This is a genomic window from Rhizobium sp. P1_E6 (genome assembly GCF_056405875.1).
This window is the reverse complement of sequence record NZ_JBFUBG010000044.1, coordinates 1-48,580: the sequence shown is the minus strand read 5'-3', so window position 1 is coordinate 48,580 and position 48,580 is coordinate 1. Positions and strand designations below refer to the sequence as shown.

Annotated in this window: 44 protein-coding genes and 1 tRNA gene; 30 read left to right on the top strand and 15 right to left on the bottom strand. The window is 59.1% G+C overall.

Features of this window, described 5'->3' with window-relative positions; translation table 11 throughout:
- A partial coding sequence (locus tag AC1D35_RS20490; RefSeq protein WP_477939791.1) for a glutamine synthetase family protein occupies nucleotides 1-1,422 on the bottom strand: 1,422 nt, incomplete at its 3' end.
- Between the two features lie 129 nt (nucleotides 1,423-1,551).
- On the opposite strand from AC1D35_RS20490, the gene AC1D35_RS20485 reads away from it, so the two are divergent.
- From AC1D35_RS20485 to AC1D35_RS20465, 5 genes are all read left to right on the top strand, one after another.
- The gene (locus AC1D35_RS20485; protein ID WP_113311551.1) at nucleotides 1,552-2,733 is read left to right on the top strand and encodes a BaiN/RdsA family NAD(P)/FAD-dependent oxidoreductase; all 1,182 of its coding nucleotides are present in this window, start codon (nucleotides 1,552-1,554) and stop codon (nucleotides 2,731-2,733) included.
- Nucleotides 2,734-2,899: 166 nt separating this feature from the next.
- Nucleotides 2,900-3,043, top strand: coding sequence for a hypothetical protein (locus AC1D35_RS20480; protein WP_477836724.1), 144 nt, complete (start codon nucleotides 2,900-2,902; stop codon nucleotides 3,041-3,043).
- Between the two features lie 308 nt (nucleotides 3,044-3,351).
- Nucleotides 3,352-5,880: a methyl-accepting chemotaxis protein gene (locus tag AC1D35_RS20475; RefSeq protein WP_113311550.1), complete on the top strand. Its 2,529-nt coding sequence runs from the start codon at nucleotides 3,352-3,354 to the stop codon at nucleotides 5,878-5,880.
- Nucleotides 5,881-6,132: 252 nt separating this feature from the next.
- Nucleotides 6,133-7,977 (top strand): methyl-accepting chemotaxis protein, encoded by a 1,845-nt coding sequence (locus tag AC1D35_RS20470; RefSeq protein ID WP_113311549.1) that lies wholly within the window; start codon nucleotides 6,133-6,135, stop codon nucleotides 7,975-7,977.
- A 304-nt stretch (nucleotides 7,978-8,281) separates the two neighbouring features.
- Nucleotides 8,282-9,151: a LysR family transcriptional regulator gene (locus tag AC1D35_RS20465; protein WP_113311548.1), complete on the top strand. Its 870-nt coding sequence runs from the start codon at nucleotides 8,282-8,284 to the stop codon at nucleotides 9,149-9,151.
- Between the two features lie 11 nt (nucleotides 9,152-9,162).
- Here the strand turns inward: AC1D35_RS20465 and AC1D35_RS20460 are convergent, their stop codons facing one another.
- From AC1D35_RS20460 to aceA, 3 genes are all read right to left on the bottom strand, one after another.
- A complete protein-coding gene (locus AC1D35_RS20460; RefSeq protein WP_113311547.1) occupies nucleotides 9,163-10,263 on the bottom strand; it encodes a helix-turn-helix domain-containing protein in 1,101 nt (366 codons plus the stop codon).
- 103 nt (nucleotides 10,264-10,366) lie between these two features.
- Nucleotides 10,367-10,603, bottom strand: a complete 237-nt coding sequence (locus tag AC1D35_RS20455; RefSeq protein ID WP_113300706.1) for an SMc00767 family acetate metabolism repressor — start codon at nucleotides 10,601-10,603, stop codon at nucleotides 10,367-10,369.
- 13 nt (nucleotides 10,604-10,616) lie between these two features.
- Nucleotides 10,617-11,906, bottom strand: coding sequence for an isocitrate lyase (gene aceA, locus AC1D35_RS20450; RefSeq protein WP_113311546.1), 1,290 nt, complete (start codon nucleotides 11,904-11,906; stop codon nucleotides 10,617-10,619).
- Between the two features lie 178 nt (nucleotides 11,907-12,084).
- Here aceA and AC1D35_RS20445 point away from each other — a divergent pair, with 178 nt between their 5' ends.
- The 5 genes from AC1D35_RS20445 (at nucleotide 12,085) to AC1D35_RS20425 (ending at nucleotide 17,674) form a co-directional block, all read left to right on the top strand.
- Complete coding sequence (locus AC1D35_RS20445) at nucleotides 12,085-13,479, top strand: helix-turn-helix domain-containing protein (protein ID WP_477939786.1); 1,395 nt, start codon at nucleotides 12,085-12,087, stop codon at nucleotides 13,477-13,479.
- Nucleotides 13,480-13,605: 126 nt separating this feature from the next.
- Nucleotides 13,606-14,703 (top strand): polyamine ABC transporter substrate-binding protein, encoded by a 1,098-nt coding sequence (locus AC1D35_RS20440; protein WP_113300703.1) that lies wholly within the window; start codon nucleotides 13,606-13,608, stop codon nucleotides 14,701-14,703.
- A 90-nt stretch (nucleotides 14,704-14,793) separates the two neighbouring features.
- Nucleotides 14,794-15,936, top strand: a complete 1,143-nt coding sequence (locus AC1D35_RS20435) for an ABC transporter ATP-binding protein (protein ID WP_113311544.1) — start codon at nucleotides 14,794-14,796, stop codon at nucleotides 15,934-15,936.
- Nucleotides 15,937-15,940: 4 nt separating this feature from the next.
- Complete coding sequence (locus AC1D35_RS20430; RefSeq protein ID WP_113311543.1) at nucleotides 15,941-16,852, top strand: ABC transporter permease subunit; 912 nt, start codon at nucleotides 15,941-15,943, stop codon at nucleotides 16,850-16,852.
- Nucleotides 16,853-16,855: 3 nt separating this feature from the next.
- Nucleotides 16,856-17,674, top strand: coding sequence for an ABC transporter permease subunit (locus AC1D35_RS20425; RefSeq protein WP_113300700.1), 819 nt, complete (start codon nucleotides 16,856-16,858; stop codon nucleotides 17,672-17,674).
- Here AC1D35_RS20425 and AC1D35_RS20420 read toward each other — a convergent pair.
- Nucleotides 17,671-19,569 (bottom strand): AsmA family protein, encoded by a 1,899-nt coding sequence (locus AC1D35_RS20420; protein ID WP_477939783.1) that lies wholly within the window; start codon nucleotides 19,567-19,569, stop codon nucleotides 17,671-17,673. The genes AC1D35_RS20425 and AC1D35_RS20420 overlap by 4 nt on opposite strands.
- A gap of 162 nt (nucleotides 19,570-19,731) precedes the next feature.
- On the opposite strand from AC1D35_RS20420, the gene AC1D35_RS20415 reads away from it, so the two are divergent.
- Complete coding sequence (locus tag AC1D35_RS20415) at nucleotides 19,732-21,684, top strand: acetoacetate--CoA ligase (protein ID WP_113311541.1); 1,953 nt, start codon at nucleotides 19,732-19,734, stop codon at nucleotides 21,682-21,684.
- Between the two features lie 276 nt (nucleotides 21,685-21,960).
- Here AC1D35_RS20415 and AC1D35_RS20410 read toward each other — a convergent pair whose 3' ends face one another.
- A complete protein-coding gene (locus tag AC1D35_RS20410) occupies nucleotides 21,961-25,707 on the bottom strand; it encodes an ATP-binding protein (protein WP_113311540.1) in 3,747 nt (1,248 codons plus the stop codon).
- A 214-nt stretch (nucleotides 25,708-25,921) separates the two neighbouring features.
- On the opposite strand from AC1D35_RS20410, the gene AC1D35_RS20405 reads away from it, so the two are divergent.
- The 5 genes from AC1D35_RS20405 to AC1D35_RS20385 all read left to right on the top strand — a co-directional run bounded on the left by AC1D35_RS20405 (nucleotide 25,922) and on the right by AC1D35_RS20385 (nucleotide 27,820).
- A complete protein-coding gene (locus tag AC1D35_RS20405; protein ID WP_477939781.1) occupies nucleotides 25,922-26,371 on the top strand; it encodes a phasin in 450 nt (149 codons plus the stop codon).
- Between the two features lie 131 nt (nucleotides 26,372-26,502).
- Nucleotides 26,503-26,579: transfer RNA gene (locus AC1D35_RS20400), tRNA-His, on the top strand.
- Nucleotides 26,580-26,803: 224 nt separating this feature from the next.
- Nucleotides 26,804-27,043 carry a helix-turn-helix domain-containing protein gene (locus AC1D35_RS20395; protein WP_113300695.1) on the top strand — a complete coding sequence of 80 codons (240 nt, stop codon included), beginning with the start codon at nucleotides 26,804-26,806 and terminating at the stop codon, nucleotides 27,041-27,043.
- Nucleotides 27,044-27,151: 108 nt separating this feature from the next.
- Nucleotides 27,152-27,589: a DUF4174 domain-containing protein gene (locus AC1D35_RS20390; protein WP_113311539.1), complete on the top strand. Its 438-nt coding sequence runs from the start codon at nucleotides 27,152-27,154 to the stop codon at nucleotides 27,587-27,589.
- A gap of 30 nt (nucleotides 27,590-27,619) precedes the next feature.
- A complete protein-coding gene (locus AC1D35_RS20385; RefSeq protein WP_113311538.1) occupies nucleotides 27,620-27,820 on the top strand; it encodes an MSCRAMM family adhesin in 201 nt (66 codons plus the stop codon).
- Nucleotides 27,821-27,859: 39 nt separating this feature from the next.
- On the opposite strand, the gene AC1D35_RS20380 is transcribed toward AC1D35_RS20385, so the two are convergent.
- Both AC1D35_RS20380 and AC1D35_RS20375 read right to left on the bottom strand, forming a co-directional pair.
- Nucleotides 27,860-28,741: a LysR family transcriptional regulator gene (locus AC1D35_RS20380; RefSeq protein WP_113311537.1), complete on the bottom strand. Its 882-nt coding sequence runs from the start codon at nucleotides 28,739-28,741 to the stop codon at nucleotides 27,860-27,862.
- Nucleotides 28,738-29,052 carry a putative quinol monooxygenase gene (locus AC1D35_RS20375; RefSeq protein ID WP_113311536.1) on the bottom strand — a complete coding sequence of 105 codons (315 nt, stop codon included), beginning with the start codon at nucleotides 29,050-29,052 and terminating at the stop codon, nucleotides 28,738-28,740. The genes AC1D35_RS20380 and AC1D35_RS20375 overlap by 4 nt, the downstream gene beginning before the upstream one ends.
- A 173-nt stretch (nucleotides 29,053-29,225) precedes the next feature.
- Between AC1D35_RS20375 and AC1D35_RS20370 the strand changes: the two genes are divergently transcribed.
- The 9 genes from AC1D35_RS20370 (at nucleotide 29,226) to AC1D35_RS20330 (ending at nucleotide 37,683) form a co-directional block, all read left to right on the top strand.
- Entirely contained in the window at nucleotides 29,226-30,722 is a 1,497-nt protein-coding gene (locus AC1D35_RS20370; protein WP_113311535.1) for a CoA-acylating methylmalonate-semialdehyde dehydrogenase, read from the top strand.
- A 168-nt stretch (nucleotides 30,723-30,890) separates the two neighbouring features.
- Nucleotides 30,891-31,370 carry an iron-responsive transcriptional regulator RirA gene (gene rirA / locus AC1D35_RS20365; protein ID WP_113300689.1) on the top strand — a complete coding sequence of 160 codons (480 nt, stop codon included), beginning with the start codon at nucleotides 30,891-30,893 and terminating at the stop codon, nucleotides 31,368-31,370.
- A 43-nt stretch (nucleotides 31,371-31,413) separates the two neighbouring features.
- Complete coding sequence (locus tag AC1D35_RS20360) at nucleotides 31,414-31,722, top strand: hypothetical protein (RefSeq protein ID WP_162748628.1); 309 nt, start codon at nucleotides 31,414-31,416, stop codon at nucleotides 31,720-31,722.
- On the top strand, nucleotides 31,719-33,314 hold the full coding sequence (locus tag AC1D35_RS20355; protein ID WP_113300688.1) for an ABC transporter substrate-binding protein: 1,596 nt from the start codon (nucleotides 31,719-31,721) through the stop codon (nucleotides 33,312-33,314). Before AC1D35_RS20360 ends, AC1D35_RS20355 begins: the two co-directional genes overlap by 4 nt.
- An 88-nt stretch (nucleotides 33,315-33,402) precedes the next feature.
- Nucleotides 33,403-34,407, top strand: a complete 1,005-nt coding sequence (locus AC1D35_RS20350) for an ABC transporter permease subunit (protein ID WP_477939776.1) — start codon at nucleotides 33,403-33,405, stop codon at nucleotides 34,405-34,407.
- A gap of 9 nt (nucleotides 34,408-34,416) precedes the next feature.
- Nucleotides 34,417-35,307, top strand: a complete 891-nt coding sequence (locus AC1D35_RS20345; protein WP_477939774.1) for an ABC transporter permease subunit — start codon at nucleotides 34,417-34,419, stop codon at nucleotides 35,305-35,307.
- A gap of 1 nt (nucleotide 35,308) precedes the next feature.
- Entirely contained in the window at nucleotides 35,309-36,160 is an 852-nt protein-coding gene (locus AC1D35_RS20340; protein WP_113300685.1) for an ABC transporter ATP-binding protein, read from the top strand.
- Nucleotides 36,160-37,002, top strand: a complete 843-nt coding sequence (locus tag AC1D35_RS20335) for a dipeptide ABC transporter ATP-binding protein (protein WP_477939772.1) — start codon at nucleotides 36,160-36,162, stop codon at nucleotides 37,000-37,002. Before AC1D35_RS20340 ends, AC1D35_RS20335 begins: the two co-directional genes overlap by 1 nt.
- Nucleotides 37,003-37,146: 144 nt before the next feature.
- Complete coding sequence (locus AC1D35_RS20330; protein WP_113311534.1) at nucleotides 37,147-37,683, top strand: gluconokinase; 537 nt, start codon at nucleotides 37,147-37,149, stop codon at nucleotides 37,681-37,683.
- Here the strand turns inward: AC1D35_RS20330 and AC1D35_RS20325 are convergent.
- The 3 genes from AC1D35_RS20325 to AC1D35_RS20315 all read right to left on the bottom strand — a co-directional run bounded on the left by AC1D35_RS20325 (nucleotide 37,673) and on the right by AC1D35_RS20315 (nucleotide 40,549).
- Nucleotides 37,673-38,920: an NAD(P)/FAD-dependent oxidoreductase gene (locus AC1D35_RS20325; protein ID WP_113311533.1), complete on the bottom strand. Its 1,248-nt coding sequence runs from the start codon at nucleotides 38,918-38,920 to the stop codon at nucleotides 37,673-37,675. The genes AC1D35_RS20330 and AC1D35_RS20325 overlap by 11 nt on opposite strands.
- A gap of 76 nt (nucleotides 38,921-38,996) precedes the next feature.
- Nucleotides 38,997-39,500 carry an isoprenylcysteine carboxylmethyltransferase family protein gene (locus AC1D35_RS20320; protein ID WP_113311532.1) on the bottom strand — a complete coding sequence of 168 codons (504 nt, stop codon included), beginning with the start codon at nucleotides 39,498-39,500 and terminating at the stop codon, nucleotides 38,997-38,999.
- Complete coding sequence (locus AC1D35_RS20315; RefSeq protein WP_477939769.1) at nucleotides 39,497-40,549, bottom strand: type III polyketide synthase; 1,053 nt, start codon at nucleotides 40,547-40,549, stop codon at nucleotides 39,497-39,499. The genes AC1D35_RS20320 and AC1D35_RS20315 overlap by 4 nt, the downstream gene beginning before the upstream one ends.
- Before the next feature lie 172 nt (nucleotides 40,550-40,721).
- Between AC1D35_RS20315 and AC1D35_RS20310 the strand changes: the two genes are divergently transcribed.
- From AC1D35_RS20310 to AC1D35_RS20300, 3 genes are all read left to right on the top strand, one after another.
- Nucleotides 40,722-41,258, top strand: coding sequence for a tetratricopeptide repeat protein (locus AC1D35_RS20310; protein ID WP_113300680.1), 537 nt, complete (start codon nucleotides 40,722-40,724; stop codon nucleotides 41,256-41,258).
- 111 nt (nucleotides 41,259-41,369) lie between these two features.
- A complete protein-coding gene (locus AC1D35_RS20305; protein WP_113311531.1) occupies nucleotides 41,370-41,975 on the top strand; it encodes an RNA polymerase sigma factor in 606 nt (201 codons plus the stop codon).
- Nucleotides 41,972-42,766, top strand: a complete 795-nt coding sequence (locus AC1D35_RS20300; RefSeq protein ID WP_477939767.1) for an anti-sigma factor family protein — start codon at nucleotides 41,972-41,974, stop codon at nucleotides 42,764-42,766. Before AC1D35_RS20305 ends, AC1D35_RS20300 begins: the two co-directional genes overlap by 4 nt.
- A gap of 31 nt (nucleotides 42,767-42,797) precedes the next feature.
- Here AC1D35_RS20300 and AC1D35_RS20295 read toward each other — a convergent pair whose 3' ends face one another.
- Nucleotides 42,798-43,448 carry a hypothetical protein gene (locus tag AC1D35_RS20295; protein WP_477939765.1) on the bottom strand — a complete coding sequence of 217 codons (651 nt, stop codon included), beginning with the start codon at nucleotides 43,446-43,448 and terminating at the stop codon, nucleotides 42,798-42,800.
- A 240-nt stretch (nucleotides 43,449-43,688) separates the two neighbouring features.
- The gene (locus AC1D35_RS20290; RefSeq protein ID WP_477939764.1) at nucleotides 43,689-44,231 is read right to left on the bottom strand and encodes a hypothetical protein; all 543 of its coding nucleotides are present in this window, start codon (nucleotides 44,229-44,231) and stop codon (nucleotides 43,689-43,691) included.
- A gap of 396 nt (nucleotides 44,232-44,627) precedes the next feature.
- Here AC1D35_RS20290 and AC1D35_RS20285 point away from each other — a divergent pair, with 396 nt between their 5' ends.
- Nucleotides 44,628-46,433: a DUF6538 domain-containing protein gene (locus AC1D35_RS20285; RefSeq protein ID WP_477939763.1), complete on the top strand. Its 1,806-nt coding sequence runs from the start codon at nucleotides 44,628-44,630 to the stop codon at nucleotides 46,431-46,433.
- A gap of 12 nt (nucleotides 46,434-46,445) precedes the next feature.
- Here the strand turns inward: AC1D35_RS20285 and AC1D35_RS20280 are convergent, their stop codons facing one another.
- Both AC1D35_RS20280 and AC1D35_RS20275 read right to left on the bottom strand, forming a co-directional pair.
- Entirely contained in the window at nucleotides 46,446-46,829 is a 384-nt protein-coding gene (locus AC1D35_RS20280; RefSeq protein WP_477939761.1) for a hypothetical protein, read from the bottom strand.
- A 40-nt stretch (nucleotides 46,830-46,869) separates the two neighbouring features.
- Nucleotides 46,870-47,211, bottom strand: coding sequence for a hypothetical protein (locus tag AC1D35_RS20275; RefSeq protein ID WP_477939759.1), 342 nt, complete (start codon nucleotides 47,209-47,211; stop codon nucleotides 46,870-46,872).
- Between the two features lie 224 nt (nucleotides 47,212-47,435).
- On the opposite strand from AC1D35_RS20275, the gene AC1D35_RS20270 reads away from it, so the two are divergent.
- Entirely contained in the window at nucleotides 47,436-47,834 is a 399-nt protein-coding gene (locus AC1D35_RS20270) for a hypothetical protein (RefSeq protein WP_477939757.1), read from the top strand.
- The last annotated feature ends 746 nt before the right edge of the window (nucleotides 47,835-48,580 follow it).

Here is a 48,580-nt window from a genome sequence, read left to right as displayed (position 1 = left end):
GAGGAATTCCCGCTCCCAGGGGCTGATCACCTGCATGAAGGTTTCGAATTCGCCACGCTTCACGCCGGCATAAAGCCCGATGAACTCGGCGCCGAAGACTTCCTCGAAGGCCGGTTCGTCTTCAAGCAGAGCCACGGCTTCCAGCAGGCCGCGCGGCAGGTCGATCGAGCCTTCATTGGCGGCATCCTCGGTCGGCGCCGTCGGCTCGATTTCCTTCATGATGCCAAGCAGGCCGGAGGCGAGCGAAGCGGCGAGCGCAAGATAAGGATTGGCATCCGAACTCGGCAGGCGGTTTTCCACGCGCCGCGCCTGCGGATCGGAAACCGGCACGCGGAAGGCCGTCGTGCGGTTGTCGTAGCCCCAGGCATTGTTGACAGGACAGGACATGTCAGGCTGCAGGCGGCGGTAGGAATTCACATAGGGCGCCAGCATGGCGAGCGCGCTCGGGACGTATTTCTGCATGCCGCCGATGAAGTGGAAGAACTCCTTCGAGGCCGAGCCGTCGGCATTCGAGAAGACGTTCTTGCCCGTCTCGATATTCACCACCGACTGGTGGATATGCATCGCGGAGCCCGCCTGGCCCTGCATCGGCTTGGCCATGAAAGTCGCATAAATATTGTGCTTTAGCGCCGCCTCGCGGATCGTGCGCTTGAACAGGAAGACCTGGTCGGCAAGCTCGATCGGATTGCCGTGGCGGAGGTTGATTTCGAGCTGCGCAGGTCCTTCTTCGTGGATCAGCGTATCGATCTCGAGGCCTTGCTTTTCCGAGAAGTGATAGATGTCGTCGATCAGTTCGTCGAACTCGTTGATGCCGGCGATCGAATAGCCCTGTCCGCCCAGGATCGAACGGCCCGAACGTCCCTTGGGTGGGTGCAGCGGATAGTCCGGGTCGTCATTCTTGGCGACGAGATAGAATTCGATTTCCGGCGCCACGATCGGCTTCCAGCCACGCTCGGCATAGAGGCCGATAATACGCTTCAATACGTTGCGAGGCGTATAGGGAACTTCCTCTCCATCGGAATTGACGATGTCGCAAATGACCTGCGCAGTCGGGTCCGTTTCCCAGGGTACCACGGACAGGGTGGAAAGATCCGGCACGAGCTTCAGGTCGCTGTCACGCGGCTCGTAGCGGAAGCTCTCGGTTTCCTCCGGATATTCGCCTGAGATCGTGTGGCGGTAAATAGCAGAGGGCAGCGCAAGCGATGTGTTGGAGGTGAACTTCGACGTCGGCATCATCTTGCCGCGCGGCACGCCGGCAAGGTCRGGGGTGATACATTCGATATCTTCGATCCCGCGGTCCCGCAGCCAGCGCGCCGCTTCCTTCCAGTTCGCAACACCGCGCAGAGATCCGGGATCAGGAGGGGATTTCTTGGAGGCGGGTACGTTTCTGGCAGGCTTCAGCGTCGTCTTTTTTGGGGACATGACACACCGGGTTGCGTTGATCGTGACGCCATCATAACCAGAGTTTGGCAATTGGCGAGGGGGGCAAAGGCGTTGACATCAGCCCCTTGATGGAAAAAGAAGACGCGATTTTGATAAGGAAAACGGATTTTGCAGCGCAAGAGCGATGTGATCGTCATCGGTGCCGGTGCCGCGGGTATGATGTGCGCCATTCGCGCCGGACAGCGCGGTCGCACCGTGACGCTACTTGATCATGCCCGCGCGCCGGGCGAGAAGATCCGCATTTCCGGTGGCGGTCGCTGCAACTTCACCAATATCAATGCCGGCCCGAAGCATTTTCTCTCCACCAATCCGCATTTCTGCAAGTCGGCGCTTGCCCGTTTCACCCCGACGGATTTCATCGCCATGGTCGATCGTCATGGGATCGCCTGGCATGAAAAGACGCTTGGCCAGCTGTTCTGCGACAACAGCGCCAAGGACATCATCTTCATGCTGCTCGACGAGATGCGTGCGGCAGGTGCCGCATGGCATCTCGGTGTCGAAATAACAGGCGTTGAAAAGACCGAAAGCGGCTTTCGTGTCTCGACATCGGAAGGTCTCTTCGAGGCGGCTTCGCTCGTTATCGCAACGGGCGGAAAATCCATTCCGAAGATGGGAGCGACCGGCTTTGCCTATCGTGTTGCCGAGCAGTTCGGACTTGATGTCACCGAAACGCGCCCCGGTCTTGTCCCTCTGACGCTCGATCCCGTTTTGCTCGAAAGCATCGCGCCGCTGTCCGGCATCTCTGCACCTGCCGAGATCCGCCACGGCAAGACCGCCTTTCGCGAAGCGCTGCTCTTCACCCACCGGGGCCTCAGCGGTCCTGCCATCCTGCAGATATCATCCTGCTGGCGGGAAGGCGACACCATCACCATCGATATCGAACCGGATGTCGATATCGCCGCGCATCTGAAGAAGGCAAAACAGATGAACGGGCGCCAGTCGGCGCAGACCGCACTCGGTGAAATCCTGCCGAAGCGTCTGGCGCAATACATCGTCGAACGCGAGGCGGTCGCCGGCAACATGGCCGACCTCTCGGACAAGCTGCTGACCCGACTTGCCGACGCCGCCCAGAACTGGTCCGTCAGGCCCTCCGGCTCCGAAGGTTACCGCACGGCGGAAGTCACACTCGGCGGCATCGATACATCAGCGCTCGATTCCCGCAGCATGCAGGCTAAGACTGTTCCCGGCCTCTATTTCATTGGCGAATGCGTTGACGTCACTGGCTGGCTCGGCGGCTATAATTTCCAGTGGGCGTGGGCCTCCGGTTTTGCGGCCGGTGAGGCATTGTAAACGCTAATATTTGTAGACGTGAAACCTTTCCGGCGATTCAAGACTTCTTAAGATTGCCTGCGCCATCCTGTCTCAATGGCAAGTCGGCAAAGCCGTTCCTAAATTAAGCTTTACCGGCAAGCTGTTTTGTTGGATTGTTGTCTTTGAATAGATGTGAGGTTTCGCAATGAACAGAAACACTCGACGCGCCCGCGCCATCGCAATTGCCCAGGCAAAGCCTGATGCAAAGCTCACTGCCCTGCACTATCTGATGCTCGCCGCCGGCGCGACTGCCGCCAGCATTGCGGTTCTTCTGTCCCACTTCATCTGATCCCATCGCAGCTTGAAATGGAAGTTTCCGATATCGCGACTGCCATGTCGCGGTTTTGCGGCGCGCAATTTGCAACTATTGTGCGATCTTCGATAATGCGCTCTTACCGCTTATCCGAAAATTAATATCTAATCTGACACATTGTAGACGAATATTTGGGTGTTTCCGGTCTCGCCGGAAATGAACTGGCAATGATTGCCGCCCGCATCAGGGTCTCCCAGTTGTTTAGTAGATCAGCTCGATATGCACCCGGCTGGCGCCAGAAGGCTGCCTGCGGGAGGAGTGGTGTATGAAAGGCACGACGCGCCATGTTCATTGATAAGATTCTTTCTCGCTTCAAGATTCAGACCAAGGTTCTGATCTTCGTTCTGCCATTCGTCATCACCATTTCAGCCGTCGGTCTGACCGGTCTTTATGCCTCCGGGCTGCTGCAAGGCCGCATGGAGATTTCCAACAGCGTTCTCCAGTCGCTGAGCGGGTTCAAGGATCTCTACGCCTCGATGGACGACTTCCTGCAGACAACCAACGAGCAGGCGCGCGATAAGCTGTATGCTGATATCAAGACCCAGGGGCAGACGCTGAACGCCACTATGGCGCAGATCGGCGACAATTCCGGTCATGCCAACCTGCAGGCCGCCATCGAGGGCACGAACGGCATTTCGGATACCGTCGGCAAGCTCTGGACCCTGCACGAGCAGGAAATGGCCGTTCGCAAGTCGATCGACGATGCCCAGAAAGTGATGATCACCAACCGCTTCAACGTCAGCTACGACGCCAAGCAGTTGGAAGAGAACGTCCGCACCGATGAAGGCAATGCGACCGCGACGCTGCGCGCAGCCGACCGTCTGCTGAAGGGCGGCGATACGCTGGCAACCGCCATGAATGATTTCAGTAAGGCGCAGACTTCGGCCGACAAGCTGAAAGTCGTGACCGATACGCTTCCTGCGATCGTCAAGGCGCAGCGCATGATCGAAATCTCCGTGCCGCAGAACCAGAAGAGCATGACCCAGTCGATGGCGCAGACCGTCAGCGATCTGAAGGCTCAGGCTGCAGCGCCGGAAGCGGGCACGGATGAGGGCGTTGCCAATCTCGGCCGTCTCGTTTCCCGTTTCCGCCAGATGTCGACTTACACCCAGCTCACCGCCACGCAGATGATGCGCGAGGCGACGACGACGTTCGTGGAGCTCGACAGCCGCATCGCGCAGACCAACTCGGTGCTGGAAGATACGCGGCGCCTTGAAAGCTCCATCTATTCGCTGCAGCTCGTGCTTGCCGATTTCAACGCCAAGCCGAACAAGGAAAATCGCGTCCGTCTCAACCAGGAAATCGCGACGCTCAACACCATGCTGAACACCCTCCAGGCAAGTGCCAAGGGTATGAATTTCGCCGGTGACATCGTTGACGCGATTTCGCCTGCTCTCGTCTCGATGGAAAAGGGCGCGCAATCCCTCGTCGATGTGATCAATCAGCGCACGACCGATTATGTCGCCGCGCGGCAGCAGCTCGACGGCGTCTGGGGACAGTTGACCAGCTTCGCGGAAGAGCAGAAGCAGACCGCCGGCACCGAGCGGGATCAGGCCAACAGCATCTCCGTCGGCACCACTGCGCTCGGCATCCTGGTGTCCATCGTCGGTGGCATTGCCCTCGTGCTGACGCTCCAGCGGCCGATCGCCCAGATCACCGCAGCCATGCGCCGCATCGCCGAAGGTGCGCTCGACACAAACATCTCCGGCGAGAAGCGTTCCGATGAAATCGGCGACATTGCCCGCGCACTCGGCATCTTCAAGGAAAATGCCATCTCCAAGATCCGTATCGAGGAGCAGAGCGACGAAGAGCGTCAGGCCGCCGAGCACGAGCGTCAGCGCAACGATGCCGAAAAGCAGGAGATGGATCGCCAGATCGAATATGCCGTCAACCAGCTTGCTGCCGGTCTCGAGCGCATGTCGCAGGGCGATATCTCGACGACGATCGAGACGCCCTTCATCGGCCGTCTCGAACAGCTCCGTCAGGATTTCAACGGCTCGATGATGCGCCTGCAGGCCACGATGAGCCAGATCCGCGACAACGTCGAGATGATCCAGGGCAACGGCAATCAGATGGCTCAGTCCGCCGAGGATCTTGCCAAACGCACCGAACAACAGGCCGCATCGCTGGAAGAAACTGCCGCCGCCGTCGATGAGATCACCGTCACTGTCCGCTCGTCCGCCGAGCGCGCCAAGGATGCCGACCAGATCGTTCGCCAGGCCAAGCGCAGCGCCGATGACTCCGCCGTCGTCGTCAACAATGCGATCGACGCCATGGGCCGCATCGAGGATGCGTCGCGCCAGATCGAGCAGATCATCGGCGTCATCGACGAGATCGCTTTCCAGACCAACCTCCTGGCGCTCAACGCCGGCATCGAAGCCGCCCGCGCTGGTGAAGCCGGCAAGGGTTTTGCCGTCGTTGCCATGGAAGTCCGCGAGCTTGCCCAGCGCTCTGCCGCTGCCGCGCAGGAAATCAAGGGCCTCATCAACAAGTCGACGAACGAGGTGAATTCCGGTTCGCAGTTCGTACAGGAAACCGGCACGGTTCTCGCCAAGATCAGCGCCCAGATCGTCACGATCAGCCAGCATGTCGAAATGATCGCCCGCGCCAGCCACGACCAGTCGAGTGCGCTGCAGGGAGTCAATTCCACCGTCAACCAGATGGACCAGATGACCCAGCAGAACGCCGCGATGGTGGAAGAGACCACCGCCGCAAGCCGCGAACTGGCAAACGAGGCGGACGCGCTGTTGCATCTTGTGCAGCAGTTCAAGATCGACGGCGACAGCGACATGCAAGTCTACCGCGCCGCTTGAGCAGGATTTTCGCGGATCTTAAATGGCCCCGTTTCGGGGCCATTTGTCTTTCCGAGAAAATCACGCGATGATTTTGTAAGAATTCGGCAGATTGAAAGTTTTTCGCGTCGATACCAGAAAACCGTCTTCCAATGGCGGCGCGTTAACAGCAGCAGAAGAAATGGAATGCTACGGCCGAAGAAGGTTAAGAGAAAATTTTCCTTAACGTTTATCAATTAACTTGGCGCTGGTTGTACCCGCCAGGAGTTGTTGATGCCGCGTTTCTTTTCCACGTCCATTGTGCGCCAGATCGTTGCGATCACGCTGCTTCTGCTTGCGGTCAGCACCGCGGCGATTGTCGGCGTGACCTATTACAATCTCGGCAGCTATGTCATGGAGAGTGCGGTATCCGACGCAAAGGATGCAAGCCGCTCGATGGCGGTCCTCTACGGAGCAAGCGATAGCAATGTCCGCATCGACGTGAAGGATAATATGCTTTCCGGCGTCGCCGAAGACAAGATCCCGGCCTTTGCGGATTACTCACTCGTCGACCGTACGGCGCAGTCGATTGCCGGCGTCGCCACCATCTTCGAAAAGCAGGAAAACGATTACGTCCGCGTCTCCACCAACGTAAAGAAGGAAAACGGCGACCGTGCCGTCGGCACCAAGCTCGCCGTGGATCACCCCGCCCAGCCTGTGCTCGCACAAGGTAACGCCTATTATGGTCCGGCGGACCTCTTCGGCCGCAAGTTCATGACGGGGTACTTCCCGATCAAGAATCCGTCCGGTGCGACGATCGGAATCCTCTTCATCGGCATACCCATGGAAGTCTACTACGAGCGGATGAACCATCTGCAGATGCTGGTTCTCAGCGTCGGCCTTGTGGTGATGCTGCTCGTCGGTGTGTTCGCATCCTATGCAATCCGCCGCTCCATAAAGCCGATGCTGGCACTGACATCGAGCGTCCACGCCATTTCGTCGGGCGATCTCGTCAGTGCCATCCCCTGCGTCGAAAAGAAGAACGAATTCGGTGAGATCGGCCGTGCCCTTGCTCTCTTCCGCGACAGCGCGATGGCGCGCCAGGAACTGGAAACGCAGGCCGCCGAACAGCGCGCCCTGAACGATTCCGAGCGCAGCCGCAACGACGCGGAGAAGCGCACGCTCGACGGCCAGATCGATTTTGCCGTCGATCAGCTTGCCGCCGGTCTCGGCCGCCTGTCACAGGGCGACGTCTCACAGACCATCGAAACGCCCTTTGTCGGCCGGCTCGAACAGCTCCGCATGGACTTCAACAGCTCGCTTTTGCGCCTTCAGGATACGCTCACGCGCATTCGAGCGAGCGCCGCTTCCATCCAGCGCAACAGTGGCTCGGTTTCGGCTTCGGCTGACGAACTCTCCAGGCGCACGGAATCCCAGGCCGCAAGCCTGGAGGAAACGGCCGCCGCCGTCGAGGAGATCACCGTCACGGTTCGCTCTTCCGCCGAGCGCGCGCATGAGGCAAACAACGTTGTTGCGGCGACCAAGCGGACGGCCGACAGTTCCGGAGCCGTCGTCAGTGACGCGGTCGCTGCCATGAGCCGCATCGAGAACGCCTCGCAGCGTATCGAGCAGATCATCGTCGTCATCGACGATATCGCCTTCCAGACAAACCTGCTCGCATTGAACGCCGGCGTCGAAGCGGCGCGCGCCGGTGAGGCCGGAAAGGGCTTTGCCGTCGTTGCCCAGGAAGTACGTGAACTTGCACAGCGCTCCGCAACTGCCGCCAAGGAGATCAAGACGCTGATCGACCAGTCGACGCGCGAGGTCAATGCCGGTTCCGAGCTCGTGCAGAAGACCGGCAGCGTGCTCGCTTCGATCAGCCATGAGATCATCGCGATCAGCGGTCACGTCGAGACCATCGCCACGGCGAGCCGCGACCAGTCGGCCGCCCTCCAGGATGTCAACAGCTCTGTCAACGCCATGGACCAGATGACCCAGAAGAATGCGTCCATGGTCGCGGAAGCCACCCAGGCAAGCCGTATGCTAGCCGAAGAGGCTGATATGCTGATGGCGCTCATCGAGCAGTTCCGCCTTGCCGAAAGCGCAGCAGGTCATGGCCGCGCGAGACAGGCGGCCTGACATCCGCATTCGTCTTCCACCGACCGCACCTTTGGGCGACCGGTGGCCTTGTCTGCCGGCAGTGTCAGCCAGGCTGCAATTTGCACCAGGAAGCTGCTCCCAGCTTTGTTGTAAAAGGCGTCCTCTTCCCTTATCCGATCGCGTCTTGTTTGCTGCAGCAATGTTGCTCGCTGCATTCGGCCGGCAATGTCTGCGATTATGAGATTATCGATCATCGTGATGCCCTCTCGTTTATGGACATCAATTGATCTACACATCAAAATTCGCTTCTTGAACAAGTAGATTCCCATTATGTTTTTCATTCATGAAAAACAGCAATTGGGACTCCTATCAGCTTTTCCTGCAGGTCGCCCGCACCGGTGGCCTGACGGGCGCAAGCGCTGCCACCGCTCTCAGCCCAGCGACGATCGGCCGGCGCATGCTCGATCTCGAACAGGAACTCGGCCGCGCCCTGTTCCACCGCAGCCAGACCGGCTACCGCCTGACATCAGATGGGCAGACTCTCGTCGATCATCTGCTAGAGATGGAAGCGGCCGCCCGCAAGGTGGAGGTTTGGCGGCAATCGGCTGACGGCGGCGCCACCGTCAGGATTGCTGCCGGCACCTGGATATCCTGGCTGCTCACGGAGAATTTTGCGGCAATCCGCACGCCGGGCGATGCGTTCTCAATCTCTTTGACGATCGGCGAAGCGCGGGCGAACCTGAACTACCGTGAAAGTGATATCGGTATCCGGGCTTTCGAGCCGGAGGAAAGCAATCTCGCCGCCCGTCTGCTGGGCGAGGTCGCCTATGCCATCTATATCAGGCGCAATGCCAACCAGGACGATCTCAGATGGATCGCCGTCGGCGAGGAGGATGCGATCTCCGCCTATCTGCGCTGGCCATACCGGAATGCTCGATCCGCGATCGTCGCAACGCTCAACCGTCCGCGCTCCCTGCCGGATCTGGTGCGTGCCGGCGTCGGCAAGGCAGTGCTTCCCTGTTTCGTCGGCGATCTCGATCCAGAGCTCGAACGTTGCGGCGGCGAGTTGCCGGAACTGCGCCATCGCCAATGGATCGTCATGAATGCCGAGGATCGCCACCGTCCGGAAATCCGCACGGTCGCCGACCGGATGACGAAGCTTTTGAAAAGTTACACGGATCTCTTCGCCGGCAAGCGCGCCAGCCGCGGGTAGCTGGACATGTTCTACGGCATCAGCCAGCGCACGAGCCCCACCTGGCTGTTTACGCCGAGCTTCGAATAGATGTTCTTCAGATGCGAGCGTGCAGTCTCGTAGCTGACATCGTTCGTCCGCGCGACTTCGCGCAGCGACAGGCCAGCAGCGATACCGGCAGCGATCCGCATTTCCGCCGCGGTCAGCTGGTCGATGCGGGGCAGMGTATCTTTGAAATCAGGGCGCAGTGGCAGGTTCATCCGCTCGATGATCAGCGCCGCTGTCGGTCCCTCGAGAAATTCGGTGATGAAATCCGACTGCATTTTCACCAGCGTGCATTTGAAGCTGGTATTTTTCATCCTGATCACCGTGCTCGCGGGCGGCAATGCGTGGAGATGGTGGCGCAACAGGGCCGACAGGCGGGAAGCAAGTGCATTGTCGTTGACGATGATCCTCCCGGTTGTGCTCACGCCGATCGCTTCGCCCTCGGCGATCATCTGTTCGGCCGCGCTGTTGATGGAACGGATGGTCTGATCCTCGCCGATATAGACGATGCCGACGCCGATCGCGTCGAAGAGCGACAGCCCGTTTTCGTTATGGTGGGGGTCGCTATGCTCGCGGCGGATGAAGTCGAAGGCGCGCCGCAGATGCGGCGCGAGATCGCTGAGGAGCTCGGCATTGCTGCGATTGAAGTCCGGATCGGAAGAGGAGGTCAGTGTCGATAGATTGAAGGAGCGGCCACGCTCCCGCATGATCGTCACGCCGACACTGCTCTCACAGCCGATCCAGCGGATGTAGTCATTGTAGAATTCCGTCTTCAGAAGCTGCTCCCGCGGCAGCATCTGATCGGCGATCACGCCAAGGCCGATTGGCCGGGTGGCAGCGCGCGGCATCCACGGGTTAATGGCGGCGTAATAGCGGTTATAGGCCTCGGTTTCTGCGTTTTCGAGGCCCGAGGACAGGGAAAGCCCACCGGTTCGCGCGATGGCATCGTGAAAAAACAGCGTGGACTTGGCGTCCGGCATTGTCGCGGTGAGGGCGTCGAGAAAGGCTTGCCACGACGTCTCGCCAAAGAGCGCGCCGTAGATCAGATCGGTCAGAACTTCGAGTTTTGCGTGCGGCGAACCGGGCATATGCAGTTCCGTGCGAAGAGATACTCAATTATGCCGCGACTCCGCTGTGCTGACAATTGCGCCAAATAGCGTAGGTCCGGCGCTAGGACGCCGGACCCTATTCTCAGTTTCTTTTTGCGACGATGACCGGGATCAACAGATCCCCCCAGTTGCCGTCGCCGCCGTGATGCCGGGCGGAGCGCACCAGCTCGACCGAAACGCCAGCCTCGACGGCCTTCATCACCGATTGATTCAGCCTGTGCAGATCATTGGCGAGCATGCGGGTCACCGTCTGCTGGTCGTCCGTCATGCTGCTTGCCTGTTCTTCCGTCCGTTCGCGGACGCGCGCAATGGATGCCATGTCGTTTCCTCCTCTACTCGGCAGCCGGTTTGAACTGGGCGTGTTCGGTCGATTCCCCCATGGCCGTCGTTGAAGCCCGGCCGCCTGATATCGCCAGCGATACCGCGTCGAAATAGCCCGTACCGACTTCACGCTGATGCTTGGTGGCGGTGTAGCCGCGCACTTCGGCCGCGAATTCCGCCTGCTGCAGCTCGCAATAGGCTTCCATCTGCCGCTCGCGATAGCCGCTGGCGAGTTCATACATGCCGTAATTCAGCTGGTGGAAGCCGGCCAGCGTGATGAACTGGAACTTGTAGCCCATGGCCCCGAGCTCGCGCTGGAATTTGGCGATGGTCGCATCGTCGAGATTTTTCTTCCAGTTGAAGGATGGTGAGCAATTATAGGCGAGCAGCTTGCCGGGGTGTACCTTGTGTACGCCTTCGGCAAAGCGACGCGCCTGCTCCAGATCCGGCTTCGACGTTTCGCACCAGATGAGGTCGCAATGCGGCGCGTAGGCGATGGCGCGCGCGATGCAGGGCGTGAGCCCGTTTCGCACCTGGTAGAAACCCTCGACCGTGCGGCCAGCATCATAGTCGACGAAGGGCTGGTCGCGCTCATCGATATCGGATGTCAGGAGCTTGGCAGCCTCCGCGTCGGTGCGGGCAATGACGAGTGTCGCAACACCCATGACATCGGCTGCAAGCCGTGCGGCATCGAGGTTGCGGATATGGGCGGCGGTCGGGATCAATACCTTGCCGCCGAGATGGCCGCATTTCTTCTCCGACGCCAGCTGATCCTCGAAGTGAACGCCGGCAGCCCCCGCCTCGATATAGGCCTTCATGATCTCGAAGGCGTTGAGCGGCCCGCCGAAGCCGGCCTCGGCATCGGCGACGATGGGCGCAAACCACGTTTCGACCGAAAGCCCGTTGGCTTCAGCCGTTTCGATCTGGTCGGCGCGCTGCAGCGTGCGGTTGATGCGCTTTGCAAGCTCCGGCCCCGCATTGGCCGGATAGAGCGATTGATCCGGATACATCGCCGATGCCGTGTTGGCGTCGGCCGCGACCTGCCAGCCCGAGAGGTAGATCGCCTTCAGTCCGGCGCGCACCATCTGCATGGCCTGATTGCCGGAGAGTGCGCCGAGCGCATTGACGAAATTCTCTTCATGCAAAAGGTGCCAGAGGCGGGCCGCGCCCATCTCGGCCAGCGTATGGCGCAGCGCTAGCGAGCCGCGCAGCCGCTCTACATCATCAGGCGAATAAGGTCTCTCGATACCGTCGAAGCGTCCCTTGGGTATATTGCCGATGAGCTTGTTAAAATCTGTCATACCAGTCTCCTCTTTAATTTCCAACGATTGAGCGCTGATGACAGGATTTACAAAATTGGTCGAACTATCMAGAAAAACCTTTGATTCCAAGCTGAGAAAGAGGTTAGGATGAGAAGGATTTACAGAGCAGTTTGAAATTTTGTAAATATTTGTAAATCTAGAATGTAAAGGATGTGACATGGCGGAACGGAAGGTATTTGCGGGGCCGAAAGTCAGGCGCATCCGCAATGCGCTGGCGCTGACACAGACCGCGATGGCCGAAGCTCTGGAAATCTCGCCTTCCTATCTGAACCTCATCGAACGCAACCAGCGCCCCCTGACGGTGCAGCTGCTGTTGAAGCTCTCTGCCGTCTACCGCGTCGACCTTGAAGAACTGCGGGGCGAAACTGCCGGTGGCCTCGGTCAGTTGAAGGAGGTTTTCGCCGATCCTTTGCTGGCTGGTGAACTGCCGGGCGATCAGGAGCTTGTCGAGGTAGCGGATGTCGCGCCCAATGCGGCGGGTGGCATGATCAAACTCTATCGCGCCTATCGCGAGCAGGCTGCCCGGCTTTCTGACCTGACTGCTTTGATAGCAGGCGACGGCCATGCGGCAGTCGCTCCGGGTCGGCTGCCCCTGGACGAGGTGAAGGAGGTGCTGGAGCGCCGCTCCGCCTATTTCGCCGGGATCGAGGAGGCGGCAGAAAATTTTGCGAATGGGCTCGCTGCAGGCAGCAGCCTGAAGGACTGGTTGAAGAACGAGCGCGGCATCAGCGTTCGCATCCTTCCCGTCCATGTAATGCCGGATCTTCGCCGCCGGTTCGACCGTCATTCGATGCGCCTCTTCCTGTCCGAGCGTCTTTCGGCAGCCGATCAGGCACAGGAAATAGCGATCGAGGTGGCAAGGCTGGTTCTGCTGCCCCAGATCGAAGCCGAGCTTGGGGATCTGCCATTGTCGTCCGACGAGGCCCGGCGCATCGCCCGCTTCGAGCTGACCCGCAGCGCTGCTCTGGCCTTGATGATGCCCTACGGCGCCTACCTTCTTGCCGCGCAGAGCACCCGCTATGACATCGATCTCATCCGCGCCCGCTTTGGTATGTCCTTCGCCCAAGCTGTATCGCGTCTCGTCATGCTGCAGCGTGCCGGCGCTGGAGGCATTCCCTTTTTCCTCATGGAGATCGATGYCGCTGGCCATGTCATCCGCAGGGCTGGAGCGCAGGGCTTTCCGCACGCGCGCTTCGGCGGCAACTGTCCGAAGCTTAATGTTCACATGGCCTTTCTGGAGCCGGGTAGAGTACTGGCCGAGACGGTCGCCATGCCTGACGGTTCGACTTTTCTGACGGTGGCGCGCACGCTCGAAGGGCCGGTTGTGGAATTCGGCGAACGGGTGCGGCGCACGGCAGTGCTGCTCGGCTGCGACACTGCTTTGCGCGACAGTCTGGTTTACGGCCGAAGTGATGCTTCGCCGGTCGCGATCGGTCCCGCCTGTCGCCTCTGCGAGAGACGCGGCTGCCTTTCGCGCGCCGAACCGCCGGTCACGCGTCCACTCGCCCTGGACGAGACTGCTGCTGGCTTCGGTGCCTTCGATTTTCAGTGATTGTGAAATCATTGACACTGCAGGATTTTACGCTTGTCGGCTCCGAAAATCCTTTCTAGTCTGCAGCAAAACCAGAGGGAATAAGAGGTGTCCGGGGGCGCGATACCTTTACAAACAGGAGATATCATGAGGTCGAGAATCGCCAACCTGACGGCAGTTGCCGTTGTCGCTCTCCTTGCCGCCGCTCCGGCCTTCGCCCAGGAGCGTGTGGTCAACGTCTACAACTGGTCCGATTATATCGACAGTTCGATCCTTGAGGATTTCACCAAGGAGACCGGCATCAAGGTCGTATACGACACTTTCGATTCCAACGAGACCGTGGAAACCAAGCTGCTGGCCGGCGGCACGGGTTATGACGTCGTCGTTCCGACTGCCGACTTCCTGCAGCGCCAGATCCAGGCCGGTGTCTTCCAGAAGCTCGACAAGTCCAAGCTGACGAACCTTTCCAATATGTGGGATGTCATCCAGCAGCGTACCGCCGAATATGATCCCGGCAATGAATACGCGGTCGATTACATGTGGGGCACCGACGGTATCGGTTACAATGTCAAGAAAGTCGCCGAAATCCTTGGACCTGATGTCAAGCCCGGCCTCGAAGTGATCTTCGATCCGAAGGTCGCCGAAAAGTTCAAGGACTGCGGCATTTACGTGCTCGACACGCCGAAAGACGTGATGACGACGGCACTGCGTTATCTCGGCCTCGACCCGAATTCCACCAAACCGGAGGATTTCAAGAAAGTCGAGGAACTGCTGACGGCAGTTCGCCCCTACATCCGCAAGTTCCACTCGTCAGAATATATCAATGCGCTTGCCAATGGCGACATCTGCATTGCCTTCGGCTATTCCGGCGACATGCTGCAGGCCCGCGACCGTGCGGCCGAAGCCAACAATGGCGTCGAGGTCAACTACTCGATTCCTGGGCAGGGCGCCCAGATGTGGTTCGATATGATGGCGATCCCCGCCGATGCCAAGCATGTGGCTGAAGCGCATGAGTTCCTGAACTACATGATGAAGCCGGAAGTCATCGCCAAGGCGAGCGACTACACCTTCTATGCCAACGGCAACAAGGCCTCCCAGCAGTTCGTCAGCAAGGGCGTGCTGGAAGATCCGGCCGTTTATCCGACTGATGATGTGATGAAAGGCCTCTTCACCGTCAGGCCGTGGGATCCGAAGACCCAGCGCTCGGCGACGCGAATCTGGACGAAGGTCGTTACCGGCCAGTGATTTTGGTCAGGCCCGGACGGAAACGTCCGGGCCTTTCAATTCCCGGCCCGGGTGGAGGCCGACTGAAACCTTGTATTTTCGGGGAATAATATGAAGTCTCTCGGCAATATCCGCCGCGCATTCGCGCCCTGGACCGATCCGTCTGCAAAACCCTTCATTGCTTTCAAGAATGTCACCAAGCGCTTCGGTGACTTTACCGCCGTCAACGATCTGTCGCTGAACATCTATCATCGCGAGTTTTTCGCGCTGCTCGGCGCGTCGGGATGCGGCAAGTCCACGCTGCTGCGCATGCTCGCCGGTTTCGAACAGCCGTCATCGGGCGAGATCGTTCTCGACGGCACCGACCTCTCGGGCACGCCGCCCTACAAGCGGCCGGTCAACATGATGTTCCAGTCCTACGCTCTTTTCCCGCATATGACGGTCGAGAAGAACATCGCCTTCGGCCTCAAGCAGGACGGCATGTCGAAGGACGAGATGGCCGAGCGCGTGTCGCAGATGCTGAAGATGGTGAAGCTCGAACAATTTGCGTCCCGCAAACCGAACCAGCTGTCCGGTGGCCAGCGGCAGCGCGTGGCACTCGCTCGCTCGCTCGCCAAGCGTCCGAAAGTGCTGTTGCTCGATGAGCCGCTCGGCGCGCTCGACAAGAAGCTGCGCGAGGAAACGCAGTTCGAACTGATGGACCTGCAGCAGAGCCTTGGCCTGACTTTCGTCGTCGTCACGCATGATCAGGAAGAGGCGATGACCATGGCCGACCGCATAGCCGTCATGAGCCATGGCAAGGTGGTGCAGGTCGCGACACCGGCCGAAATCTACGAGGCGCCGAATTCGCGCTTCGTTGCCGATTTCATCGGCGATGTGAATATTTTCGACGGCAAGGTGACGGCAGCGTCAAACGGTGCCGTCGAGATCGCTGTCGAAAGCGGTTTTACGGTGCGCACGGCTTCGGCCGAGACGCCCGCCACAGGGGCAGCACTCGGCTTTGCCATCCGCCCGGAGAAGATCCGCGTAACACGCGCCGCACCGGCAAATGCCGCGGTCAATGCAGCCAGGGGCGAACTCTGGGACATCGCCTATCTCGGTGACATGACGGTCTTCCACGTGCGGCTCCCGAGCGGCAAGACAGTCAAGGCTTCCTCTCTCAATGCGCAGCGCTCCGTCGAGGACCCCTTCACCTACGATCAGGAAGTCTGGGTTTCCTTCGCTGAAGATGGCGGCGTGCTGCTGAAGGATTGAGACCATGGGAATATTTGCTTCTCGCTTTTACAGCCGGCTCGTCATCATCATTCCCTATGCCTGGTTGCTGCTCTTCTTCCTGGCGCCGTTCTTCATCGTCTTCCGCATCTCGCTCTCGACGACGGCGATCGCCATCCCGCCTTACGAGCCGGTCTTTTCGCTTGCCGACGGCTGGAGCGGTTTCTGGGAAAAGGCTTCAACCTTTTCCTTCGACAATTATGGCTACCTCACGGACGACCCGCTCTATTTCAACGCGTACCTCTCGAGCGTCGTGATTGCAGGGATTTCGACCTTCCTGATGCTGCTGATCGCCTATCCGATCGCCTATGGAATGGCGCAGGCGCCGCGCACCATCCGCCCGACGCTGCTGATGCTCGTCATCCTGCCGTTCTGGACGAGCTTCCTGATCCGCGTCTATTCCTGGATCGCCATTCTGAAGCCTGAGGGCCTGCTCAACCAGCTTCTCCTGTCGCTACACATCATCGACAGCCCGCTGATCATCCTCAACACCAGCACGGCCGTCTATATCGGCATCGTCTATTCCTATCTGCCCTTCATGGTCTTGCCGCTCTATTCGTCGCTCGAAAAGATGGATGGCACGCTGATCGAGGCGGCTCAGGATCTCGGCTGCACGCCGATCCGAGCCTTCTGGCGTGTCACATTCCCCTTGTCTCTCCCGGGCGTGATCGCCGGCTGCATGCTGGTCTTCATTCCGGCTGTCGGTGAATTCGTCATCCCCGATCTTCTCGGCGGCTCGCAGACGCTGATGATCGGCAAGACGCTCTGGAACGAGTTCAACGCCAACCGGGACTGGCCAGTCTCTTCGGCGGTGGCAACGATCCTGCTTCTGATCCTGGTGATCCCGATCGTGTTCTTCCAGAATGCACAGGCCAGAGCCGAAGAGCGGGGGAGATAAGTCATGCTGAGATGGACCCGCTTCAATATCATCTCCGTGGTGCTCGGTTTCGCCTTCCTCTACCTGCCGATCGTGCTTCTGGTGGTTTTCTCGTTCAATGAATCGAAGCTCGTCACCGTCTGGGGCGGCTTCTCCACCAAGTGGTATGTGTCTCTACTCTCGAACCAGGGCCTGCTCGATGCGGCCTGGGTAACCATCCGCGTCGGCCTATTGTCGGCAACGCTTGCCACCATCCTCGGCACCATGGCGGCACTGACCCTGGTGCGCTTCACGCGCTTCCGCGGGCGCATGCTGTTTTCGGGCATGATCTATGCGCCGCTCGTCATGCCTGACGTCATCACTGGCCTCTCGTTGCTGCTGCTCTTCGTGGCGATCGGTTTCGACCGCGGCTTCTGGACGATCACGCTGGCGCACACGACACTGACCATGTGTTTCGTGGCCGTTGTCGTTCAGTCGCGGCTCCTGAGCTTCGATCAGTCGATCGAGGAAGCCGCCCAGGATCTTGGCGCGCCGCCGGTGCGCACCTTCTTCGAGATCACGCTGCCGATCATTTCGCCGGCCGTGTTTTCCGGCTGGATCCTCGCCTTCACCCTGTCGCTGGACGACCTGGTGATCGCAAGCTTCACATCGGGTCCGGGCGCAACCACGCTGCCGATGAAGATCTACAGTCAGGTTCGTCTCGGCGTGACCCCGGAAATCAATGCGGTCTGCACCATCCTGATCGCCATCGTGACGGTCGGCGTCATCTGCGCATCCATCATCACCAAGCGCCGCGAAGTGCAGCGCGAGCGCGATGAAAGGGCTGCGGCCGCGACTGCTTAAGGCTGGGTTTTCGCCGGTGCGCTGAGCAGCGGCACCGGCGAAATGACCGGGTTCGGCCACGAGCCGCCGATAAAGAAGGGCAGGAGCGGCAGATCGACCGCTCTTGCCGGATCAGTCGCTTCCAGCGAGCCGGAGAGTGCAAGCCCGTTCGATTGATAGGTGACGATGCCGGACAGGGTCAGCGTCTGGTCGGAACCGGCAAAACGYGCATCGTGGATTTCGGCGGTGCCATTGGCAAAGTCGGCCTGAAGATCGAGCTTGTTGAAGGCGAAGGCCCCGTTTGCGGCGGCGCTCAGCGGGAAGAACGGCTTCTGCGCTGCCTGTGTCCGGATTGCGGAGACATCGACGCCGGGGATGGTGCCCGCCGTCGTCCAGAATCTGAGCTTGCCGGTCACATCGGCAAGTCCCGTCGTCCAGATCGCCTTCGGTGTCTCCAGCGAAAGATCGAGTGAGCCGCTCGCATGCGGCAGCGGCCCCTTGAGCTGCAATTTCTCGGCAAGTGCATTGAAATCCGCATCACGGATCGAAAGCTGCAGCTTACCGCCACCATCGAAATCGCGGCGGGTCGCCTCCAGATGGGCAGTCATTTCGCCGCCCTCGAACTGGCTGTCGCCGATATCGAACTTCGCTTCCTCGCCGGCAACGATCACGCTGGCGCCGACATCCGCAAGCGAGAAGATACCCATCTGCGCCTGTCGTGCAGAAAGCCGCACGTCGAGATCAAGGAGTTGCAGCGGTCCGATGGGGCTCTGCACGAGCAAATCGCCCAGGCCTCCGGCGGCAAGCCGCAGTGCAAAGGCGTCGAGGAACGGCTTGAGGTTCATCTGGTCGAAGGCAAGCGTCCCGCCGATTTTCGGCCGCTTGCCGGGCGTGACGGTGAAATCCATAACGCCGGTCGCGCTCGCATCGTTCAGTGTCATACTGACATTGTTGAAGCGGAAACCGTTGGACGCCGAGGTCACATCCGAGGTCATCGATGCGCTCTTCAGCGACTCGATCCCCGGCATCGGTTTGCCGGACCATTTCAGGAGGGCGGGCACATCCGGAAAGCTGGCGCTGAAATTGCCGGATACCGCCGAAAGGCTCACCATGCTGCCGACGCCCTGGAAACGCGCGGTCATCAGATTGGAGGCGATCGAGGCCTTCATCTCCGCATTTTTGCCGGCGAAGACGAGCAGTGGCGTGGCCGAGGCAAAGTCGATCTTCAGGTCCTGTGTGTTGAAACGGGCAATGAGGACTGCCGAGATCGCCCTCGACAGCTTCGGCCAGGCGATATCCGCCGCGACGCTGTCGAAATGGTGGACATCGCCCGTCCGCGTATCGGTTATGGTCAGCGTGCCGTCCTCGACCGTCACGGCGCCGATATCGGCGTCGAGCTTCGGATCGAGAACTTCGGTGCCGTTGTCATCCCGCACGCCGCTGATCGCCCGCGCCAGAAGACCGGCATAGCTCCAGTCGATCAGGCCGTTCTCGTCACGCGTCAGCGCGAGGTTGGGCCGCAGCAGGTGGAATTCGTGGAAGCGTGTGCGGCCGCGCAGTGCATCGATCAGGCTGAAATCGGCCGAAAGGCTTTCGATACGGCCGAGCAGCTTGTCGCCGCTTTCGCGCGGTTGGCGGATGGTGACGTCGTTGAGCGTGATGCGCGGCGTCGGCCAGAATTCAAGGACGGGCTTACCCTTGATCTCGGCCTGATAGCCCGTCCACTTCGACAGAGCATCCTCGATGCCGGAGCGGACGAAGCCGGTTGAGATGAGATAGGGGGCGGCGAGCCTGAGTGAGAGGAAGAAGGCAAGCCCGACCAGCAGCACGATGGTGGAGATGCGCGCAAAGGCCGGCAGCCAGCGCGAGGCGGGGCCGATCCTTTTTCGCCATCTGCCTTGTCTTGACGTACCCATGAGCTCCGCCGGAATTTCAGCCGGTTACCCGTTATTTTCTGATTTTGCCGGATATATGAAATACCGGGCATATGCAAATCCCACGCGCCGCGGATCGCGCCGTTGCACACTTTATAACGCATTGCAGCATGATATAAGTCCCGCATTGGGGAGGAGGAATGAATGCAGGAAAAACAGCCGCTTTGGAAGCCCACTGAAGACGCGATCGAAAATAGCCCGATCCACGCCTTCATGCAGCGCTGCAATGAAGACTTCGGTCTCGTCTTGAAAAGCTTTGAGGATCTGCATGCCTGGTCGATCGCCGATCGGGAACGCTTCTGGTCGACCTTGTGGGATTTCTGCGGCGTGAAGGGAGAGCGTGGCGCAGATATTCTCGTGAATGGCGACCGCATGCTGGATGCGCGGTTCTTTCCGCAGGCACGCCTGAACTTCGCTGAAAATCTGCTGAACGGAAGCGGGCAGGGCGATGCCATCATTTTCCGCGGTGAGGACAAGGTCGAAGACCGCTGGTCGTGGGATCGCCTGCGCGCGCTTGTGTCACAGCTCCAGCAGGGCTTTCGTGCACTCGGCATCGGTGAGGGCGATCGCGTCGCCGCCATGATGCCCAATATGCCCGAAACGGTGGCAGCCATGCTGGCGGCCACCTCGATCGGCGCCATTTGGTCGTCCTGTTCGCCTGATTTCGGTGAACAGGGCGTGCTGGACCGTTTCGGCCAGATTGCGCCAAAACTTTTCATCGCATGCGATGCCTATTGGTATAATGGCAAGCTGCAGGATGTGAAGCCGAAGGTGGTGAATGTCGCAAAGAGCCTCGATGCACCGACCATCGTCATTCATTATGCCGGCGATGCAGAAGAGGTCGCGCGCGAAACCGCCGGTGGCAAGACGCTTGCCGAATTCATTGCCCCATATGAGCCGAAATCGGTCGAGTTCGTGCGACTGCCCTTCTCCCATCCGGCCTATATCCTGTTTTCCTCAGGCACAACAGGCGTACCGAAATGCATCGTGCATTCGGCCGGCGGCACATTGCTCCAGCATCTGAAAGAGCATCGCCTCCACTGTGGCCTGCAGACGGGCGACAAGCTTTTCTACTTCACCACCTGCGGCTGGATGATGTGGAACTGGCTGGCAAGCGGCCTTGCCTCCGGCGCTACGCTTTGCCTTTTCGACGGATCGCCTTTCGCGCCCGATGGCAATGTGCTCTTCGACTATGCGGCCGAGGAGAAATTCGCCATCTTCGGGACCTCGGCCAAATATATCGACGCGGTGCGCAAGAGCGGACTGACGCCGCGCACGAGCCATGACCTTTCGAGCCTGCGATTGATCACCTCCACCGGTTCGCCGTTGTCGCCCGAAGGTTTCACCTTCGTCTATGAAGGCATCAAGAAAGACGTTCAACTCGCCTCGATTTCTGGCGGCACGGATATTGTTTCTTGTTTCGTGCTCGGCAATCCGCTGCAGCCCGTCTGGCGCGGCGAGATCCAGGGTGCGGGCCTTGGCCTCGCCGTCGATGTCTGGAATGACGAAGGCAGACCGGTTCGTCAGGAAAAAGGTGAACTGGTTTGCACCAAGGCCTTTCCCTCCATGCCGGTCATGTTCTGGAACGATCCCGACGGCGCCAAATATCGGGCCGCCTATTTCGAACGCTTCGATAATGTCTGGTGCCATGGTGATTTTGCCGAATGGACCGAACATGGCGGCCTGATCATTCACGGTCGCTCGGATGCGACGCTCAATCCGGGCGGCGTGCGCATCGGCACGGCGGAGATCTACAATCAGGTCGAGCAGATGGAAGAAGTGGCTGAAGCGCTCTGTATCGGCCAGGACTGGGATGACGACGTGCGCGTCATACTCTTCGTGCGTCTGTCGCCAGGCATGACGCTGACCGAGGATCTGGCAAAGGCGATCAAGACCCGCATCCGCGTCGGTGCATCGCCGCGCCATGTGCCGGCCAAGATCATTGCGGTCGCAGATATCCCGCGCACCAAGTCCGGCAAGATCGTCGAACTGGCCGTGCGCGAGGTTGTTCATGGCCGGCCGGTGAAAAATCAGGAAGCGCTCGCCAACCCTGAGTCGCTTCAGCTTTTTGCCGGACTGGAGGAGCTGAAGGTTTGACAGAGGAAGCTAAACTACAAGCTTTTGCCGTTGATCAATTCCGCGTTTTGGAAACCTTTCGTTAAGAAAGGTTTGTCAAAGGTGAAGCCATCTTGGAGACCATACATGAAGAGATGGTCTGGAACTGCGGTTCCCGAAACATGATGTTGATCGACTAAGCTCTTGTTTTACCAGCACTAACTCTCTAAGGCAGCCATTGGCTGCCTTTTCTTTGGCAAGCATTCCCAGCAAAATCGTGCAGCGGCTTTGCGCCTGGAATTGCATGAAAATAGGCGCCTAACCGGCAAGCACGCGCTGCGATGGGAAGGTGATCTCCACCAGGGTGCCTTCGTTCGGCGCGGAATTGATCGAGAAGATTGCCCTGTTGGCATCGACCATCGCCTTGGTCAGCGGCAGGCCGAGACCGGTGCCGTCGCCACGATGACGCGACTGCGTGGACGAAACCTGGCGGAATGGCTTCATCGCCTGATCGAGCTCGCTGCGCGTCATCCCGATACCCGTATCGCGCACCCGCATCGCCACGCTGCCGTTCGCCTCATAGGAAGTGGAAACGACGATCTGCCCGCCTGATGGCGTAAAGCGGATGGCGTTCGACAGGATGTTCAGTGCGATCTGCTTGATCGAGCGCAGATCGGCAACGACATCCGGCACCGACTGCGACAGGGCCGTGCGGATGATGACGCGCTGGCTGTTTGCCTGCGGCTGGACCAGAGCAACCGCTTCCGAGATCGCTTCATTGAGACCGACGGAGGCAAAGTCGAGATCCATCTCGCCTGCCTCGATCTTGGAAATGTCGAGCAGGTCGTTGACGATGTCGAGAACGTGTCGGCCGGAACGGCCGATGTCGTTTGCATATTCGATGTAGCGCGGGTGGCCGATCGGCCCGAAGCGCTCGCTCGCCATCATGTCGGAAAAGCCGATGATGGCGTTGAGCGGCGTGCGGATCTCATGGCTGACGCGCGCAAGAAAATCCGTCTTGTGGGCATTGGCGGTTTCGGCGGCACCCTTGGCATTGCGCAACTCGTCCTCAGTGCGCTTCCACTGGGTGATGTCGCGGATGACCGCGCAATAGCCGTTGGATGAGGTCAGGCGGCCCATGGTCATGAACAGCGGCACGAAACCGCCGGCCGCCTCGCGGCCGATCACCTCGCGCCCGTCGTTCAGCACGCTGGCCACACCATGGCCGGAAAGCCCATGCAGATAGTCGAGCACCGCCTTCTGGCTCTCATGTGCAAACAGCATGACGAAGGGTTTGCCGCGTGTTTCCTGTTCGTCATAGTTGAAGAGGGCGCTAGCCGAGCGGTTCATCGAGCGGATATCGCCTTCCGTGCCGATGACGACGACACCGTCGGTCGCTGTCTCCAGAATCGAGCGCAGCTCCTCCACCTCGACCTGCAGCTTGGCGACCTTCTCCACCATCCGGTCGGAGCGCTGGTCGAGCCTGATAACCTCGCCCCTGCCTTCTTCCCGGTTCTCGACCGGCATCAACGCCAGCATCAGAGCGTTGGAATCTTCCCAGCGCACCGATTGCAGACGGGCCGTGACCGGCACCAGCCTGTCATCGGCTTTGACGAGCATCATCGTGCCCGCACCGTTTTCAAGGTCGTGACGCTGCAGCAACGCATCGAGGCCCCCCACCTCGGAGAGTGCCTCGACGGAAGCGTAGCCCGTCAGCCGCAGGAATTCCGGATTGCCGTGGATCAGTTGGTCGCCGGCATGGATCAACACGGCAACAGGCAGCAGATCGACGGTGGCAGCCGAGAGCCCGTCCGTCATCTTCACACGCGGCGGAATGAAACTGGTCAGAACCTCGATCTGGCTGACCGTCTCCTGCAGACCTTCGGTCACTTCGTCTTCGGCTTCACCTGCGGGGATCTCTTCGGCCTCGGCGGCAACCTCTTCCGGCAGTGGCTCCGCAGCAGCTTCGAAAATTGCTTCCTGCGGAATTGCCTGCCCGACGGAAGGGGTTTCGGCAACGGCTTCTTCGGCCGCCGGCGCCTCTCCTACATCAGGTTCAGGCTGCGGCGTGGCGACCGGTTCTTCGTGGTACGTGCCGAAGGCTTCGAGGCGTTTGGCGATCTCGCGGAAATTCGCCTGCTCGGCGGCTGTCAGGCCATTGCCGGCGCTGTGAAGCTGCACGACCTTGTCACTGAAGCGGCGGTTCGGCGTTTCGGAAATGCGCAACGCCGGCGGTTCCTCCTGTCTGTCGCGAGGCGGCTGATCTTCCCGCTGACCGGCAACATCAGGCTCGGAGGCGGACTGTTCTTCGACGACAGGTTCCGGTGCTGACGCCTCTTCCGGGATGGTTACGTCCGTCGCTACTTCGACTTCCGGCACGGTGTCTTCTTCGACATCAGCGTCCGGATTCACAGCCTCGTCGGTCTGCGGCATAACTTCGGCAATGACTTCAGGCTGTTCTTGCGGCATTTCGGCTTCCGCCGGTGCCGTCTCTTGCGGCTCAGCTTCATTTGCCGATCCGAGATAGGAGGCATCATGGCCGATGCCGTCGGGTCCGAGCGCCAGGCCAAGCGCCAGGGGATCTTCCTGGGCGTCCGACAGGCGCACCACGCCGAAGCCGCGGAAACCATCGAAATCGCGGTTGCGCGTATAGGTCGGCAGAGCTGCCAGGTCGACGGGTACGACGAGGCTCGTGCTCTCGATCGGCCAGTAGATCGTCTTGCCGGACCAGGTATCACGCCGCGCCAGCGCTTCGGAGAGCTTCGATTCCGGATCGAGGTTGAAGAGGGCGGCAACGTCGGAGAAAGCGCTGCCGATGATGTTGCTCGCATGCGGGCCGACAGCCTCGGCGAATTCATGAGAAACTTCGCTGAAGCGGCCTTCCGCATCGATCTTCCAGACGAAACGGGTGGCGCGGCTGTTCGGCTTGAAGACGAAGCTGCTCTTCCTTGGGCCGGCTGTAGGCTCTTCTGGGACAACGGGTGCTGCTGCGAAGTTTTCGGCAACGGAAACGGCCGGCTCAACCCGCTCGACGACTGGAGCCCCCGCGCCGGCCTCTACGATCTCTTCCTCGGAAGCAGATGCTTCGGTCTGCTGCTCGACCTGCTCGCTGGCGTCATCGACGACCACTGTTTCAGGCTCGGTAATGCTTCCATCTGCCGACGGCTCGGACTGGGCCTCGGCTTCGACCGGTTCGCTCATCTCAACCGGGCCTTCGGTCTCGCCGGTAATTTCCTCCAGTGTCTCCTCGACCTCTTCAATGCCAGAAACTGCGTCGATCGCCTCGGCTTCCGTGAAGCCGGCCGCGGGTGCGGCAATACTGGGAGTTTCGTCCGTTGCGGCTTCTGCTGGCGCACTCTCTTGAATATTGACGGAAGGTTCGATCGGGTCGAGATGACCGATCGCGGTTTCAACGGCGAAGAGAAGGTGGAGTGCCGGCTCGTCGTTGAGTTTGCCGACGGCAGCCGGCAAGTGGCCAAGGCCGGTCGCAACCGGGCGCTTTACCAGGCGGTCTGGATGGGCGCCGGCGAGCGTGATCAGCGTCCTTGCCGCCTGCTGCGTAATGCCGAGCGAGGCGAAACCGGGCGAAGCGGCAATGACTTCGCCCTCGGCTCCGATCACGGCCATATGCGTATCCGGGTCGTCGAGGCCTTGCAGCATTTGCGCAGCATTGGCGCCCGCCGTCAGCGGGGGCGTGGAGACCGGAACGGAAAACAGAATGGCCTTCTCGCCCGAAGCGAGACGGATAAGCTCTGACGACGCGGAAGCCTGAACGCGCTGAAAGCCCTTGGCGATGCGGATGACGAAGGTTTTCCGGGCGCCGATCTCGCCAAGCTGACGGGCAGTCGCCTCAAGTTGGCGGAAGGTGATGTCGGCATGGCTGACACCCTGGTCGAGCAGATCATAGACCGCGGTGTGGCCAAAAAGCTCGGCGCCGGCACCATTCGCCCAGAGCAGGCGAGAAAGATCAGCGGAAAAGAGCACCATGGCCTCGCCACGCGAGAATCGCTCACGCACCCGCACATGCACGGCGATATCGATGAACGGATACTGGACTGCGGGCATGATCGAACCTGTCGCTTTCGGGCTCTTCAGAATTAACAGCTTATTAATAACTGCAGGTCTGCGACCGGTCCAGAAGAGCACGGAGCTTTCGGCCGGAAAGGTTAACGCATTGTGCGTTGCACAACGATGTTGCAATGCACAATAAGATGCTGTATATAAGATTTATCCAATTTATCGCGGGCACAGATTTGCCCATCTAAAAGGACGCGATCCGATGGCTACCATAAAGACCGACGACGTTTTTTCAATTGCCTCCTTCGACCCGAGCAAGCTGRCTGAGTCCTTCCGCGACTTCACCGAAAAGGGTGCTCAGCAGTCCAAGGAAGCCTATGCCAAGCTGAAGTCCGCCGGTGAAGAAGCAGGCAAGACGCTGGAAGCAACGGTCCAGACCGCGCAGGCCGGCAGCGTTGAGATCGGCCTCAAGGCAATCGATGCGCTCCGCGTCAATGCCGAACGCTCGCTCTCCCACATGGAGGCGCTCCTTGGCGTCAAGTCCGTCGCCGAATTCTTCGAGCTTCAGACCTCTTTCCTGCGCAAGCAGGCTGAATTGACCGTCGAGCAGGCGAAGTCGCTTCAGGAAACCACCAAGCAGGTTGCCGAGAAGGTCGCAAAGCCTTCGAAGGAAGCTGCTGAAAAGGCCATGGCATCCTTCAAGATTGGCTGATCTGCCAGGCTCGATAGATAATAAAGGCTGGACCGAATGTTCAGCCTTTTTGTATATTGAGCGCAAATCGGGGCTTGAATTAAAGTTCAAGTCCTCGTATGTGACCCCCGTCGCGGCGTGCGCGGCATTGTGCGGTTGTAGCTCAGTTGGTTAGAGCGCAGGTTTGTGGCACCTGAGGTCGGAGGTTCGAGACCCCCCAACCGTACCATTCTCTCCCATAAGTTGGTTTGCCAGTTCGGCAATGCACGGCATCGGCGCTTTTTGATGTCAAAATGATGCCTGCTCGCATTTTGCTATTGCCGTTAACACTAGTTTACCTATTTATGAGCAGTGCGATGCAGCAATTGCCCGTTGTTTTCGTTGCATTGCGAAATGCTGGCGGCTTGCCGCTTGGGGGTAGGACAGTCCACCGAGGCATTATAGGAGAATTCAATGTCCATTTCTGTACAGAATATTGAGGAATCGACCGCTGTTTCCCCGATTGACGTGGCAGCCGCGGTTAAAGGCGCACGTGATGCGGTTGGCTACAGTATTGAAGACCTCGCAGTTACCTGCGGTCTGGCCAATGGGGAAATCCTCGAAATCGAAAATGGCGAAAGTGCCGATCCGGCAAAGCTAAGGCGTATTGCTGCAGCGCTGCAGGTTCCGGTTTCTGCCTTTCTGCATATGTAGGTGCGACAAGGCCGGTTGGCATCTCCGACCGGCCGTCGTCCCTTTTAAGGGACATGATTGGAACTCTTGCGCCTCCCGCGCCGTTCAACGGTCGACGGGAGTATATGTATGTCCAAGACCCTTCTTTACGGCGCAACGAAGATCGACGAGACGAATGCCGCCTATGCGGCTGTCGCCAGTCTCGAACAGTTCCAGTGGAAGAACCGCGTGTTCATTCTCATCGCCGACCGCGACAACTCCCGCGCAGCCCGCCAGGAAAACCAGCTGCTTGCCGACCGCGCCGCTCTTGAGGAACGGGATATGGTTATTCTCAAGCTTGTCGGATCGAGCATAAAACCGCTCTTCGGAAGCGGCGACGGGCTGAACGGCGAGGCGCTTCGAAAGGAACTGGACGTGCCTGACACGGGTGAATTTGCCGCCTTCCTGCTTGGCAAGGATGGCACCGTGAAACTGAAGGCCAGTGAGCCGATCACGTCAGGCGAACTCTTCGCCATCATCGACAGCATGCCGGTCCGTGCTGCCGAGGCAGTCAGAGACGACAAATAATCCAATATTGCAATCGTAAAGGAGCCGGCCATGTCCGTCCCGAACGACCCTCTTCCCGACCAGCCGCCAATGCCCTCGCCAGGCTGGAGACCGGTGCCGCCGATCAAGGAGCCGGAGCCCGATCGCCTGCCGGATGAAGTGCCGCTCCCCAACCCCGATGAAAACGAGGAACCGGCAAAGCATCTGAGCGCGAGAGCAATACCAGCAAAAGTGTACAGCGGTTTTGCGTAAAGAGTTACGCGAAAACAAGGGGATGGAGCATGAAATGCTCTAAAGGAACATCTGCCTTTCTTCGTCGACGAGTTCTTGCAGGAAATCGATGACGCTGCGCACGCGCACCAGATCGCGCGCGCTTTCGTGGTAGGTTGTCCAGTAGGCGCGGCGGATGGATACCTGCGGCAGGATGCGCACCAGTTCCTTGTATTGCCGGGCGATATAGTCATGCAGGATGCCGATGCCGGCGCCGGAACGCACGGCCTCCGTTTGGCCGATCGCAGTCGAGATTTCAAAACCCGCGTCCCAGCTGCGCATCACCTCGCCGGAGAAATTCAGCGAGGCGGTGAAGATCAGGTCTTCGACATAGCCGATGCGCGGATGCACCTTCAGGCCATCGACATCCTCGGGCTTTCCATGCTTCGTGAGATACTCCCACGATGCGTAGAGGCCGAGCGTGTAGTCGGTCAACTTGGATGAGACGAGCCGTCCCTGTTCGGGTCGTTCCAGCGTAATGGCAATATCCGCTTCGCGCTGTGACAGCGAGAAGGAGCGCGGCACCGGCACGAGCTGGATCTTGAGTTCCGGATGGCGCTCGATCAGTCTGCCCATGCGTGGCGCAAGAAAGGAAACACCAAACCCATCGGGTGCGCCGACGCGCACCGTTCCGGCAATTGCCGTATCCGTGTGGCCGAGATTGGCCTGCGCGGCCAGCATTTCCGTTTCCATCCGCTCGGCCGAGGCAAGAAAGACTGCGCCTTCGGCGGTCAGCTCGCAGCCATTCGTCCGGCGGATGAAAAGCCGCGTCTTCAACGCCTCTTCCAGCGAGGTAAGCCTGCGCGAAAGCGTGGCGTGATTGAGCCCCAGCCGCTTCGATGCGGCGAGGATCTGCCCGGTGCGGGCGACGGCCAGGAAAATACGAACGTCGTCCCAGTTCATGGCTTGGAACGCATCACGATGGGTTCGACGTCGACAAGCGTCAGTGACGTCACCATGCCGGCCGTCTCATTCTTGTATTTCAGGAAATGCGGCGTCCGCAGATGGGCCTCGTATGCCTCCTTGTCGACATAGACCTCCAGGATACGGATCACGTTTGGACGATCCTTGATGGAAACGGCATTCAGCGAAAGGACGCCGTCCTCCAGCGCAACGGACGCCTCGATTTCCTCGGTAAGCAGCGCCCGGTAGGCTTCGAGCGTGCCCGGATCGATCTCCAGTTCCGCCATTCTGACGACAGGTTTTCCGCTCATCGTCTCGACCTTCCCTTTGACTTGTCCGCGTGCGATGCCAATTTTGAAGCAGGAGCATCAACCACCGCGACAGAGCTATAATTTACGCACAACGGTTGCTTATTATAGCGCATTGATTTGTGAAAATTGAAGTGCGATTGTTGCGTCATCCAAAAAGATCAGGAGGAACACCCATGCGTGATATCGGTCATTTCATCGGCGGCAAGAAGGTTGCCGGCACCAGCGGCCGCACCAGCGACGTCTTTAACCCCGCAACCGGCGAAGTGCAGGCAAAGGTCGCGCTGGCGAGCGTCGAGGAACTCCGCGCCGCCGTCGAAAACGCCAAGGCTGCGCAGCCGAAATGGGCGGCCACCAACCCGCAGCGCCGCGCCCGCGTCTTCTTCAAATTCGTCGATCTCCTGAACCAGCACATGGACGAGCTTGCGACGCTGCTTTCCAGCGAGCACGGCAAGACGGTCGAGGATTCCAAGGGCGATGTCATCCGTGGCCTCGAAGTCTGCGAATTCGTCTGTGGCATTCCGCATCTTGCCAAGGGTGAATTCACCGAAGGCGCCGGCCCGGCGATCGACATGTATTCGATCCGCCAGCCCGTCGGTATCGGCGCCGGCATCACGCCGTTCAACTTCCCGGGCATGATCCCGATGTGGATGTTTGCCCCGGCAATCGCCTGCGGCAACGCCTTCATCCTCAAGCCCTCCGAACGCGACCCATCCCTGCCGATCCGCCTTGCCGAACTGATGATCGAAGCCGGTCTGCCGGCTGGCATTCTGAACGTCGTCAACGGTGACAAGACCGCGGTCGACGCGATCCTGACCGACCCTGATATCGCTGCCGTCTCCTTCGTCGGCTCCACGCCGATCGCCCGTTACGTCTACGGAACGGCTGCAATGAACGGCAAGCGCGCCCAGTGCTTCGGCGGTGCCAAGAACCATATGATCATCATGCCTGACGCCGATATGGACCAGGCTGTCAACGCTCTGATGGGCGCAGGATACGGCTCTGCTGGTGAGCGCTGCATGGCCATCTCCGTTGCCGTTCCCGTTGGCGAGGAAACCGCCAACCGTCTCGTCGAGAAACTCACGCCCAAGATCGAATCCTTGCGCATCGGCCCCTATACCGATGACAAGGCCGACATGGGGCCGCTGGTCACCAAGGATGCGTATAACCGCGTCAACGGCCTTATCGACCGCGGCGTCGAAGAAGGCGCAAAGCTTCTCGTCGACGGCCGTGGCTTCAAGCTGCAGGGTTATGAAAACGGCTATTTCGTCGGTGGTACGCTGTTCGACAACGTCACACCGGACATGGATATCTACAAGACGGAGATCTTCGGACCGGTTCTCTCCGTCGTTCGTGCCAAGAACTACGAAGAAGCCCTCGACCTGCCGATGAAGCATGAATATGGCAACGGCGTCGCGATCTACACCCGCGACGGCGACGCTGCCCGCGACTTCGCCTCCCGCATCAACATCGGCATGATCGGCGTCAATGTTCCGATCCCGGTTCCGCTCGCTTATCACTCCTTCGGCGGCTGGAAGGCTTCGAGCTTCGGCGATCTGAACCAGCACGGCACCGATTCGATCAAGTTCTGGACCAGGACCAAGACCGTCACTGCCCGCTGGCCGTCAGGCATCAAGGGCGGTGCCGAATTCGTCATGCCGACGATGAAGTGATCCAACTTATCTTTCGCCATCTGGAAACAGGCCCGAGAAGGGCCTGTTTTCGTTTGAAACGCTGCGGCGAGCAGTCGCGGGAAACGTGAATGTGAATTTCATATTTTGGAATTGTTCAAAACTGTGAAACCCACTATATACGGTCCACAAATGATTTAGGAGATCGGCATGCGGTTGACGAAGCAGACCAACTATGCGGTTCGCATGTTGATGTATTGTGCAGCCAATGAAGGACATTTGAGCCGGATTCCGGAGATTGCCAGAGCATACGGTGTTTCCGAGCTCTTCCTTTTCAAGATTCTGCAGCCTCTCAACAAGGCAGGCCTCGTCGAGACGGTGCGCGGTCGCAATGGCGGTGTACGCCTTGGCAAGCCGGCGACCGATATCACCCTTTTCGACGTGGTAAGAGTCACCGAAGACAGCTTCGCCATGGCGGAATGCTTTGAGGACGGCGCGGTCGAATGCCCGCTGGTTGATAGTTGCGGCCTGAACACCGCGCTGCGCAAGGCGCTGAACGCCTTCTTCGACGTGCTGACCGAATATTCGATCGACGATCTGGTAAAGGCAAGGCCACAGATCAATTTCCTGCTTGGCCTTACCGGCGAACAGCATTATCGCAAGCCCGCCATTCAGGCGCCGGCTGCCTGATATCTGACCATTCTGATATCGTCATGAACCACGGCTGTTTTCCATGGCCGTGGTTTTTTCATTCGCGCTCACGGCTGTTGATATATCAGAGCCCGTTGAAACCGTTCTCAACGCCCTTCCGCGACGCGAAATTATACCAAACGCGACAAAAATACGGTTGAACGTGCTTCAATCTTGCAAATGTGGGCCTATTTTTGACCGAAAATTTCTAAAATTGCTTTTCTGGAAAAATTTTCTGCGGATGCCGTTGCGTTCAGCAAATAAATATCGTTCCATCGGCCCGCTGATCGGGGTAATGAGCGCCCGATCTCTAAAGATCAAAAAAGAACAAACCTGGGAAACGACATCATGAAAAAGTTCTCTGTCCTGCTCGCAGCGACAGCCCTGGCTTCGGTCATGGCTACCGCCGCGTATTCCAAGACGCTTGTCTATTGCGCCGAAGGATCGCCGGAAGGCTTCGATCCTAGCCTCTACACGGCAGGCACGACCTTCGACGCGTCTTCGCGTACGGTCTACAGCCGCCTCGTTGAATTCAAGCACGGCGGGACGGAGATCGAGCCGGGTGTTGCCGACAGCTGGACGGTTTCGCCCGACGGCAAGGAATATACCTTCAAGCTGCATCCCGGCGTGAAGTACCAGACGACCGATTTCTTCACCCCGTCGCGTGATCTCACCGCCGACGACGTCGTCTTCTCCTTCGAACGCCAGATCAAGTCCGACAATCCCTGGAACAAGTATGTCGAAGGCGGTTCCTACGAATATGCTGCCGGCATGGGCTTCCCTGATCTCATCAAGTCGGTCGAGAAGGTCGATGACCTGACGGTCAAGTTCACGCTCAATCATCCGGAAGCACCGTTCCTGGCCGACCTCGCCATGGACTTCGCTTCCATCGTTTCCAAGGAATATGCCGACAAGCTCGCCGCTGACGGCAAGATGGCCCAGCTCAACCAGCAGCCGCTGGGCACCGGCCCGTTCACCTTCGTCGCCTACCAGCCGGATGCTGTTATCCGCTACAAGGCTAACGAAAGCTACTTCAAGGGCAAGGAAAAGATCGACGATCTCGTTTTCGCGATCACCCCTGATGCCGCTGTCCGCGCCCAGAAGCTGAAGGCCGGCGAATGCCACCTCATCCCGTATCCGAATGCTGCCGACGTTAGTGAGCTCAAGAAGGATCCTAACCTCACGGTCATGGAACAGGCTGGCCTGAACGTCGGCTTCCTCGCCTACAACACCCAGCAGGCTCCGTTCGACAAGCCGGAAGTCCGCCGCGCGCTGAACATGGCGATCAACAAGCAGGCGATCATCGACGCCGTCTTCCAGGGCGCTGCACAGGTTGCCAAGAACCCGATTCCGCCGACCATGTGGTCCTATGACGACAAGATCCAGGACGACAAGTACGATCCGGAAGGCGCCAAGAAGGCTCTCGAAGCCGCTGGCGTCAAGGACCTTTCCATGAAGGTCTGGGCAATGCCGGTTTCGCGTCCGTACATGYTGAACGCTCGCCGCGCCGCCGAACTGATCCAGGCAGACTTTGCCAAGGCCGGCGTCAATGTCGAGATCGTCACGCATGAATGGGCCGAATACCTGAAGCTCTCCTCCGACGTGAAGCGCGACGGCGCCGTCATTCTCGGCTGGACCGGTGACAACGGCGACCCTGATAACTTCATGGACACGCTGCTCGGTTGCGACGCTGTCGGCGGTAACAACCGCGCTCAGTGGTGCAATAAGGACTACGACGCTCTGATGACGAAGGCCAAGGAAACGGCTGACGTTGCTGCACGCACGAAGTTCTACGAGGAAGCGCAGGCGATCTTCAAGAAGGAAGCTCCCTGGGCCCCGCTCGACCACTCGCTGGTATTCGTTCCGGTGAGCAAGAAGGTGTCGGGCTTCCATATGGACCCGCTCGGCATTCACCGCTTCGACGGCGTTGATATCGCCGAATAAGAAAAATGATAAACTGCCCGGCTAAAACCGGGCTTGACCGGCGGTCAGGCTTCCACCTGACCGCCGGAAACTATTGGACAACCTTGCTATGTTGCGATTTCTCATCGGGCGCCTCGCAGTCCTGATACCGACCTTCCTAGGCGTTTCGCTCATTGCCTTCTCGTTCATCCGCCTGCTTCCTGGCGACCCCGTCATGCTGTTGTCGGGCGAACGTGTCATGGCACCCGAACGTCACGCCCAGATCATGCATGATCTCGGTTTCGACCGGCCCATGTATGTGCAGTATTTCGATTATCTCGGAAAAGTGCTGCACGGCGATCTCGGCACCTCGATCGTCACCAAGCGCCCGGTTCTCGGCGAGTTCTTCACGCTCTTCCCGGCAACGCTCGAACTTTCTCTCTGCGCCATCCTGGTGGCAATCTTTCTCGGTGTTCCGGCCGGCGTTTTCGCTGCTGTCAAGCGCGGAACCTGGTTCGACCAGAGCGTGATGGGGGTCGCCCTCATCGGCTATTCGATGCCGATCTTCTGGTGGGGCCTGCTGCTCATCATCTTCTTCTCCGGCTATCTAGGCTGGACGCCGGTTTCCGGCCGCATCTCGCTGATGTATTTCTTCAAGCCTGTCACCGGCTTCATGCTGATCGATAGTTTGCTCTCCGGCCAGAAGGGCGCCTTCGCGTCGGCCGTCAGCTATCTCATTCTGCCGACCGTGGTGCTTGCCACCATTCCGCTTGCGGTTATCGCCCGCCAGACCCGCTCGGCGATGCTCGAAGTGCTGGGCGAGGATTATGTGCGCACGGCCCGCTCCAAGGGTCTCGCACCTCTGCGCGTCGTTGGCGTCCATGCGCTCAGAAACGCCATGATCCCTGTTATCACCACGATCGGCCTGCAGGTCGGCGTGCTGCTCGCAGGCGCCATTCTTACCGAAACGATCTTCTCCTGGCCGGGCATCGGCAAGTGGATGGTCGATGCTGTCTTCAAGCGCGACTATGCAGTCGTCCAGGGCGGTCTTCTCATGATTGCCGGCATCATCATGCTTGTGAACCTGATCGTCGACCTGACCTACGGCTTCATCAATCCGCGTATCRGACACTAGGAGCGGTCCATGAGCACGATAACTGCAAAATCCGACCAGCCCTCCGCCCTGACGGAATTCTGGTATTATTTCTCGCGAAACAAGGGCGCCGTCATCGGCCTCTTCGTTTTCCTCATCATCCTGCTGATGGCGATCTTCGCACCGCTCGTCTCGCCGCATGCGCCGACCGAGCAGAACCGCCAGCTTCTGCTCTCCGTCCCCTTCTGGATGGATGGCGGCAGCTTCTCCTATCCGCTCGGAACGGATGCCGTCGGCCGCGATATTCTTTCGCGCCTGATCTTCGGCGCACGTTTCTCGCTGTTCATCGGTGTCGTGGTCGTTACGCTATCGGTGGTTGCCGGTGTCTTGATCGGCCTCGTTGCCGGTTATTTCCGAGGTCGCGTCGATATCGTCATCATGCGCTTGATGGATATCATCCTCGCCTTCCYGTCGCTGCTCCTGGCCCTTGTGCTTGTGGCGGTGCTCGGCCCCGGCCTGCTCAATGCCATGATCGCGATCTCGATCGTCAACCAGCCGCATTTCGTGCGCCTGACACGCGCCGCCGTGATGGGCGAGCGTGAAAAGGAGTATGTGGTGGCCTCCCGGGTCGCCGGTGCCGGCACCTTCCGCCTCATGTTCAAGACGATCCTGCCGAACTGCCTCGGACCGCTGATCGTCCAGGCAACGCTTGCCTTCTCCGCCGCGATCCTCGATGCAGCCGCCCTCGGCTTCCTCGGCATGGGCGCCCAGCCGCCGACACCCGAATGGGGCACGATGCTCGCCGAATCCCGCGAGTTCATATCGCGCGCCTGGTGGGTCGTAACATTTCCGGGTCTCGCCATCCTGATCACCGTTCTCGCTATCAATCTGATGGGCGATGGCCTGCGTGATGCGCTCGACCCCAAGATGAAGAGGTCCTGAGATGGCGCTTCTCGAAATTGAAAATCTCGTCGTCGAATTTCAAACCTCGACCGGGCCTTTTCGCGCGGTCGACGGCGTTTCGCTGAAAGTCGACGCAGGTGAGGTTCTGGCGATCGTCGGCGAATCCGGCTCGGGAAAATCTGTCTCGATGCTGGCTGCCATGGGCCTCCTGCCGTGGACGGCAAAGGTGACGGCCGACAAGATGCTCTTCGACGGCCAGAACCTGCTTGGCATGTCCGGAGCCAAACGGCGCGAGATCATCGGCAAGGATATGTCGATGATCTTCCAGGAGCCGATCGCCAGTCTCAATCCCTGCTTCACCGTGGGCTTCCAGATCGAGGAAGTGCTGAGGATTCATCTTGGTCTCGACAAGGCGGCGCGGCGCAAGCGCGCGATCGAGCTTTTCCAGGCGGTCGGCATTCCCGATCCCGCCGAGCGGCTCGGCCACTTCCCGCATCAAATGTCGGGTGGCCAGTGCCAGCGCGTCATGATCGCCATCGCAATTGCCTGCAACCCGAAGCTTTTGATCGCCGACGAGCCGACCACGGCGCTCGACGTGACCATCCAGAAACAGATCCTCGATCTCCTGATGCGCCTGCAGACGGAACATCGCATGGGTCTGATCATCATCACGCACAATATGGGCGTGGTTGCCGAAACGGCTGACCGGGTGATCGTCCAGTACAAGGGCCGCCAGATGGAAGAGGCCGATGTGCTCTCGCTCTTCGAATCTCCGAAGAGCGACTACACGCGGGCACTGCTCGCAGCCCTTCCTGACAATGCGACCGGCGACCGGCTGCCGACCATCGGCGAACTTTTCAATCCGAATAAGACTGTGGAGGGAGCGGCCTGATGACGCCAGTTCTCGAGGGAAAGAACATCGTTCGCGACTATTACCTGCCGGGCGGCATGTTCAAGAAGGCGCGAACGGTCCATGCCGTCAAGGGCGTGAGCTTCAGTGTCGAGCAGGGCAAGACGCTGGCGATCGTCGGCGAAAGCGGCTGCGGCAAGTCGACGCTCGCCCGTATCATCACGATGATCGACCCGGCGACGGCGGGCGAACTCTTCATCGACGGTAAGAAGGTCGATATCTTCAAGGGTGACCTGACGCCGGAAATCCGCCGCAAGGTGCAGATCGTCTTCCAGAATCCCTATGGATCGCTCAACCCGCGCAAGAAGATCGGCGACATCCTGATGGAGCCGCTGATCATCAACACCAATACGCCGACCGCTGAACGCCGCGATCTCGCGATGGCGATGCTGAAGAAGGTCGGCCTGCAGGACGTTCATTTCAACCGCTATCCGCACATGTTCTCGGGCGGCCAGCGCCAGCGTATCGCCATTGCGCGCGCGCTGATGCTGAAACCACGGCTTCTGGTTCTCGACGAACCGGTCTCGGCGCTTGATTTGTCGGTGCAGGCGCAGGTGCTCAACCTGCTCGCGGACCTGCAGGACGAACTGAACCTGACCTATGTCTTCATCAGCCACGACCTTTCGGTCGTCCGCTACATGGCAGACGACGTGATGGTGATGTATTTCGGCGAAGCAGTCGAATACGGCACGCGGGATCAGGTTTTCAACGATCCCCAGCATAGCTATACAAAGACCCTGTWTGCAGCGACGCCGCGTGCGGATGTCGAAACGATCAGGGCGCGCCTTGCACGCAAGAATGCTGCCGTAGCTGCGGCCTCCTAGAGCAATTCCAGCAAAAGTGCGCAGCGGTTTTGCGTCCGGAATTGCGCGAAAACAAAGAGATAGAGCATTTCCATGTTTCGAAGAAATATGGAGATGCTTAAATGCCGCAGATATCCCACGTCGAAACGATGAGCGAGACGAGCAATGACCGAGAATAACCGAACGCTCCATGCAATCATCGTCATGGGGGTGAGCGGTTCCGGCAAATCCTCGGTCGGCGAAAAGATAGCCAAGGCTCTGCATCTGCCCTTCGTCGAGGGTGATGCTCTTCACCCTGCCTCCAATGTCGAGAAGATGTCGAAGGGCATTCCATTGACCGATGAGGACCGGATGCCCTGGCTCGACCGCATCGGCGAGGCGATGAAGGCATCGCTTGCCAAGGGCGAAGGCACCATCGTGTCCTGCTCTGCGCTGAAGCATATCTACCGCGAACGCCTGCGAGCGGCAGCCGGCGGCAACCTCTACTTCGTCTATCTCGAAGGGTCGAAAGAACTGCTGACGGACCGCATGGGCCACCGCAAGGGGCACTTCATGCCCACCTCATTGCTGGAAAGCCAGTTGGAGACGCTGGAAGTACCGACGGGCGAACCGGGTGTCGTCACCGTCGATATCGATGACACGATCGAGGGTATCGCGGCAGAAGCCCTGAAGGCTCTCGCCGCTCTCGGCGTTACGGGTTGAAGCGGTCAGGCGAATAAGCCGAAATATTGATGAACGGCGTCTCGCCGGTCATCAGTTCGGCCAGCACACGCCCTGTCACCGGCCCGAGCGTCAGCCCGTGATGGGCATGGCCGAAGGCAAACCACAGGCCCTGATGGCGCGGCGCCTTGCCGATAATGGGCATCATGTCGGGCGTGCAGGGGCGGGCGCCCATCCACGGTTCCGGATCCAGTCTCTCACCCAGCGGAAAGATCGTGCGGGCCACCACTTCGGCCCGGTCGAGTTGCACCGGTGTCTTCGGCGCGTCGAGCGTGGCGAATTCCGCACCCGTCGTGAGGCGCACACCACGGTTCATCGGCGCCAGGAAATAGCCGCGCTCGGAATCCAGCGTCCAGTTGTTGAGCACTGCATTGCCCTGGACGCTGTAATGCATGTGATAGCCGCGTTTGACGCCGAGCGGGAAGGAATAGCCGAGGCGCCGGGTCGCGACCGCCGCCCAGGGGCCGAGCGCCAGCACGACCTCGTCGGCCTCCAGCCACCCCTCCGACGTCATGATCTTCCAGCCGGACCCGATTGGCCCGAGTGATGCCGCGTCGCCGGTCACAAATCGTCCGCCGAGGCTTTCGAAATAGCTGCGGTAAGCACGCGTCAACGCATGCGGATCGAGCACCGACCAGGGATCGATCCAGCGAAGGCCGCCAACGAAATCCCCGGTGATATCAGGCTCCAGGCGAGCGATATCGGCCGAACTCAGGCTCTCGTAGCTGACGCCGAACTGATCCTTCCAGAGGGCCGCTTCCGTAAAGGCCTCGTCGCGCTTGGCGCCGGTGCGGAAGATCTTCATCCAGCCATCCCTGCGGATCAGCGTTTCGGCATGCGACGCCTCGATCAGGTCCTTGTGCTCCATGATCGAATTCTCGATCAGCGGTGCATAGGCCTTGGTGATCATCTCGTGCCGCTTCGGATTGGAGTTCCACCAATAGCGGGCAAGGAAGGCGAGCTGGCCGGGCAGCGCCTTCAGATGATAATGCGCATCGATGCGGTTGTTCAGCGCGTAGCGCAGCAGCAGGCCGAGCTGCTGGGGAAAGCCGTAGGGCATGACGCCTTCGCGCTGGATCAGGCCGGCATTGCCGAAGGAGGTTTCGTTACCCGGCTCCTTGCGGTCGATGAGTGTAACCTGCCGGCCGCGGCGTTGAAGATGAATGGCCGTCGAAACCCCGACGATACCGGCGCCGAGCACGATTGCGTTTTTCGTCATTTTCCCCTGCATTCCGCTATGTTTTAGGCCTTAAAATGCCCATCTCAATGCTGCGGCGCAAACGAAAAATCGCATTTCATTTCAAAATCATTGCGCTTTTAAGTGCGGCATTTTCGGCCCTGATGCGAACAGTCAGGACGGCGGCATTGAGGAGAGAAAAGACGAGCGCATAAAGCGGCATGCCGAAGGCAAGCGGCAGGGCGGCGATCTCACCTGTCACGATCATGTAGTTCGGATGTTTGAAAAAGCGGTAGGGGCCGCCTTCGACGAGCGGCGCACCAGGCAGGATGATGATACGCGTCGTCCAGCGCTCCCCGAGTGTGGTCAGCACCCACAGTCGCAGCACCTGCAACAGCATGAAAAGACCGAACCAGAAGAGCTGAACCGGCTGTCCCGCTGCCAGCATCCACAGCCCGGCGAGCCAGCCCGTGTGGAGCGCCACCATGTAGGGGTAATGATCGGGCGCGATCTCGCGCCCCCCCTTTGCAAAGAGCGCCATCGTGTTGCGGCGCGCGATAACCAGTTCCGAAAGCCGCTGGGCGGTCACGAAGGCCAGCAATGTGATGGAAGGCCACATCATGCGACCCTCCGCAGGGTCACGCAGCTTGCCGTAAAGCCCGGCCCCATGGCGATCATCGCCGCCCGGTCCGGCAAACCTCTGCCGATAGCACGCTCCAGAACGAAGAGCACGGTCGGCGAGGACATATTGCCGTAGTCTGCAAGCACCGACCGCTCGATGTCGAGCGTGTCTGGCCCCATCGAAAGCGTGCTCTCCATTGCCGCCAGCACTTTCGTGCCGCCGGGATGACAGATGAAACGGTCGATATCGCCGCGCTTGAGGCCGCTGCGCGCCAGGATGCCGTCGATCGCCGGGCCGAGCTCCTTTTCCGCAAAGGGCGGTAGTCCCTGCGCCAGCAGGATGCCGAGCCCGGTATCGTCGATCTTCCAGCCCATGATGTCGAGCGTATCAGGAAAGAGGTGATCGCCCGCCGATTCCACTTCTGCCATGCCGCCTTGGCCTGATCGTAGCACGCAGGCTGYAGCCCCGTCACCGAAGAGGGCGGTGGCGATGATGTTCGGTTTCGTCAGCTCATCCAGACGGAAGGCCAGCGTGCAAAGCTCTATGGCGATGAAGAGCACGACGGCGCCCGGGCGGCTGCGCGCCAACCGCGAAGCGATGCCAAAGCCGGAAACGCCGGCAGCGCAGCCAAGCCCGAAGACGGGTACACGCTCGATATCCGCGCGAAAGCCGAGCCGGCCGGCGAGCCGCGCATCGAGGCTCGGCGTGGTGATGCCGGTGGAGGAAACCGTTACCACGCAATCGACCTGATCGGCCGTCAGCCCCGCCTGATCGAGCGCGCGCGTTGCCGTCGCGACGAACAGCGAACCGGCGACCTCCTCATAGGCCTCCATTCTGTCTTGCCAGCCATGCGTCTCTTCAAACCAGGAGAGGGGACGGGCGGCATGCCGCTTTACGATACCGGCATTGTCGAAGACGCGCGCGAGGTGGCGGAATTCCTTGAAGCGATCCCCAAAGAGGCGCGAGGATGCCGCGGCGGCTTGGCTCTGGGTGATGATATGGTCAGGCACTGCAGTGGCGAGACTTAAAAGTCTGACGGATTGAGTCACGGTATGCTCCTTGTCGTTCCCGGCGGAACGAGTGGAAAACACGCGGGCGCGGAGGTTTATTCGGTACGCTATTCTTCACGAAGCAGTGATCGAAAAATGCGAAAGCCTGTCGAATAAAGCTGCCAGCAGCGGTGTTCACTCCTCGCAACGTCATTTTTTGAGGAGTTATCCCATGACGATCAAGACTGTCCGCATCGCTTCCCTCGTATTCGGCAGCTGCATTGCCGCTTCCGTCTTCTCCGGCCCCGTCTTCGCAATCGGCAACGATAGCAGCACCATGCCGGTCTGCAAGAAGGGCGAGATCTACGACCAGAAGACCAAGAAGTGCGTCAAGCAGCAGAGCTCTAACGTGACGGACGAAAACCGTACCGATTATGCCTATTCGCTCGCCAAGGCCGGTCGCTATGAAGAAGCGCTCGCCATGCTCGACACCGTCAAGGATCAGAACACCGCTGAAGTGCTGAACTATCGCGGTTACGCCACCCGCAAGCTCGGCCGCACGGATGAGGGCATCTCCTACTATCTGCAGTCGGTGAAGCTTGATCCGCAATATGCCAAGGTTCGCGAATATCTCGGCGAAGCCTATGTCATCAAGGGCCAGCTCGATCTCGCCAAGGAGCAGCTGACGACGATCAAGGCGATCTGTGGCACCGGTTGCGAGGAATATCAGGACCTTAACGCCGCGATCATCGATCCGTCGAAGATCTAAAGCAATGCCAGCAAGAGTGTGCAGCGGTCTTGCGTCCGGAATTGCGTGGAACAAAGCTGCACGCTTGCGCGGGGCAGGAGAAAGACAAGGTTGATTGAAGGGTATTTCTGGATGTCGGTCGCACACACCACATTTCCTGCCTATAGTCGCGCCAGAACGGAATCGCCGGCCCGGCCGGCGGTTCCAAGACAGCCAACACGCGCGGAGGCGGCCATCGCGAGCGAAGCGGATATCAGGAGCGGCCTGACGGAAAATCTTGCCCGTCTGTGGCGCTATGGCCTCGTCCTTTCGCATCAGCGCGATGTCGCCGATGATCTCGTGCAGGCGACCTGCGTTCGTGCGCTGGAGCGGGTCGATCAGTTCGTGGCAGGCACGCGGCTCGACCGCTGGCTGTTTTCGATCCTGCATTCGATCTGGCTGAATGAGATCCGTGCCCGCCGCGTTCGCCAGGGGCAGGGCTTCGTCGATGCCGACGAGACGCTGATATCAGATGGCGCCCGCGACACCGAAACGCATGTTATGGCGAACCAGGTTTTGAAACAGGTGAACGCGCTGCCGGAGGCGCAGCGATCGGCGGTTTTCCTCGCCTATGTAGAAGGGCTTTCCTATCGCGAGGTCGCCGCCATACTGGATGTTCCGATCGGCACCGTGATGAGCCGGCTGGCAGCTGCCCGCGCGAAGCTCTCCGAGACTGTATCGGCAGGGGGATTTGAATGAGCACGAAGCACAGAATGCCCTCCGACGAGGAACTGACCGCCTTCATCGATGGTGAACTCGGCGCCGAAGAGGCTGCCCGCATCGAAGCGCTGATCGAGGCCGACGAAGCTGTCGCCGAACGGCTGGAATTCCTGGCGCGTGCAAGCCTGCCTTACAAGCAAGCCTTTGCGCCGCTACTCGATGCCGCTCCGCAGGCAAAGCTCGAATCCATGCTATCGGCCATTCCTGCCGCCCGGTCTGCAAGGCCGGCTGCCTTCGTCAGCCGTCGAGGCTTTCTCGGCGCACTTGCTGCTTCGGTCGTTGCCGGCATCGCCGTCGACCGCGCCGTGATCGGTCTTGGCACGGGGCTCTCGGGCAAGGACGAAAACAGCGAATGGCGCGCCGTCGTCGCCGAATATATCTCGCTCTATACGCCGGAGACGCTCGCCGGTCCGGTCCCGCCCAGAGACGTGCAGGTAGCGCAGCTCGCCAGTCTGGATGGCAACCTCGGCCTGCAGCTTTCTCCAGAGCAGGTTGCTCTGCCYGATATAGATTTCAAGCGCGCCCRGATCCTGCAATATGATGGCAAGCCGCTCGCCCAGATCGCCTATCTGGATCCCGAGACCGGTCCCATGGCGCTCTGCATCGTCGCCTCCGACGGCGGCCCCAAAACCCCCGATATCGAAGGCCGCAAGGGCATGAATGTCGTCTACTGGGCGAACGCTACCCACGCCTTCATGCTGATTGGTCACGCCCCGGTCGACCGCATGACCGAGATCGCTGACGCGGTGCGGAGCAAGATTTCCGTCTGACGCGCAAGTGACGATACTGGACCGTAATCCATCAGTTCACCGCGCTCGCAAGCCGAAGATTTGCCTGTGATACGCTGCCATCTGTTACCGGCGGCCGGGCGTTGACCTCGATGACACCAGAGGTTTTCGGCTTCAGGGCCGGCCGCTGCGCCTTGGCGGGCAACGGCGCGCCTGCCGCCTTGCCGGGTGAGCAATTCCCCGACGTGCTGCTCTCGACTTGCGGCTTGCTGTCAGCGCTGTTGAAGTAATGGACACTGCGGGTGCAGACACCGTTGCCGGACATGGTCGAAACCATCGAATAGCCCYGCATGCCGGCCGGCAGCCTGTTGAGGCCGACATCAGTCAGATTTCCCTGAGATGCCAGTATCATGCTGTCGGCCTGTTGCATCATTGCAGCAGCTTCGCGGTCCATCGCTGCGGATATGCGGTCTAGATCGGCAAAGGGAGCGGATGGCCAGAACGGATCGAAAAAGCCCGAATCCGGCTGACTGTCGAACCGGACTTGCGGCGGTCGGTCACCCGCGTAACGAATGCGCTCAAGTGAACCATCCGGCAGTCGCACGACGAGCACATGGGTATCGGTTGATTTGTGGGCGACATCCTCAGCCGAAGCCGGGCCGGCAAGCTCGGCTGCTGCGATTGCCACGGCGCTTATGAGAAATGCGATACGAAGCCTCTGCACAATGGCCTCCTGAAACGGGAAGATCACCATCCGATTTCCCGCGCGAATGAAGTGCAGCGGGCACGACCAGGATGATCATTGTGGCGCGGGCCAAATTTGTGGCGCGCTGCTGCGACGTGGCGACGCAGAATGCGAACGCCGAAAGCATGTCGCGCAAAAGTGTTCAGCGGTTTTCCAATAACGACCTGCCTCAAACAAATTTGAAGCGTGGCGCGCAAATCTGAAAAATTGCAACACGCTTCAGAACGGTTGGGTCTTGTCGGAAACCTGGCTGGCCTGATTGGCGGGGACGAGGCGGTTCAAGCAATTGACGTAGGTCGTATACATCTGCTGGAGCCGCGAGAGGGGCACCACCCATTTCTCTTCATTTCCGGCAAAATCCAGCTCCATATCCGGCGTGCCGATAAAGGAATTCTTGAGCATCTTCTTGATCTGGGCAACGCCCGTCTTCTCATCCGCAGGCAGGACGCGAAGCGTCTTGCTGTCGAAGAATYCGGCCGCTACGGCCTTGGTGCCGGAATACCCGACAAGTGTCACCTTGGTTGTGGTGCCCTCCGGAATATCCCAGCCATCCTTCGAAACGAGCCACATGACGCTGTCGAGGCTCTGGCGGAATTCGACCGTCTTGCCGAGTTCATTGTTCCAGACCAGCCGGCAATAGGAGGGCTTCTCACCAACGAACCCGACCGACCACTGCCGCGCATCGCCCATCCATTCCGTCTCGCTCCGGGCGGTGGCCGGAATGAGAAGTGCCGTCAGCAACAGGGCAGAAAAGGTCTTCATGGCTCGAACCGTCTCCAGGGAGTCACGGTGATTCTATCGGCGGAAGGTTGAGGTTTTGCTACTGCGGCGGGTCAAAGCCATGTTCATTTCACCGTGCAGCCCTCCGGATCGGCGATGATGATCGCAGGAAACGAAGGAATTCTTCGGCATCTGAGCCTTTCCACAGCCTGTGGCTACAATTCTGGGCAACAGGTCGGGAATGACGCCAAAACGATATCCGGCACGACTGGAAAATCAAGGAATTAAGGGCATTTAGGGAGAATTGGCTGGGGAACCTGGAAAGTAATCCAACTTTCAGTAAGCCCATGATGCAAAACAACCTATTGCAAATAAACAACTTATTTTCTAGAGCTGTTCCGGTCGAGTGTTCCGGAATAGTGCTACGGATGGGCGAAATTGGCAAGGCTTACGTATCTAGAACGACGAAACGCTACCTACTATGCGCGGCTGGATGTCCCGCTTGATCTCGTCAAGCATTTCGGAACCACGACACGAAAGAAGTCTCTGCGCACCAAGGATGAAAACGAAGCGAAGAAGCGCCTCTGGCCCGTGATCGAGGGTTGGCGCTCTGAATTCGATGAAGTTCGAGCGCGCCGGGAAATTACCTCGGACGACAAGGCGATCGCCGTCTGGCAGCACTATGAGGCTACGATCGACGGCTATGATCGCAAGCAGCGGTCCCTGCCGACGCCGGAGCAGATGGACGCCGAGCTGCAGCAGATTTATCGGCAGATCGATATGGGGGAGATCACGTCCGAGAACTTCTTCGGCATGATCAACGCCTACACCGACTATGAGCTCATGCTTCGCGCACGCACCGATGATGCAAATCTTCGCGCGCGCCGGCTCAACGCACTCAAGAGCGCGCTTGCGGCCGGCGATGCGAAATTGATCGAGCCTGCAGTAAAGAAGTTCGTTGCCCAGCATCGGCTGCTTGTCGATACGGGCTCTGATGAATACCGCGAACTCTGCAGCTTGATGACACGAGCTGAGATAGAGGGCCTGCAGCGCACCCTGGAGCGCGACACCGGAGATTTCTCAGGCGCTCCGAAAGATCCGATCGTCAAGCCTGCAAGCGGTAAAGGTCGGGAAGCTGCTGCACCAGGTGAGACCATTATGGAGCTGTTCGAAAGCTACTCCCGCGAGAACCCGAACCAGATCAAGCCCGATACGCTTGCGCAGGCTCGCCGGGACGTTAGTCTTTTCGTTGCATACGTCGGCAGCACGTTCCCGGTGCATCGAATCGACAAGAAGGCTGTCCGAGAATGGAAGGCGCTCTTGCTTCAATATCCTGTGAAGGCGACGGAGACGAAAGCGTTCGAAGGCATGAAGCTTACGCAAATCGTCAAGCACAATGAAACGGTGAAGAAGCCAACGATCAGCACGACAACCGTCAACCGATACCTTTCCGGCTTCAGCGCGTTTTGCACTTGGCTAACGAACCATGGCTATCTCACAGCAAACCCCGCCGCGGATATGTTCCTGAAGAAGTCAAAGGAGAAGACGACGAAGCCCTTCGCGGTTGACGAAATGAACGCCTTGTTCAAGTCGCCGTTCTTCATCGGATGTCAGAACGATGAAGCTCCCCGGTTTTGGAGTAAGCCGGGCAACGTCCTTGTCCGCGACCACCGTTACTGGGTGCCACTGATCATGCTCTATTCCGGTGCACGCCCGGCAGAGATAGCGCAGCTCGGCGTTGACGACGTGCGCGAAGATCGCGGCCATTGGATCATGCACATCACGACCGAAGGCGATGGTGATAAATCCGTGAAGACGGCAGGCTCTATGCGGGTCGTGCCGGTGCACCCGGAGTTGGTGAAACTCGGCTTGCTGAAGTATCACGCCGACCTGAGGGAGCGCGGAGATAAGCGTCTGTTCCCGCTCGCAGAGCGCAATGAGCGCGGTCAGATGATTGCAGATTTCAGCCGCGACTTCCCACGGTATTTGACAAAGATCGGCCTGAAGGACGGACGTGGTTTGTCCCTTTACAGCTTTCGGCATGGTGCGGCCGACGCGCTGCGTCGCGCTGGCTTTCTTGATGAGCAGTTTGGCTTCATTCTGGGCCATACGTCCGGCACGATGACGCAACGCTACGGCACCTTACCGCAGGGCATGCTTGAGGATCGCGTCAAGCTTGTGAACTCGATCTCCTATCCCGGATTGGTCTTGGACCACTTGAAGCCGGCGGGCTGCGTCGGATGACGCGACATAGCTTCATCCTAATGGCTGCGAGTCATCGAGCCCAAGGTCCAGTAGATAGCCGCGGCGCCAATTAGGAGCCGCTTCAACTGCGGCCTGATAGCGCCACCGTTGTTTTGTGCGCGGTTTGACCCAGGCGACAGACATTCGCTTGCCTTGATCGAGAGCCTGCTTGATGGCCTTCTGCATTTCTGTTGTCGGCTTCACTGGGACGACACGCAGGCCACTAGTCTCGATCTGCTCCAGCATGAAGCGCGCGATGAGGGATGCTTCTTCTGCGTTGATGGTAAATCCTCGATCCGACAGTCCTGTTTTCAACGCCTTCTTGAGTATGCGCCATGTATCGACATCGGCCTGGGAGGAGGCAGGGTTCCGAACTTCATTTGTCGTTTGCGTCATGAAAGATGCCGAGCCTCCCCCTGATCAACTCGTTGCGGTGCTAGCCAGACTTCTTCCGCTTCTTCTTCTGTTTTTCGCGTGTTTCATAATCCGATTCTTCCTCACCTGTTTCCTGCTGTTCAGACATATGCGTGGCAATAGCTTCCCAAATCGCGTCCACCTCCGCTTTAGGGAAATATTGCAGCAGAATGGAGTAGATGAGTTCGCCTTGGGCGATGCCGAGAGCTTCTGCGGTCGATTTCGCAAACTCTACAGGGAAGTAATGTCTGCCTGTCACAAAGTGGACGATCTTGGTGTCTGACACTCCCAGTTGATGGGCGAGATCTCGATACGACAGCTCCGATTTCGTGAGATGTGCTTCTATAATCTGACCGACGCGCATTGCGGCGTGAGGACTTCTATACGGGGTCATCGCGACGCCTCAATGTATAAGTCGTTCGATATTATGACTTATTTACTGGTATGGCAACATTATTTGCATGAACTGAAATAATAAGTAATTATTTACTTACTATTTCCTCATTTATTTTCGATCGTAAATTACGAATCTCCAAATTTTATTTGATATAATTCAGCACGAGAGAAGCAATACGTGAGAAACATAAAATGAATTCACAGCGCAATTCGGAAGTCGCGAAGCTCATTCAGGCGCACTTGGAAAATTCCCCCTACACCGTGGAGGAAATCACTCTCCTCGTCGGGTTTCAAAGCCCTCATACGGTCGAAGGATTTCTTAGCGGGGATCGAAAGGTGCCGCTCGACAAGGTGCTGCCGTTGGCCAATGCACTTGGATGCAACAGGCGGCGATTGTTCGCTCTTGTTCTGAGGAGTTGGTTCGGCGCCGAGTTCGCCGACGCTATCGAGGAGGTCTTCGCCGGCGATTCAGCTGCGCCTGCTGAACCTGGCTGGCTCGCGTTCTTACGCGAGTTCTACGGCGATAGCGTTCCGGAGCTGACGCCGGCGTTACGTCGTCGCTTTAGGCTCCTTGCGAGCATACCGGATTGAATGCACGGATCATCAGATCACGCAAAGAGAAAACCTGCGCCTTTGACGCCTCGCATCGCATGTGAGGCACGGGAGGTTAGGACGTCGAAATCATCGCCGGCACGGAAAGCATCCCCATCGAGAGGTCCGGGGTCACCTAGGACTTCGATAGGCTATTGGCGTGTGAGCTACGCAATGCCGGACAACAGGAGGTTATACGGCACCAGAGCGACATGAACACAAGAGCGGGGCGATCCTTATCATCGTCCGTCGGAAGCGCGGACAGCGTGAAGCAGTATGGACCGCGCGCTCAATTCGACCCTGAATCAATGAGCACTCAGTCGTGCATCTTGTCTGGTGACATCCACTACTGCGGTTAGCCAATACGTTCGGAAATGTTTTCTGCGCTGGCCCTTAAGGCATCCCGTAACGGCGAGAGGAAGTTCAGCACAGCAGAAGTGGCAACCGCAAAATTCGGTGAAGTTAAACCATGTGAATGAAACAGCTCAATATCCTAATGCAACTGCTGCGAGTCCGAAGACCTTTACATCAGCTACAAAAACGCGGAATTCCGACGTATTTGTAAAGATTGCGGAAACCTAGCGTCAAGGTCCGGATGCATTTCCTCAAAGATTGCGTGTTTCATGACAAGGTCAGACGCAACTATAAATTGGTATTTGTAAAGATTGAGCTCCTCGACCTTTACGTTTTTTCTCGAGGAAGCCCTCGAATGTAAAGGTCATGCAACGATGGTGGAGCGGCTATTG

What these genes read in the sequence shown, in the direction of transcription:
- AC1D35_RS20480 (WP_477836724.1), top strand. Translation starts at nt 2,900, where the DNA reads ATGAACAGAAACACTCGACGCGCCCGCGCCATCGCAATTGCCCAGGCA.
- AC1D35_RS20475 (WP_113311550.1), top strand. Translation starts at nt 3,352, where the DNA reads ATGTTCATTGATAAGATTCTTTCTCGCTTCAAGATTCAGACCAAGGTT.
- AC1D35_RS20470 (WP_113311549.1), top strand. Translation starts at nt 6,133, where the DNA reads ATGCCGCGTTTCTTTTCCACGTCCATTGTGCGCCAGATCGTTGCGATC.
- AC1D35_RS20465 (WP_113311548.1), top strand. Translation starts at nt 8,282, where the DNA reads ATGAAAAACAGCAATTGGGACTCCTATCAGCTTTTCCTGCAGGTCGCC.
- AC1D35_RS20455 (WP_113300706.1), bottom strand. Translation starts at nt 10,603, where the DNA reads ATGGCATCCATTGCGCGCGTCCGCGAACGGACGGAAGAACAGGCAAGC.
- aceA (WP_113311546.1), bottom strand. Translation starts at nt 11,906, where the DNA reads ATGACAGATTTTAACAAGCTCATCGGCAATATACCCAAGGGACGCTTC.
- AC1D35_RS20440 (WP_113300703.1), top strand. Translation starts at nt 13,606, where the DNA reads ATGAGGTCGAGAATCGCCAACCTGACGGCAGTTGCCGTTGTCGCTCTC.
- AC1D35_RS20435 (WP_113311544.1), top strand. Translation starts at nt 14,794, where the DNA reads ATGAAGTCTCTCGGCAATATCCGCCGCGCATTCGCGCCCTGGACCGAT.
- AC1D35_RS20430 (WP_113311543.1), top strand. Translation starts at nt 15,941, where the DNA reads ATGGGAATATTTGCTTCTCGCTTTTACAGCCGGCTCGTCATCATCATT.
- AC1D35_RS20425 (WP_113300700.1), top strand. Translation starts at nt 16,856, where the DNA reads ATGCTGAGATGGACCCGCTTCAATATCATCTCCGTGGTGCTCGGTTTC.
- AC1D35_RS20415 (WP_113311541.1), top strand. Translation starts at nt 19,732, where the DNA reads ATGCAGGAAAAACAGCCGCTTTGGAAGCCCACTGAAGACGCGATCGAA.
- AC1D35_RS20410 (WP_113311540.1), bottom strand. Translation starts at nt 25,707, where the DNA reads ATGCCCGCAGTCCAGTATCCGTTCATCGATATCGCCGTGCATGTGCGG.
- AC1D35_RS20395 (WP_113300695.1), top strand. Translation starts at nt 26,804, where the DNA reads ATGTCCATTTCTGTACAGAATATTGAGGAATCGACCGCTGTTTCCCCG.
- AC1D35_RS20390 (WP_113311539.1), top strand. Translation starts at nt 27,152, where the DNA reads ATGTCCAAGACCCTTCTTTACGGCGCAACGAAGATCGACGAGACGAAT.
- AC1D35_RS20385 (WP_113311538.1), top strand. Translation starts at nt 27,620, where the DNA reads ATGTCCGTCCCGAACGACCCTCTTCCCGACCAGCCGCCAATGCCCTCG.
- AC1D35_RS20380 (WP_113311537.1), bottom strand. Translation starts at nt 28,741, where the DNA reads ATGAACTGGGACGACGTTCGTATTTTCCTGGCCGTCGCCCGCACCGGG.
- AC1D35_RS20375 (WP_113311536.1), bottom strand. Translation starts at nt 29,052, where the DNA reads ATGAGCGGAAAACCTGTCGTCAGAATGGCGGAACTGGAGATCGATCCG.
- AC1D35_RS20370 (WP_113311535.1), top strand. Translation starts at nt 29,226, where the DNA reads ATGCGTGATATCGGTCATTTCATCGGCGGCAAGAAGGTTGCCGGCACC.
- rirA (WP_113300689.1), top strand. Translation starts at nt 30,891, where the DNA reads ATGCGGTTGACGAAGCAGACCAACTATGCGGTTCGCATGTTGATGTAT.
- AC1D35_RS20360 (WP_162748628.1), top strand. Translation starts at nt 31,414, where the DNA reads ATGGCCGTGGTTTTTTCATTCGCGCTCACGGCTGTTGATATATCAGAG.
- AC1D35_RS20340 (WP_113300685.1), top strand. Translation starts at nt 35,309, where the DNA reads ATGGCGCTTCTCGAAATTGAAAATCTCGTCGTCGAATTTCAAACCTCG.
- AC1D35_RS20330 (WP_113311534.1), top strand. Translation starts at nt 37,147, where the DNA reads ATGACCGAGAATAACCGAACGCTCCATGCAATCATCGTCATGGGGGTG.
- AC1D35_RS20325 (WP_113311533.1), bottom strand. Translation starts at nt 38,920, where the DNA reads ATGACGAAAAACGCAATCGTGCTCGGCGCCGGTATCGTCGGGGTTTCG.
- AC1D35_RS20320 (WP_113311532.1), bottom strand. Translation starts at nt 39,500, where the DNA reads ATGATGTGGCCTTCCATCACATTGCTGGCCTTCGTGACCGCCCAGCGG.
- AC1D35_RS20310 (WP_113300680.1), top strand. Translation starts at nt 40,722, where the DNA reads ATGACGATCAAGACTGTCCGCATCGCTTCCCTCGTATTCGGCAGCTGC.
- AC1D35_RS20305 (WP_113311531.1), top strand. Translation starts at nt 41,370, where the DNA reads ATGTCGGTCGCACACACCACATTTCCTGCCTATAGTCGCGCCAGAACG.
- AC1D35_RS20280 (WP_477939761.1), bottom strand. Translation starts at nt 46,829, where the DNA reads ATGACGCAAACGACAAATGAAGTTCGGAACCCTGCCTCCTCCCAGGCC.
- AC1D35_RS20275 (WP_477939759.1), bottom strand. Translation starts at nt 47,211, where the DNA reads ATGCGCGTCGGTCAGATTATAGAAGCACATCTCACGAAATCGGAGCTG.
- AC1D35_RS20270 (WP_477939757.1), top strand. Translation starts at nt 47,436, where the DNA reads ATGAATTCACAGCGCAATTCGGAAGTCGCGAAGCTCATTCAGGCGCAC.